Source organism: Clostridium acidisoli DSM 12555 (assembly GCF_900176305.1).
GTDB lineage: Bacteria > Bacillota > Clostridia > Clostridiales > Clostridiaceae > Clostridium_I > Clostridium_I acidisoli.
In genome coordinates this window covers 288,357-346,027 of sequence record NZ_FWXH01000003.1, presented here as the reverse complement: position 1 = coordinate 346,027, position 57,671 = coordinate 288,357, and the positions used below count along the sequence as shown (strand labels likewise).

Genomic DNA, 57,671 nt, shown 5'->3' with positions numbered 1-57,671 from the left:
TGATTCTTTTGAACTTCCTAAAATATCAATAATTACTCTTTTTAGACATCCATTAACTTCAGCTGGATCTTTAACTTTTTCTTCCCTTATTTTTTCTTTTAATTTATCTATTATGTACATTGATGTCTCTACACCAATATCTGCTGTAATTAATATTTCTTCTAATTCCTCGTACATATCCTCATCAATAGAAACTGTACCATTTAATATTTCTGTTATCCTATCTGTAAAATTAGTTTTTGTTTTTGAAAGACCACTTTTTAATTTATCAAAAAAACCACCAAACATCTTTTATCCTCCTATAAATTTAATATATTATATAACCTCACTAGTTAAGTCAACAGAAACAATTTTTGACACACCTTTCTCTTCCATTGTTACACCGTAAAGTACATCTCCTGCTTCCATAGTTCCTTTCCTATGAGTTATTACTATAAACTGTATGTTTTCTGAAAACTTTCTAAGAAATTCTGAGTATCTTGATACATTAGCATCATCCAAGGCAGCCTCAATTTCATCTAATATACAAAATGGAGTTGGCTTCATTTTTAAAATAGCAAATAATAAGGCTATTGCTGAAAGTCCTTTTTCTCCACCAGACATCAAATTAATGTTTTGAAGTTTTTTACCTGGAGGTTCTACATTTATTTCTATATTTGCTGAAAGCACGTCTTCTCCCGAAAGAATTAAGTCTGCACTTCCTCCTTTAAAGAGTTCTCTAAAGGTTTCATTAAAATTTTCTCTTATTTTAGAAAAATTCTCTATGAATACCTTTCTCATAGTTGATAACATATCGTTTATAATATTTATGATTTCTTCTTTTGATTTGACCAAGTCATCTCTTTGACTTGTCATAAATTCATATTTTTCACTTACTTCTTTATATTCTTCCACTGCACCAACATTAACATTCCCAAGAGATGTTATTTGCCGCTTAATATTTTCTATTACATTTCTTACCACAGCTATATCTGTGTTTTCTTTTTTATATTCTAAAGCTTCTGCATAGGTGAGTTTATACTCTTCATTTATTTTATTTACCACAGTTTCATCTTCAATTTCAATTTTAGCTAAACTGACTTCATTTTTATGTTTAACTTCTTCTGTATTCTTTAATGTTAAATTTATTTCTTCAAGTTTGTCACCATATAATTTAACTTCATTTTTAATTTGAATTTTTTCGATTTCCTTACTTTCAAATATTTTATCCATCTCTATAATAAATTCTTTAATTTCTTTAATCTTTATTTCGTTATCTTTTAGTTTAATTTTATAATTTTCAGTGTTAGCATGCTCAACTCTTATTTCTTCTTCTAATTCATTTTTCTTTTCATTTAAATCACCTAGTTCACCATCTATTCTCTTTGTTTCTCTAGTTTTTGATGATAATATTTCCTCATATTTTGCTTTCTCTATTTTTAAAGTAGTTAACTCATCGTTAAGTTTTACTTCTTCATTATTTTTTAATTTTATGGTGTTATCCATTTTCTCTATATCTAATGCCAATTGAGCTTCTTTTGCTTTTAAATCCTCTAGTCTCTTCTCTTCTTTTGTTAAATCCTTAGATGCTTCGCTAAACTTACTATCTAATACTGAAATTTCTTTACTTGATACATTATAATTATTATTAAGTTTTTCATTCTCAGCTTCAATAGCACTTATTCTTCCTTGAATTTTAGTTATTTCAATATTTTCAGAATGTACGGAATCCATAAAGTTTAAATTTTTCTCGTCAATAAGCTTTATAGCTTCTATATCCACCTTATTTTTAGCAGACAACTCTTCAATTTCTTTTTCTAATTCTTCAATTTTATTTTTTAAATCTTCTATTTCTCTTTTTCTTCCGATTATATTTAAGGATTTATTGTATATACTTCCTCCACTTAATGAACCTCCGGCATTTACAACTTCTCCACTTATAGTTACAATTTTAAAGCTGAAGTTTGCTTTTCTGGCAATTTCAAGTGCACTATCCATATCTTTAGCAATTACAGTTCTTCCAAGTATATGTTCAACAGCCGCAGAAAATTTCTTATCATATTCTAAAAGTTCACTAGCTATCCCTAGAAAACCAGGTGTTTCAATTATATTTTTATTTACAGTGAGTTTTCTACTTTTTAGTATATTTAACGGTAAAAATGTAGCTCTTCCTAAGTTGTTTTGTTTTAAATAGTTTATAAGTTTCTTAGCTAAATTTTCATCTTCAGTTACAATATTTGAAATTCCCCCACCAAGTGCTATTTCAATGGCAACCTCTAATCCTTTTTTTACATCTATTATTTCACCAAATACAAAACATTTGCCATTTGCGCCATTTATATTGCCTTTGTCAATGTTAAGCATCAAGTTTTTAACAGACCTATTATATCCCTCATATTGCTTTTCTAAACTTTGAAGCATATTTCTGTTTGCTCCAAATTTATTTAATTCAGCATTAAGCTCTCTAAGCTTTTTTTCATTTAAAGCTACTATTCTATTTAAATTTGACATTTCTTTTTTGTTAGTTCTTATATGTTCCTCATATGTATTAATTTTTTCTCTTAAAGTTTCTGTTTCTTTCTCTAAAGCAATTTTGGTAGTTGCATTTATCTTTATAGAATTCATATAGCTATTGCATGCCTGCTTAATTTGTTCTATGTTCAATTCATGATTTTCAATATCCTTTTTAACAAGGGTTATGAAATTATTAGAATCAGATATTGCCCCCAATGTATCAAACTGATTATTTTTGTAAGAAACCAAATTGTTATCGTATTGTTTTCTTTTATTTTCTAATGAAGATAGCAATTTACCTATATCACTTATCTTTAATTTAATTCCCGATAAATTATTATGTAGTTTTTCGTATTCTACAGTGTTATTTTCTTTTTCCAATAAAAGTTTCCTAAGCTTTTCTTCAAGTTCTTCAAATTGAGTTTTAGCTTTATTAACTACAAGTTTTGAGTTTTCAATTTTTTCTTCCATCAATTTATTTTCAGATAACAGTTTTTGCTCTTCTGATTTGTTTTCATAATATTCTTTTCTTTTAGACTCATAAATATTCTCTAAATCTTCTAAATCCATTTCTAATTTTCTTAATTTCTTGTTAGTAAAACTTTTTTCATCTGAAATATTTTTTATATCTTCATTTAATTTTTCTATTTCTCTTGATATATCTTGCATTTTAAGCTTGTATCTTTCTGCTGAGTTCACAAGTAAGTTTATTTCATTTTCTTTTAATTTAGATGATAATTCAATAAAGTTCTTTGCTTTATCACTTTCATTTTTAAGTGGTCCAATTCTTTCCTCATATGTTCCAATTATATCATTTATTCTAGTTAGATTTTCCTCTGTATTCTGAAGTTTTCTTTCTGCTTCTTCTTTTCTTGTTTTAAATTTAACTATACCAGCAGCTTCCTCTAAAAGTCCTCTTCTTTCTTCTGGTTTTCCACTTAATACAGCCTCAATTTTTCCTTGTCCTATTATAGAATAACCTTCCTTACCAATACCTGTGTCCATAAACATTTCCTGTACATCTTTTAGTCTGCACTTTGTATTATTAATATAATATTCACTTTCACCAGATCTATAAAGCCTTCTACCTATTGTAACATCATTATAGTCAACCGGAATTGATCCATCTGTGTTATCAAGAGTGAGCATTACTTGTGCAAGTCCTACTGGTTTTCTAAATTGGGTTCCAGCAAAAATTACATCTTCCATTTTTCCCCCTCTTAGACTTTTCACACTCTGCTCACCTAAAACCCATCTAACAGCATCAGAAATATTGCTTTTACCACTTCCATTTGGTCCTACAACTGCCGTAACTCCTTTTTTGAAATCCAATTCTGTTTTGTCTGCAAATGATTTAAAGCCCCGAATTTCAATTCCCTTTAAAAACATAAATACACTCTCCCAATTTAAATAGCTAAAAATTCTATAACTGTGCTAAATATAAAAATGAACGCTATAAATATTATGATTGCTCTTAAAATGATTTTTTTATTATTGTTCTTCATATTCCCTCCTACTAAAACACTTTAAATTTATACAATAGAAAACCGTGCAATTACACGGTTTTCTATTGTGTTGTTTCAGTCTTTGTATGCGACTTATTTTTGGGTCTTAAAAGTATATTCTATAAATGTTATAAATTTCCTCTATTGTATTTCTCTTTTAAGTAATTTTGTACTGATATTGTTTTTTCATATTCCTCTAAGTTTATAACTATATAATCTCTAAAAATTTGATCATTTTGTTTTATTATAAACTTTAAGTTTTTATGCGTTTTCAACATCTCATTAAAATAACGTTTTTTATCAGCATATAATTTTGATATGTCTTTGCTGTTTATTTCTATATTTACAGAACCCTTATAATCTTTAATAATATTTTCTTTTATTATATCACTATATATGCTTCCCATAATTAATTCTCTAAAAGCTGGATGAAATGGTCCTGCTACTACCTCTCTACCTATATTAATTTCCTCTGTCGGTTGGAGGCCTACTCTTATGACCTCTATATCGTTTGAAATAAACATACCATACAATTCTTTGCATATTTGAACTGCCTCTTCTAAAGTATACGGTATATACTCATTTCTTAGATACATTTCTTCCATAGGTGTATTTTTTATAACCAGTGATGGGTAAATTCTACATATGTCTGGTTTTATATCTATTACTTTTTTAACAGTATCTATATCTCTTTTGAAATTATCTCCAGGAAGTCCAGGCATAATTTGATGTCCTAGTGTAAAACCATATTCTCTTATTAGTTTAGAGGCATCATAAACAGAAGCTACACTATGACCTCTTCCTGCCATCCTTAAGACATCTTCGTCCAAAGATTGTACTCCTAATTCTATTACATCCACCTTAAATTTCTTCAAGTTATCCAAAATTTCTCTATTTATATAATCTGGTCTAGTTGAAAGTCTTATATTTTTTATTTTACCAGCATTTTTATATTCTTTAGCAACCTGAAGTAATTCCTTTTGTTTTTTCATGTCTATAGCCGTGAAAGTTCCACCAAAAAAAGACACCTCAATTGTTGCATTTTTGTTAGCTATTGTTTCTAAATACTCCTCTACAGTATTTCTCACAAATTCACTATATACTACATTTTGGCTACCGGTTATTGTATTTTGATTACAAAATACGCAATTATGTGGACAACCTTCATGTGGTACAAATATTGGTATAATATAATATTCTTTACTCATAAATGCTACCTATCTTCATTAAAGCACATTGTGCTGCATCCTGTTCTGCTTCCTTTTTGCTGTAGCCACTACCTTCTCCTCGAACTTCTCCATCAAAAATTACAGATATATAAAATTTTCTTCTATGTGGTGGTCCCTCAAATTTAATTAAATCATAGGTTATAGATGTTTCACCGTTTTTTTGAAGAACTTCTTGAAGTTTTGTTTTATAATCTAATATGATTTGGTTTTTCATGGCCATATTTATTATTTTCATAAAATTTTTAAGTATAAATTCCTTTGCAAAAGTTATATCCTTATCTAAATATATTGCAGCTATTATAGCTTCAACACAATCTGCCAATATAGAAACCCTAGTTCTTCCACCAGTCATTTCCTCACCATTACTCATAAATATGTACTTTCCAAGATTCCATTTCTTAGCTACTTTAAATAATGAATTTTCACAAACTATTAGTGATCTCTTTTTTGAAAGCTCACCCTCTGTTTTATTTTCATAATTTAAAAACAGATATTCTGAAATAACAATTTGAAGTACAGAATCTCCTAGAAACTCTAATCTTTCATTATATTTTACATCTTTTTTTTGATTTGCGTAGGAACTATGCGTAAGAGCTGTTGTAAGCAAATGTTTATTTTCAAAATCCACCTCTAAACTATATTCTAGTTCCTTCAAATAATCATCTTTCATTGCCTATCCTGCCTCTCATTAAAAGCTTATTTTTCAATTTGCAATTTGTACAAATTCAAAGATAACCTCTATAATTTTAAATTAGAAATATAAAGTCCCGTATACACGGGACAGTCAGTTATTCTTCTGTATGAGCCTTTATGTATGTTACTACATCTCCTACAGTTGATACTTTTTCAGCATCTTCATCAGGAAATTCTATCTCAAATTCCTCTTCTAAGGCCATTATTAATTCAACTATGTCAAGTGAATCGGCACCTAAATCATCAACGAATGAAGACTCCATTGTTATTTCACTGGCATCTAAGCCTAGTTGATCTGCAATTATGCTTTTTATTTTATCAAACATGTAAATTCACCTCCTAAACTCTATATAGATAATATTACATATAAACTCTATCGTCAATATTAATATTATGTTTTTTTTATTTATGTTAAAACCTAAATATTTAATTTATGCTTTTAACCGCAAGATGCATATTATTCTATATTTTCTGAAACTTTTATTATTTCATTAATTTTTAAAAGTTCAGTAGCTATATTATCTGTTATTCCAGCTTCATAACACTCTATAGTTTGTCTTATAGCATTTTTAAATGCTTTTGCATTAGAACTTCCATGTGCTTTAATTACTATGCCTTTAGTTCCTAAAAAAGCAGACCCGCCAATTTCCGCATAATCAAATTTTTTAACAAACTTTTTTAGAATTGGTTTTAATAATAACCCTGCAAGTTTTCCTCTTGTAGAAGCCATTATCTCATTCTTTAACATTTTAAAAACATTTAAGGCTACTCCTTCGTACATTTTTAATATTGTGTTTCCTACAAAACCATCGCAGACAAGTATATTTACATCTCCATTTGATACTTCTCTAGGTTCTACATTACCTACAAAATTAAAATCTGATTCCTTAAGTAACTTATATGTTTTTTTTGTTAAATCATTACCCTTTTCTTCTTCTTCACCTATATTGACTAAACCTATACTTGGTTTTTTTACTTTCAATATATTTTCAAAGTATATTTTACCCATAAGTGCAAATTGAAGCAAATATTGAGGTTTACAATCCACATTTGCACCTGCATCAACAATCATAAACGATGCGTTTTTCCCTGGCATTATTGGAGCTAAAGCTATTCTATCTATGCCTTTAATTCTGCCGATTATAAAAGTAGCACCTGCCATAAGTGCTCCCGTACTCCCTGCTGAAATTATACCTTGAGCCTTATTATCTTTCACTAAATTTAAAGCCTTAGTTAAACTTGAATCCTTTTTCTTTCTAATAGCAGTAACAGGATGTTCATTAGGACTTATTATTTCAGTAGCGTTTTCTATCTGTATTTTATTTTTGTCATATACATACTTTTCAAGTTCACTTTTTATTAAATCTTCTGGACCTGTGATTATTATATTAACATCAAACTCGTTAACAGCTTTTGTGCAGGCTTCTACCACAGCACTTGGAGCATTATCTCCACCCATTCCATCCACTGCGATAATCATTTTATCACATCCTTCCAATAAACTATTTTACATTAATATTTATAAAGAGTAAACATATACTTAATATTTATAAAAAAAAAGAAAGTCAAAAGACTTTCTTTTTTTTATTTTGCTATTGCAACTACTTCCCTATCTTTGTAATGCCCACAGTTTTTACAAACTCTGTGTGCAAGTTTCATCTCGTGACAGTTTGGACATTCAACCATTCCTGGTAAACTTAATTTAAAAGTTTGAGCTCTTCTAGAATCTCTTCTACCTTTTGAAAATTTTCTTGCTGGATTTCCCACATTAAACACCTCCTTAGTTGTTTGAAAACAAATCCTTCAGCTTATCAAACCTAGGATCGTAATTTGAATTATCACAATCACAGCTGCCATAATTCAAATTTTTCCCACAAGTATAACATAAGCCTTTACAATCATTTTTACACAACCTTTGAATCGGAAGTGATGTAATAATATTGTTTTCAACAATTTCTGCTAGATCAAAATTATCATTATTTATAAAGATGAGTTCATCATCTCTATTGTCAGGATTATTAGTTAGTTTTTCATGAAATTCAATATCTAAATCATAGTTAAATTTCTGAAGACATCTAGAACATGTAAGTTCTATTTTACCAACGATAACACCATCAAGAGATAATACATCCTCAATTTTACCTATGACTAGTTGAACCTTTATTGGATCTATAACATTGATAGTTTCATAACTATCCTTAATGCTTTTTAAATCCAATATAACATTGATTTCTTTTTTTGCTATGCTTTTACGTATTAAATCAGAAATATTAATTATCATATTTTAAGCTCTGAAAATATAATTTCTCATACGAATAACCTTCGTATATTATGTGGTTACCCACATAGCTTGAGCTAAAGCCACTATTCCCTCCTAAATATTTTTGCTTACTAAATAATCCTTGTATGCACAAAATAACAAACTAATTATATAAATCTAAGATGAAATTGTCAAGTTTTAATTTAATGATATTACAATTTCCTTAGTATCACGTGCAATCATAAGTTCCTCATCTGTTGGAATTACTAGTACTTTTGTTCTAGCATTTTCAGCAGTTATATCACTATTAACACCAATAGCACTATTATTTTTTTCTTTATCAATTTTGATTCCTAAGAAATCCATATTTTCACATATACCTTCTCTATTTTCAGATGAGTTTTCACCAATTCCACCTGTAAATACTATTGCATCTACTCCATTCATAGCAGCAACATATGAACCGATATATTGTTTAACTCTATAGTGGAACACGTTAAGCGCAAGTATAGCTCTAGCATCTTTATCTTGAAAAGCTGCCTTCTTAACATCTCTCATATCACTACTTTTACCATATATTCCGAAAATACCTGATTTTTTGTTAAGTAAAGTATCTACTTCTTCAGTGCTCATCTTTAACTCTTTCATCAAAAATGTAACTACAGCTGGATCAATATCTCCACTTCTTGTTCCCATAGCAATACCTGCAAGAGGAGTAAATCCCATACTTGTATCAATAGATTTTCCACCTTCAATTGCTGAAAGACTTGCTCCATTTCCTAGATGACAAGTAATTATTTTAAGCGATTCAATATCTTTATTTAAGAACTCTGCAGCTGCTTTTGAAACATATTTATGAGAAGTTCCATGAAAGCCATATTTTCTAATTCCATTGTTTTTATATAAATCATATGGAAGTGGATACATGTATGCATAATCTGGTAGTGTTTGATGGAAAGCTGTATCGAATACTGCAACCATTGGAGTATTTGGCATTAATTCTTTACAAGCATTAATTCCAATGATATTAGGTGGATTGTGTAATGGTGCAAGTTTAATACAATCTTCAATAGATTTCATTACATTTTCATCTATAAGAACTGAATTTGCATATTTTTCTCCACCATGAACTACTCTGTGACCAACTGCTGATATTTCTGACATAGATTTTATAACTCCATGAGCATCATCTATCAATGCATCTAGAACCAACTTAATTGCTATTTTATGATCCTCCATAGGTTGCTCTACTATGTATTTTTCTCCATTTACCTTTTGAGTTAATATTGAACCATCTATTCCTATTCTCTCAACTAGACCTTTAGCAAGTACTTTCTCGCCTTCCATGTCAATAAGTTGATATTTTAATGATGAGCTTCCACAATTAACAACTAAAACTTTCATAAATTGACCTCCTATTTTTTCATTTATATTCCTTTTTGTGCTTGAACTACAGTCATTGCAACAACATTTACAATATCATCTGGATTACAACCTCTTGATAAATCGTTTATTGGTTTTGCAAATCCTTGACATATTGGTCCTATAGCTTCTGCCTTTGCAAATCTTTGAACCAATTTGTATCCAATATTTCCAGTTTGTAAATCAGGGAAAACAAGTACATTAGCTTTTCCTGCTACACTACTTCCTGGTGCCTTTAGTCTTGCTACTTCTTCTTCAATTGCAGCATCTAACTGAAGTTCTCCATCAATATCTAAATCATTTCTTTCTTTTTTTGCAATTTCTGTTGCCTGTCTGACTTTATCAACTAATTCTCCTTTAGCACTTCCCATTGTGGAAAATGAAAGCATTGCAACCTTAGGATCAAGATCACACAATTTTTTCGCTGTTTCTGCTGTAGTTATAGCTATAGAAGCTAGTTGTTCTGCTGTTGGATTTGGATTAACTGCACAATCTGCAAATAATAAAAGACCGCTTTCTCCATATTTACAATCTGGTACCATCATAACAAAAAATCCTGATACATTGCTTACTCCTGGAGCTGTTTTTATAATTTGAAGTCCTGGTCTTAAAAGATCTCCAGTTGTGTGAATAGCACCTGAAACCATACCATCAGCATATCCCAACTTTACACACATTGTACCAAAATATAAAGGATCTTTTACCATTTTTTCTGCTTTTTCAATAGTCATTCCTTTATTTTTTCTAATTTCATAAAATTCTTTTGCAAAACCTTCTGATAGTGTTGATGTTTCAGGATCTAATATTTCCGCACCTTCAACATTTACAGAAAGATATTTAGCGTTTTCCTCAATTCTCTCTTTATTACCTATAAGCAAAATATCTGCTAAACCATTTTTTAATATCTTATCACAAGCAATTAAATTTCTTCTTTCCTCTCCCTCTGCCAATACTACTTTTTTCTTGTCCTTTTTAGCCATTTCCCAAAAATTTTTCATTAAATCCATTTTAAATTTCTCCCTTCCCAAATGCAATAATATAATTATATATCGATGTTATTATATTTTACACTATAAATATAACTCTTTTTTTTAATCTATTTCAATAAAAAACTAAAAATAAACTCATATTCGATATATTTAAAAATTTCTAACAATTCAATTTTATAATTTTCATTTTTAAATAATTTAAGCATATGTATATAAGATTTCCTCTTATCTATTGTGAATATTCCATTCATTTAGTAAAATTAAAATTATATTATAAACTTTAAGCAGGTGATTACATGAAAATTTCTGCAATAATAGCAGAATACAATCCAATGCACAATGGGCATATTTACCATATAGATGAAACAAAAAAATCTTCAAATTCCGATGGAACTATATGTGTAATGAGTGGCAATTTTGTTCAAAGAGGCGAGCCAAGTATTATTGATAAATGGGAACGCGCTAAAATAGCCCTATTAAATGGTATAGACTTAGTTTTAGAACTACCATCAATTTATGCTGTTTCTTCCGCAGAATTTTTTGCCTTTGGCGCTGTAAGCCTTTTAAATAGCTTAAATATAGTTAATAATTTAAGCTTTGGAAGTGAAAACGGAAATATCCAAGACCTATACACTTTAGCTGAAATATTAACAAAAGAACCTGATGAATATAAAATCAAATTAAAAACTTATATCAATTTAGGGCTTCCATATTATACCGCAAGAAATAATGCCTTGTCCCAATTGTTTCCTAAAAATATTGATAATTTATTAACAAATTCAAACAATATTTTAGGAATCGAATATTGTAAAAGCCTTATAAAGTTACATAGTTCTATAAATCCAATTACTGTTAAAAGAATTGGTGACGATTACAACAATGAGAATATAACTTCTAATTTTCCTAGTGCTACTGCAATAAGAAAAAATCTCATGTTTAATACAGATTTATCTTCGCTTGCAAGCTTTATGCCTAACTCAACCTATGAAGAATTATTAAAATTACATAATGCAAATTACAATTTTGTTTTTAAGGAAAATTTATTTCAATATTTAAAATATAAATGTCTATCTTCTGAAAATCATATTGACAATATACCGGATGCAAGTGAAGGTCTTCATAACAAAATATATGATTGCATAATTTCTTCTAACAACATAAACGAACTTATTCTTAAAGTAAAAAGCAAACGATATTCTTACACTAGAATCAGTAGAATTTTATGTCAATACTTTATTGGTTTTGAAAATTACAATACGGAATTGCTTAGAAAAAAACCATGTCCATATGCACGAATTTTAGGTTTTAATGACAGAGGACGAGAAATGCTTAAGCTTATAAAAAACAGTTCTAATATTCCAATTTATTCAAAACTTCCAAAAAAAGAGTTGTTATATGAATGCTTAAAACTTGACATTCAAGCTACTAATGCGTATAGCATACTAAATAAAAATGTAAGACCAATGTCAGATTATTTAATAAGTCCTATTTACTTATAAATATATGTAATTTTTTTAATATATTTTTATTATATATAGAAAAGAGGTGCCAATAAATAAGGAAAGGAATATGTCAAAACATTAACAGAGTATTATGCAAATTCATAAAATTTTGTAATGTTTTAACAGTGGTATAGACTTGAATATTAATATATTTGTATTCTTTTTTATTACTTTTTCTATGAGTTTACTGTTTTTAACTAATTTGTTTAAAAAAAATAAATTAAATATATTTATTACAATAATGTGTTCTGTTTTAATCATATCATTAATTTTAAACCCTAAAGAATGCATAAACAGTTCTCTATCTGGAGCTAAACTTTTTATGTACAAGGTTTTTCCAACTATGTTTCCATTCGTTGTACTTACAAATATAATTGTAGATTATGGTGGTGTATACATATATGCAAAAATTTTTGGCGGAATTTTATGCGGTATAATGAGGCTTCCAAAAAATTGTAGTATAGTTATTATAATAAGCGCCTTATGCGGCTATCCACTTGGCGGTAAATATTGTGCAGATCTGTATGAAGACAAGCAAATTGACTTTAGTACAGCTGAAAGGCTTCTAAACATTGCAAGCAACTGTAGCCCCTTATTTATAGTCGGCACCATTGGAAGTTCTATGCTAAATTCTCCTACTTATGGCTATTTACTACTTGCTTCAAATTATATTTCTTGTATAATTATGAGTTTTCTGATACAGCCCACAAAAAATCAATTTACTCATAAAAATATATTTCCTGTTAATATGAAAAAAATCAACTTAGGTGAAAGCATAAAAAAAAGTGTAGAAAATTCAATTTCATCTTGCAGCTTAGTTGGTGGTTTTATCATAATGTTTTCGGTAATTTTAAGCAGATTAGATTCGGCCTTTTTTTCCCAATTAATTAAGCAAAATAAGATAATAGGCTCCACAATTATAGGTGTAATAGAAATGACAAATGGATGTAATATAGTCCATTTGTCAACAATAGATATCTTATTAAAATTAATGTTATTCAGCTTTTTTACTTCCTTTGGAGGCTTATGCGTAATGTCACAGGTGTATGCTTTTACATATAAGGATAAATTTAAAATGATTCCATATCTTTTTAGAAAAGCCATTCAAGGTCTAGTTTGTGCTGCAACTACATTCATTTTGTATACTTTTTACAGCCATTTTACTATCTTAACTATAAGTTCAAAATCATATACACCATTAAATATTAATTTTGTATTTATAATATTTTTATTTGTTTGTCCATTTGTAATATACAAAATTATTAAACTTATTGAGTCTTTTTAAGTTCTTTAATGTTTTCTTTTATAACAATACCAACGTCACAAACTTTTTCTTGATATCCTTCAAGAAACTTTTCCATTTCATTTTTTATATTAGCTAGCATAATTTGGCTACTTTCTTTAACCTCTTTATCAAGACCAGAAAGTACATTAGAAGCATATTCCCTTGATGCAATTTTAATTTCTCTTGCGGTTTTTTCAGCTTCTAAGATTATTCTGTCCGCCTGCATTTTTGCTTCTTTTGTTATATTATGCCCCTCTATATCTCTCATTATCTGCTGTTCATTTTTTTGTCTTATCTTTTCAGCTTCTTTAAGTGCATCACTTATTATCTTATCTTTTTCATTCAATATCCATTGTGCCTTCTTAAATTCATCTGGTAATTGATTAATTATCTCATCTATAGTTTTTATAATTTCCTTTTTGCTTACCAATACTTTACCAGTAACAGGTACCTTCGAAGAGGTATCAACTATTTCTTCTAAATATTCTAAAAGCTTCATAACATTCATACTTATCTCTCCTTATTTAAAGGTTTTTGATTTTGACAATACCTCATTAATTATTTCATCTGGAACTAAGCCCTCAATACATCCTCCAAATTCTGCCACTTGTCTAACAGATGATGAACTTAAATAGGAATACTCTGCCCTTGTCATCATAAAAAATGTTTCTACATTAGGATCTAATTTATTGTTCATTAATGCCATTTGAAATTCATATTCAAAATCCGATATAGCCCTTAAGCCTTTTATTATTACTCTTGCTTTTTGTTCTCTCATAAAATTAACTAGAAGCCCTTTGTAACTTTGTACTTTAACATTTTTAAGAGAACCTATTACCTTTTCAATTAATTTAACTCTTTCGTCTATGTCAAATAAACCCTTTTTATTTGGATTTACTAGAACTAAAACAATAACTTCATCAAAAACTTTTGCTGATCTCTTTATTACATCTAAATGACCATTTGTTATAGGATCAAAACTTCCTGGATATATTGCTGTTTTCATTTTAATCCTCCCTATATCTATAAAAACAAATAATCGTTTTTCCGTATTTTCTATGATTAATTAAAGTTATTTTTTCATTTCCTTCATAAATTTCTTCTAGCGAATCAATTTTTGTTACTATTAAACCACCTTTATCCAACAAATTACTATTTGATATGTACTCAATAGCTGGTGGAATCATATTTTTTCTATATGGTGGATCTATAAATATCAAATCAAATATTATTCCTTTTTTATCTAGGTGCTCTAAAGCCTTGTATGAGTCCATATTAAGGCATTCACATTTGTCTGTAAAATTTAAATTTTCTACATTTTTCTTTAAGAGTGGAAATGTTACTGGACTTTTATCTACTAAATAACATTGTTTTGCTCCCCTACTCACAGCTTCAAGTCCCAAACTTCCTGTTCCTGCAAATACATCCAACGCAACTGAATATGGAACACTTTCTTGAATTATGTTAAATATTGCTTCTTTTACTCTATCTAAAGTAGGTCTTGTTGTGTCAAAACCTTCTGGTGACAACAATTTTCTTCCCTTTGCAAGACCTGCAATTATTCTCATATTTTTTCCTCCCTTTGACTTTTGTTTCCTTAATATTGTAGCATAGACTTATACTATATACAAAACTTTTTGGCTTTTACCATATTTAGTTAAAGCAGATATATTTAGATGTACTCTCTAATTTTTTTAACATCTGATTTTTAACTATAATATCTTTTTCATCATTACTTTTTATTAAAGCTTTAGCCTGATTATTTGCCTCTTTAAGAATGCTTGAATCTTCTAATGGATCTGATAAGATAAGTCCACTATCACCATGTTGCCTAAATCCAAACATTTCTCCACTACCTCTAATTTTTAAATCCTCTTCTGCAATATAAAAACCGTCATTGCTCTTTTGCATTACTTCTAACCTATGTTTAACCGTCTTGCTCTTTATTTGTGCTATCAAAAAGCAATACGACTTATGTTCACCCCTTCCAACCCTTCCGCGTAACTGATGAAGTTGTGATAGTCCAAACCTTTCTGCATTCTCAACTACCATTACCGTGGCATTGGGGACATTTACTCCAACCTCAATTACAGTAGTTGAAACAAGTACATCTATGTCTCCGTTTTTAAACTTTAACATTATTGCCTCTTTATCTTTAGCTTTCATTTTTCCATGTATCATTTCCACAGTATTTTTCTCAAAATATTTACTTCTAAGTTCATCCACTAGTTTACTTACTGAATTTAATTGAAGTTTTTCATTTTCCTCTACAAGTGGACACACAACGTATGCCTGCCTTCCACTTTCAATTTCTTTAAGTATGAACTCATAAACCTTATGACTTTCTTTCATATCTGTAAAATGAGTATCTACCTTTTTTCTTGTAGGTGGTAGTTCATCGATTATTGACACATCAAGATCCCCATACAAATATAGTCCTAGTGTTCTTGGAATTGGTGTAGCCGTCATAACAAGAATATCTACATTATTGCCCTTGTTAAAAAGCTTGCTTCTTTGCATAACTCCAAACCTATGTTGTTCATCTGTAACAACCATTCCTAGATTTTTAAACCCAACATTATCTTCTAAAAGTGCATGTGTTCCAATTATTATATCGATATTTCCTTCTGCTAATTCAGTTTTAATGTTATCTTTTTTCTTTTGAGTTAAACTTCCAGTTAAAATTCCTATATTTATACCAAATTCATTTAAAAGTTTTTTAGCTTCTTCAAAATGTTGATTTGCAAGAATTTCTGTTGGAGCTAGCAGCACTGCTTGATATCCATTTTTAACTACATTAAACATTGCTATTAATGCAACGATAGTTTTTCCACATCCTACATCACCTTGAACCAATCTGTTCATTGCTATCGGTTTTTTCTCATCAATTAAAATTTCTCTTATAGTCCTGTTTTGAGCATTTGTTAAATCATACGGCAATTTTTCTTTTAGTTTTGTAAGTTCTGGTGCAATCTTGTACGCAATGCCCTTTTTCCCCATGTTTACATAATCCCTAAGTATAAGAACCTTAAGTGAATATGTAAATAGTTCTTGAAATTTCAAACGTCTTCTTGCTTCATTTAATTCCACAATATCCTTAGGATTATGGATACATCTTATTGCCTTATCAAGAGAACAAAATTTATTTCTTTCTATTACCCACTTAGGCAAATTTTCTTCAATGTTAATTTGACTTAGTACATTATTAATAAGCTTAATTAGATATGTATTTTTAAGAGTTTCTTTAAGTGGATATAGTGGCAATAATTTATTATCACCCATCTTTTCATCATTAACTACTATAGGGGAATCTATGCTAAACTCACCTTTAACTATATTTATTTTACCCATAATAACATATTCCATGTCAGGTTTAAAGTTTTTAAATATATATGGCATATTAAACCACGTACCTCTAAATAAATTATTTCCATCAGTAAATAAAAGCTTCGTTATAACCTTTCCATTTCTACTTCTAAAACTTCCTTCATTCTTAATAAATCTACTCCTTATAATAACCTTTTCACCTTTATCAAATTCTTTTATATTACTGGAACATAAAACTTCATCATAATCTCTTGGAAAATACAGAATTAAATCAATAACTGAAAAAATCCCACATTTTCTTAATAGTTCTCTAGACTTTTCCCCAACACCTTTTATTACACTTACATCACTATATATATCCATAGACTCACTCCAATAATTAATTTTAGCCATATAAATAAAAAAAGCCCTAAGGCTTTTTTTATTCTACTGAAACTATAAAAGAATACAAAGGTTGTTTACCACAATTACTTTGAACATCAAAATCCTCATATTCGCTCTCTAATCTCTTAGTTAAGGAATTAACTTCTTCTTCGTTTAATCCTTCACCATAATAAATGGATATAAGTTCACTTTCATCGTTAACCATTTCTTTTATTAAATCATAACATATTTCATAAGGATTTTCTCCAACTTTAGATATTTTTCCTTCTATTAGCCCTAGTATGTCCCCAGCTTTTATCTGTACTCCATCCATTTCAGTATCTCTTACAGCATAGGTTACTGAACCACTAGAAACCTTATCTATTGATTCTAACATATTTTTAGTATTAGCCTTTTCTTCATCATTTACATTAAATTCTGTCAAACATGTGATTCCTTGAGGTATAGTCTTAGTTGGAATTACAATGACATTTTTTTCAGAAAGTTCTGCCGCTTGATTAGCTGACATTATTATATTTTTATTATTTGGAAGAACATATATGTTGTCTGCTTCTAATTTATTTACAGCACTTAATATGTCTTGTGTACTTGGATTCATGGTCTGGCCACCTTCTATTACACAATCAGAACCTAAATCTTTAAATATTTGAACAAGACCTTCTCCAGCTGCCACAGACACAAATGCATACTTTTTATGTTCTTCAGTTTCTATTTCCTTATTAACTTGCTCTTCTATTGGATATTCATTTTCTAAAATATGTCTATGTTGTTCTCTCATATTATCAATTTTTATTTTAGAAAGTTCTCCTAATTTTAACGCTTTAGAAAGTACAACTCCCGGATCATTTGTGTGTATATGCACTTTTACTATATCATCAACATTTACTACAATCATTGAATCGCCAATCTTAGCTAAATCATTTTTAAAGTTAGATATGTCATCTACTTTTGCTTTTATAAAAAATTCCGTACAATAACCAAATTTTATATCTGCATCATCAGTACCATCATGTACAGTACTAGTTTGCTTATCTTCTACCTTATCAGTTAATTCTATATCCATATCGTTTTTTAAAGCTTCTGTCATTCCCTTAAGTATGATTAAAAGTCCAGTTCCACCTGCATCAACAACTTTTGCTTTTTTTAATACTGGAAGCATTTCTGGTGTTTTATCTAAAACCTCTTCACTATAAGCACAAACTTCTTCCATTAATTTAACAATGTCTTCTTCTGTGCTGCTAGCTGCCTTATCTCCAGCTGCCTTTATTATTGTAAGTATAGTTCCTTCAGTTGGTCTCATTACTGCTTTATATGCTGCTTTACTGCCTTCTACAAGGCAGTTTGAAACTTCACTTGCATCTGCAGTATCTAAGTTTTCAAGCCCCTTAGCTATACCTCTTAATATTTGTGAAAGTATAACTCCTGAATTTCCTCTTGCACTCATAAGTGCACCTTTAGATAATTTTTTTGAAATATCACCAATAGATAAATCTTGCATACCTGAAATTTGGGATACCGCACCTCTAAAAGTCATAGACATATTTGTACCAGTGTCACCATCTGGAACAGGAAAAACATTCAACGAATTTACAAAATTCTTTTTTTCCTCTAATTCATTACAAGCATTAACTACCATATTATAAAATCTACGACCATCTATATTTAAGTGTTCCAATTCTTTACCTCCTGCTTTCTTTAGGTCATGAACAGTCGTTCATTGTTAAACCTAATTAGACTCTAACTCCCTGCACATTAACTGTAATGCTTCTAGCTTTGAGTCCTGTATAATTTTCTACATTATATTTTACCTTTTGTATTATGTTATTTGCTATTACCGAAATTTTTGTTCCATACTCTACTATAATGTATAATTCTATGTTAAGATCATCATCTTTCGAATTTATTTTTACACCTTTACTTAGATTCTCACCTTTTATTAATTCCCAAAAACCTTCACTAGCATTTTTAGATGCCATGCCTACTACACCATAACATTCCATAGTAGAAATGCCTACAATATTTGCAAGAACATCAACCGAATAGTTAATGGACCCATTTTCATTGGATATACCCATTTTCTAACGCCTCCTCATTCTTTTACCTTAAGAACATTTTATATTATATTTATAAATAATTCAAGGAATTTAAGCTAATCATCATATTTAGTCATATCTACATTTTTTACTTGCATACTTGACACATTCTATGATAAAATATTATTTGTGCTAATTGTGAAGTTAATACTTCGTTTTAAGGAGGTGTTTTCAATGTCAAGAAAATGCGATGTATGCGAAAAAGGATTGGTTGCTGGAGTTCAATATAGTCACTCACACCGTCAGTCAAAAAGAACTTGGCTTCCTAATATAAAAAAGGTAAAAGCTATTGTTTCTGGTACACCAAAAACAATACATGTATGTACTAGATGCCTACGTTCAGGCAAAGTGCAAAGAGCTATATAAGATAAAAAATGCAGTTGTATGAACAATTGCATTTTTTATTTTTTTACTTAGATATTTATTTTTTAGTAAAAAATCTAATTATTGAAGATAAAAATCTTGGAAGTTTAAATGCAACAATCTTCATAAAATCCCTCCTAGCGGCCTTTTGAATGTTCAATTAAATGCCATCCCCAAAAAATAAGTCCTGCACCAACTGCCATAATCCATCCCCAAATGGGAACAATAAAAACTAGAACAATACCAATACCAATAGAGGCAACTGTTATTCCCCAAAAAAATTTTGAGCCTTTTTTTATTTTCTTTGTCACTTTATTACCCCCATTATTAATCCAATAACATTATATGCTTAATGTTTTTTTTTAAGCACATAGTTATAAAATTAATAATGATTTTTATTTAATCATTTGATTTAATAAGCAATATTATTCCACTATCAAAGGTTATTTTCACTGGATTTTTTGTACATTCATTTGATACCGTTCTCGGATCTCCAAATGATAAGTCGTAATTATGTAATGGATATTTTGCTCCATTTATTGATAGGTTTCTTACATTTTCTCCAAATGCTTGTAGAGAAAATGTCTGTCCCTCTTTTTCATTAAATTCAAAGCTTTCACTATGTATAGATACCTTGTTATTTTCATCAACTATAACTGCCTCTATTCTAGCCTTTTTACATTTATATAGGAGACCCAAATTAGCTAACGTATGGTCTAATCTAGTTCCGGTAGCCCCAAGTAAAACTAATTCCTTAGGTTTAAGTTTTATGGCCTCTAATACTGCAGCTTCTGTATCTGTGAAGTCTTTTTCCGCCTTAAATCTATTTATTTTACAATTTTTTTCTTCATAATATTTCAGAACCTCGTCACTAATTGAATCAAAATCTCCCAAAATTAAATTTGGCATAATGTTATGTTTATATAGAGCATCAGAACCACTATCTGCACTTATTATGTATGTGTCCTTATCTATATATTTTTTTATTGTAGCTTCCTTAGGTTGTTTACCACCCGAAACAATTAATACTCTCATATTTAAAAGCCTTCTTTTAATAAGCTTATATTTTCTTTTATTTTTCCGTCTCTAAATACTGCTGAACCTGCCACTATAACATTAGCCCCAGCATTAATTACACTTTTAACATTACTTTTATCAATACCGCCATCAACTTCGATCATTATATCCTTATTATGTTTTTTTGAAAGTTCCTTTACTTCCGTTATCTTATCTAAACTATAAGCTATAAAACTTTGTCCCCCAAAGCCAGGATTAACTGACATTACCAATATCATATCAACTTCACTTACCAAATATTCAAGCACACTTACTTTAGTTGATGGATTTATAGCAACCCCAACTTTTTTTCCTAAACTCTTTATATATTTTATTGCTCTGTCTAGATGAACTTCACTTTCATAATGAATAGTTATAATATCTGCTCCAGCATCTGCAAAATCCTTTACATATCTTGAAGGAGTATCAATCATAAGATGTACATCAAAAGTTAATTTTGTTAAATTTCTTATTGCCTTAATCACAGGTATTCCAAAAGATATGTTAGGTACAAAGTTTCCATCCATTACATCAATATGAACCATGTCTACTCCATGTTTTTCAAGAGACTTAATCTCCTCTCCAAGTCTTGCAAAATCAGCGGACAATATAGACGGTGCTAATTTTATCATTTCCATTCCCTCCTGTTTTGTATTTCTTCTAAAGTTTTTACATAAAAATCGTATCTATTTTTGTTTATTTCGTCCTTTAGCACAGCTTCTTTTACTGCGCACCCAGGCTCTTTATTATGCATACAAGTAGAGAACCTACAATCATTTTTATATTCATTAAACTCAGGAAAACAATTTTGTAAATCTTCCTTTTTTATATCAGAAATATCAAGTGATGAAAACCCAGGCGAATCTGCTATATATCCACCTTTAATTTCTATAAGTTCACAATGCCTTGTTGTATGCTTTCCTCTCTTTAGTCTCTCACTTATATCTCCAGTTTCCATTGCGTTTCTACCTAAAATACTATTTAAAATTGTAGATTTTCCTACACCTGAAGGTCCACATAATACTGTTATATTGTTATGCAGTTGTTCTTTAATTTCTTCAATACCTTCACCTTGTTTTGCCCTTGAACATATCACTTTATAACCAATACTATTTACAAAGGCTATTTTTTCTTCAAGTTCTTCTTTTGAAACCAAATCAATTTTATTGAAACAAATTATAACCTTCAATCCCTTAGCTTCACATTGAATTAAAAATTTATTTAAAAGATCTGTGCTAAAATCAGGATTTTTTACAGCAAAAACTATAATAGCTTGTGTTACATTTGCTATTGCTGGTCTTATAAGACTGCAACTCCTAGGTAAAATATCCATAATAAAACCTTTCCCATTTTGGACATCAAACTCTACTTTATCACCTACTAATGGGGAAAGTTCATTATGTCTGAACTTTCCCCTTGCTTTACATTCATATATATCTTCGTCTACTTTTACGTAATAAAATCCTGCAATGCCTTTAACAATTATTCCTTGCATTGGCCCTCCCTTTAGAACATCTATTTTGATACTGTATTATTTGTATTGTTTGTATTGTTTGTATTGTTGCCTGCAGGTGGAACATATTTATAAATTGTAACAGTTACTGTAGTCCCTTTTTGCTGCTTACCAGTTTTATCTTGAGAAGCAACTTTACCATCCTGTGTACTGTCATTAGTAGTTTTTGTTCCACCAACGCTCATAGAAACTTGTGCCTGTGACAATGCACTTTGTGCATCACTTTGTGTCATCCCAACAACACTTGGCACAGTAACCGTATTATCCACATATTGGTAAACCGTAATAGTTACTACTGACCCTTGTTTTATTTTACTTCCTGCTTGTGGGTCCTGAGATTGTACCTTGTTATTAAGAGTGTTATCTTGCGTTTGAACGTAAGATATACTTGGATTAAGACCTGCTGCACTGATTGCTGCAGCTGCCGCATCCTTATCCTTGGTAGAAACATCTGGTACTGTGGACATCTTTATCTTAGGTCCAGTACTTACTATTAAATTAATAACACTATCTTTGTCTGCTGCTGAACCATCTTTTGGATCCTGATCTATTACATATCCATTTTGTACTGAATCGCTACTTTGCTGTGTTACTGTACCAACTTTAAATCCAGCTGCTTGTATTGCTTGTTTTGCACTATCTAAATCCATTCCTTCAAGTGTTGGAACTGTCGGTTGATCTGGTCCTGCACTTATGTTAACCCTTACCTCACTCCCACTAGCCACATTACTGCCAGCGCTTGGAAAACTTTCAATTACAGATCCCTTTGCCTTATCACTGTTTTTAGTTTCTGCAACAGTAAACTTAAGTCCTTTTGATTCAATAAGTTTTTTAGCATCTGCTTGCTGCATGCCAACTATATTTGGTACTGCCACAGTTGTTTTACTTGTAGAACTAGGGCTATTACCAAGAGCTGAGGTATAAGCAATAACTCCTATTGCTCCAACTACAATAATTGCAAGTATTACTGCTATTAGTGTTTTCTTTTGTTTTGACAATGAATTTTTCTTACTTCTTGGTTCTTTTGAAGCCTTATCAGCTTCATCATCCGATTCTAAATCATCTACTTCAGCATTTTTAGGTTTAACAGCATTATTAATATCATTTATTTCATTTTCTCTAAACAAGGTTGTTTCATCTATTGGATCCATTATTCTTGTAAATTCATCCTGCACAGATTTTTTTTCAACGTTCAGATTATTACTAAAATCGTCCAAACCTTCAATAAACTCTTTAGCAGTTTGAAATCTTTTATATGGTTCCTTTGCAATAGCTTTTAATACAATATTGTTTAATGCCATTGGAACCTCTGGATTTAAATTTCTTGGTGGTACTGGTGGTTCCTGAATATGTTTTAAAGCTACAGCTACTGGTGTTTCTCCATCAAAGGGTACTTTACCCGTTAACATTTCATACAAAACTATTCCTAACGAATAAATATCTGTTCTTGCATCTACGTAAATTCCTTTTGCCTGTTCTGGAGAAATATAATGTGCTGATCCCATAACTTTGTCTGTACTCGTTATAGTAACAGAATCTGTGGCTTTTGCTATACCAAAATCAGCAACCTTCAATACCCCTTCTTTTGTAACTAATATATTGTGTGGTTTTATATCTCTATGTATAATATTATTTCTATGGGCACAAGTTAACGCACTAGCAATTTGTCTACATTTACTTACTGCATCCTTATATTCTAATCTGCCATTTTCATTAATAATTTGTTTAAGAGTTTTTCCATCTATAAACTCTTGAATAATATAGTTTACATTACCCTCTGTTCCAATATCATATATGTTTACGATATTATTATCCGAAAAGCTTGCTGCTGCATAGGCTTCTTTTTTAAATTTTTCAACAAATTCAGCATCTGAAGAGAACTCGTCCTTTAGTACTTTTACTGCTACAAATCTATTGAGAATGTGACATTTTGCCTTGTAAACCATGGCACTGCCGCCCTCTCCAATTTTTTCAAGAATTTCGTATCTATTGTTAAGCATAGTTCCTACTTCAATCATCATTACACTTCCCTTCAAAAATGATAACCGATATGTTATCATTGCTGCCTTTCAATTTGCTTAACTCAATAAGCTTCTCGCAGGCTTCTTTATTATTATTTTTAGTTGCAATATCATATATTTCACTTTTCGTTACTGAGTTACTTAAGCCGTCACTACACAATACAACTTTCTTAATATCTTCTAAATTTAATTTAAAAATATCTACCTCTACTGAATTGTTAGTTCCTAAGGCCCTTGTTATTATGTTTTTATTAGGATGATTAATTGCCTCTTCTTCTGTTATAGTGCCTGCATCAACTAATTGCTGAACTAGAGAATGATCCTTTGTAACTTTCTCTATAAAATCCTTTTTAACAACAAAACAACTACTATCTCCAACATTAGCAACAAGCATTTCTTTATTACAAATAAGACACGCTGTTATTGTTGTTCCCATACCTGACATGGCTAGATTCTCTTCAGATTTTTCAAAGATTTTTTCATTTGCAAATTTTATTGCCTCAGTTAAAATCTCTCCAGGATTGTTAAATTCTTTTTCTTTGTTTACATAATCAATTGTAGATTCTACAGCAATCTTACTAGCAATTTCCCCAGCATTATGTCCTCCCATTCCATCTGCCACAATGTATAGTCTTTTTTTATCATCCTCAATTAAACCTACAGAATCTTCGTTAAGTTTTCTAACAAGGCCAATGTCAGATAAAATTCCAACCATGCTAACACCCCTCTTCTAAACTATTTATATAGCTCTTCCTAAGTTGACCACAAGCAGCATTTATATCACTACCCATTTCTTTTCTCACAGTGTTATTTATACCGAAAGAATTCAAAATATTACTAAAATCATCTAATCTTTTATTTGAAGGTTTTTGAAAATTATTTTCGGTTACATTATTAACAGGTATTATATTTACGTGACACAATAAATTTTTCACCAATCTACCTAGCTCATTTGCGTTTTTCTCATTATCATTAACATCTTTAACAAGTGCATATTCAAAAGTAATTCTCTTACCTGTTTTTTCTATATAATAATTACAAGCATCCATAAGTTCCTTAATACTATATTTATTTGCTATTGGCATAATTTCTTTTCTCTCATTATCCGTCGGTGCATGAAGAGAGATTGCAAGTGTTATCTGAAGCTTTAACTCTGCTAATTCATATATTTTAGGTACTATTCCACAAGTTGAAAGTGTGATATGTCTTTGGCCTATATTTAGCCCATATTCGGCATTTGAAATTTCAAGAAACTTTATTACGTTGTCATAATTATCTAGTGGCTCCCCACTACCCATTAAAACAACATTAGAAATTCTTTTTTTAACAATATTTTGTACTTTTATTATTTGTGCTAAAATTTCACCAGATGTTAAATTTCTTAACATTCCTCCAATTGTAGAAGCACAAAATTTACATCCCATTTTGCAACCAACTTGAGTTGATACGCAAATTGAATTTCCATAATCATATTCCATTTCAACACATTCTATAATGCTTCCATCATTGTATTTAAATAAAAACTTTTTTGTATGACTGTCAATAGAATTATATACTTTAATTAATTCTGGTATTCCTACATAAAAAGCTGCGTTAAGTTTTTCCTTGATACCTTTAGGAATATTGTTCATATTGTCAAAAACAAATACTTCCTTGTATATCCAGTCAAATACCTGTTTTGCTCTAAATTCTTTTTCTCCATTTTCACTCATCCAAGATTTAAGTTCTTCTAAACTATAATCTAGTATATTAATCACATTAACACCTACCAAGTTTTCTAAGCTTACATATAAAAAATCCATCCATATACTTATTAGGTAATATTGTAACGGATCCATTTTCATTATACATTATATTATCTTTTTCATCAAAACATAATGTTTCGACTATAAATTCCTTATGCGTACTTAAAAACCACTTTATATTTTCTTCATTTTCTTCTTTATTAAGGGTACAAGTTGAATACATTAAAATACCATTTACTTTAACATATCTGCATGCAGCTTCCATTATTTTTTTCTGAATATTAATTAAACTTCTTAAATCTTTTGAAGTTTTATTCCATTTAATTTCTGGTTTCTTTCTTATTATTCCAAGACCTGAGCATGGTACATCTATTAATACTCTATCTGCTGTTTCCTCGTATTCTTCTTTAAAATTACTACTATCAAGCTCAGTTAGAGTTATATTGCTTAACCCAATCCTTTTAGCACTATTTTCTATAAGTTTTAGTTTGTTTCTATGAATGTCAAAAGCTTTAACTTCGCCTGTATTATTCATTATTTCAGAAATGTGTGTTGTTTTTCCACCTGGTGCGCTACACATATCAAAAACTTTCATATCTTCTTCAAGTTCCATGGAAGATGCTACAAGCATTGCACTTTCATCCTGCACAGTTATGTAACCTTCATTAAACAACTTATTGTCCTCAATGTTTTTACCTTTTATTATAGTAACAGCCTCACTAGCAATATATCCTTTTTCAGCCATAAATTCGGCTTCTTTAAGTTTTTTTAGAACCTGTTCTGTATTCGTCCTAATTACATTAGTCCTAAAAGATATTGATGGAACTTCATTACTTCCCCTCATAATATCAATTGCTCTTTCTTTTCCATATTGCTTTATGAAAAGTTTTGACATCCATGGCTCAAAAGAATATTCAAAACAAAGTTTTTCCATTTCATTGTCTTTAACAAAATTAACATCCTTATTTCTCAAATAATTTCTTAGAACACCATTTACAAATTTTGAAGCACCAACCCCGTTTGATTTTTTTATTATATCTACAGCTTCATTTACTGCTGCAAATTCAGGTATCTTATCTAAATATTTTATTTGATATATAGAAATTCTAATCATATTAAGTACTGAAAGGTCTAATTTTTTAAAATCTTTTTTTATAAAATATGCCAATATCTTATCAATAGTATATTTATACTTTAAAGTTCCATAAACTATTTCTGTTACAAGTCCTCTGTCTTTTTCATTTAAATTAGATTCGCTTATGCACCTATTTAATAATATATTTGAATATGCCTCTTTACCACCAGTAACCCCATCTAATACCGTTAAAGCTATTTCTCTACTTTTTTTCATTAACTTACCTCAATTTCGATTTTATTCTCTTCTACTTATACCAATTAATCTTATCAGCTGGGAAATTGCCATTAATGCCGCTGCTACATACGTCATTGCTGCTGCATCTAAAACTTCTTTAGCTCCTTTAAGTTCCTCAGCATATAATATATTTCTATTTTCTAAAATTCTTATAGCTCTTTTTGATGCATCAAATTCTACTGGCAAAGTTATGAGCTGAAAAATCACAACAGCAACAAATAAAATTATCCCAAATCTAATAATATAAGGACTGCCTAAAAACATACCCAGTATTAATATTATCCATGAAGCATTAGAACTAAAATTTACAGCAGGAACAATAAAGTTCCTAATTTCTAGAGGAGAATAGTGTTCTTTATGTTGAATTGCATGACCTGACTCATGTGCTGCAACACCTATGGCTGCAACTGAATTACTATGAAAAACATCTGGCGATAACCTCATTACCTTGTTTCTTGGATCATAATGATCAGTTAGCTTTCCAGGAATCACTTCTATTGGAACATAATTCAAACCATTTGCATCTAGAATTATTCTTGCAACATCAGCACCTGTATAACCCTTTGTATTTCTAATTCTAGAATATTTATCAAAGGTACTGCTTATCTTACTCTGTGCCCAAAATGATATAATTATAGCTGGAATTAACAAAACAAAGGATCTATCAAAAAACATTCTAACACCATCCTTTTATTATTTTAATCTAATCCAAGTATTGTTTCTAACTCTATACTGTTTCCTCTTAGATAATCTTCAACTTTCATAGCTTTTTTACCTGGAAATTGAATCTCTTTTATTAGAAGATTACCATGACCACACGCAACTAGTATTCCCTCTTTATCCACTTTTAACACTGTTCCTGGAGTTCTTTTTGCTTCTACACTAATAGCTTTTGCTTTGTGTATTTTCATTGTATCATTTTTATAGGTTGTATATGCTAAAGGATGTGGATTTAAGCCTTTTATTAAATTTTCTATTTCTTTACTGCTTTTGTTCCAAACTATTTTTCCAGTTTCCTTGTTTAACATTGGCGCATAATTTGACAAATCACCATTTTGTTTTTCAGGAACTATTTGTCCCTTAGAATATTTATTTATAGTTTCTACAAGAAGTTTTGCTCCGCTATTCATAAGTATGTCATGAAGATCTCCTGCCGTCATATCCTCTGTTATTTTAAATTCTTGTTTTAAAAGCATATCTCCTGTATCAATTCCAACATCCATAATCATAGTTGTGTTTCCTGATACAATTTCACCATTTATTATAGCCCAGTTTATTGGTGCAGAACCTCTTAATTTGGGTAAAAGTGAAGCATGAAGATTTACACATGCATATTTGGGAATGTCTAATATTTCTTTTGATAAAATTTGTCCATATGCAACAACTATTATAAAATCAGGTTCTAATTCCTTAAGTTTTTCTATCATTCTAGTTTCATTTTTTATTTTATTTGGTTGATAAACTGGTATATTATTTTCTATTGCAACTTCTTTCACCGCAGAAAATGCTAATTTTTTTCCCCTGCCCTTTGGTCTGTCAGGCTGAGTGAAAACAGCCTGAACATTATAATTCTCTATCATACTTTTTAAAGCTGGTACTGAAAAATCTGGAGTACCCATAAATACTATATTCAAATTCTTATTCAGCTCCCTTTTTTGACTTATCTATAAATAAAACTCCGTCAAGATGATCTATTTCATGGCACATAGCTCGTGCAAGTAGCTCTTCACCCTCAATTATTATTTCCTCGCCTTTTTCATTTAATGCCTTTGCCTTAACGTAATTTGGTCTTTCAACCTCCTCTTCCCTACCTGGAATGCTTAGGCAACCTTCCTCATCTAATTGTGAGCCACTTGTTTCAAGTATTTCAGGATTTATTAAAACTATTGGACCTTCACCCACATCTATTACTACTAACCTCTTTAATATACCAACCTGTGGTGCAGCAAGTCCAACTCCGTGAGCTTCATACATAGTTTCTTTCATATCTTCTATTAAAGTTAAAATTCTTTGATTTATAACCTCTATCTTCTTACTTTTTTTCCTTAGTATATCGTCACCTAAAGTTCTTATATTTCTTAATGCCATTTCAAAATTACCTCCTATTAATTGTAAATCTATAACAAACTAGTTGGATTTACATCCATACTTACTCTTATATTATTATAATCAGTTTTTATGCTATCATAAACTACTTTTTTTATATTACATGAAAATTTATAATCAAAATTTCCTTTTATTATAATTTGCCATCTATACATTTCCTTTATTTTTGAAATTGAACAAGGGCAAGGACCCAATATTTTAATATTACTATATTTTTGTAATATATTTTTTAATATTACGCCAATATTTTGTATATTTTTTATTAATAAATTTTCGTATTTACTACTTAAATTTATTAATAATATCTTTTTAAATGGCGGATAGTCCATTAAGTCTCTCATCTGTACTTCTTCTTTATAAAAACCTAAATAATCATTTTTAGCGGCTGCTATTATAGCACTACTAGTTGGGCTATACGTTTGAACAATTACTTTACCTTCCTTGCTTCCCCTGCCAGCCCTACCAGAAACTTGATTTATTAGTTGAAAAGTTCTTTCGTTAGCTCGATAGTCTGGAAGATTTAGGGATAAATCAGCTGCTATAACTCCAACTAAAGTTACATTTTTAAAGTCTAATCCTTTCGCAACCATTTGTGTTCCTATCAAGATGTCTGCTTCTCCATTCTTAAAGATGTTGTAAATATGTTCATAAGAATTTTTTGCTCTAGTAGTATCATAATCCATTCTTAGAGTTTTTGCATTTGGAAATTGTTTCCACACTTCTGCTTCTATCTTTTCAGTTCCTACTCCAAAGTATTTTACATAATGACTTTTACATTGCGGGCAAGAGGATGGCAAATTTCTTATTTCTCCACAATAATGGCAAATAAGTTTTTTGCTTTCACTATGGTAAGTTAACGCTATATCACAATGTTCACATCTAAAAACATAGCCACATTTGCGGCAGGATACAAAAGTTGAATGACCTCTTCTGTTTATAAACAGTATTATCTGTTCTTTTCTCTCTAAAGCAATACTTATATTTTCTTTTAATTCTCTACTAAACATAGATTTATTATTATTGATAAGTTCTTCTCTCATGTCTACAATATTTACAGTAGGAAGTTTTGCTCCGTCTGCCCTATTGTTTATTTCTATAAGTTCAATATCACCATTTTTACATCTATAATAAGTTTCTATAGAAGGTGTTGCCGATCCCAACACCAATTTGCAGTTTTCAATTTCACTTTTTATTATAGCCACATCTATTGCATTATATTTTGGGGTTACATCAGACTTATAACTAAGTTCATGTTCTTCATCTATAATAATAATCCCTAAATTTTTAAATGGCAAAAACAATGCCGATCTTGCACCTACTGCAACCTTAACCTTGCCAGACTTTACTCTTAGCCACTCATCATACCTTTCACCATCTGAAAGCCTACTATGGAAAACCGCTATTTCTTTACCAAATCTGCCTTTAAACCTCTCAAGCATCTGGGGTGTAAGTGCTATTTCTGGCACAAGTACAATGGCTTCTTCACCTTTATTTATAATCTTACTAACTAAATTCATGTATATTTCTGTTTTTCCACTACCAGTAACACCATGAATAAGAAATTTGTGTGTTTTTTCTTCCATTATTCTATTTACCGCTTCAGTTTGATAAGCATTAAGCTTTTTTTCTCCATAGCTCTCATAAATTCTCTCATTGTATCTATCTACTACTTTTACATTGTAATCCAAAAATTCATGTTTTACTAAAGTGTTTATAGAAGAAACAGAAATATTAAATTTTTTACTTATCTCATTTTTTGTATATTTACAATCATTGTCCTGTACAATGTTAAATATATCTTTATAAGGTTCTTTATCATATTTATCTGTCAATTTATTTTTTATTGAAAGAACCTTGTTCATTTTATGTTTCATACCTCTTGTTATACCTGTGGGCATTATTAATTTAATACAGTCAAGGTAAGTACACATATATTTCTCACGCATTATATTTATAAGTTTAATATCCTGCTCTCTTATTATTGTAAAATCATCGCATATTTGTGAAATTTTTTTAAGCCTACTTATGTTCTCACACCTATCAAATAACTCAACTATAAATCCATCTATTATCCTATTCCCCATACCAAATGGAACTTTAACCCTTAATCCTACTTTTATACAAGCTCTCATAGATTCTGGAATTTCATAAGTAAATGCCTTATCTACCTTTGAAGATTCATTATTAATAATAACTCCTGCATACTTAAACACTAAATCACCCTTTTACATAGCAAAATGCCTTATAGAAACAAAAAAGCGCATTTAGCGCTTTTTGCATAGTAAATTAAATAATTCTCTAGCTACCAATTTTTTCGGCATCTTATCCAATGTATATGAATCACCATACTTACTTAAAATGGTAACTAAATTATCATCACTTGAAAATCCTGTATCCTTTTGCGTAATATCGTTAGCAACTATATAATCTAAATTTTTTTTCTTTATTTTCTTTGTAGCATTTTCAATTAAATCATTACTTTCAGCAGCAAATCCAACTAAAATTTGATTTGTTTTTTTCTCACCAAGAGTTTTAAGAATATCTCTGCTTCTTTCAAATTCAATTGTCAAATCATCTTCTGATTTCTTAATCTTTTTTTCAGAATAAACTTTAGGTTTATAATCTGCAACAGCCGCAGCTTTTATTACAATATTACTATCATCAAAATGTTCTAAAACAGAATTATACATTTCTTCAGTAGTATTTACATTAACAATGTTAAGACCAAATGGCGCTTTTAACTCACAAGGTCCAGATATAAGTGTTACTTCTGCTCCCCTGTCTCTTGCCTCTTCTGCAATAGCATAGCCCATTTTACCTGAAGAGTTGTTACCTATGAACCTTACTGGATCCACTGGTGCAACTGTTGGTCCTGCTGTTACAAGAACTTTTTTACCTTTCAGATCTTTTATATCATAAAGCATGCTAGTTACATATTCAGCTATATATGAAGTATCTGGTAGCTTTCCTTCGCCATTGTCTCCACATGCAAGTCTTCCACTGTCAGGATTAATAAATGTATATCCAAATCCTTTAAGCTTCTCTATGTTAGCTTGCACAATTGGATTTTTGTACATGTTTGTATTCATTGCCGGTGAAAAAACCACTGGAGCCTTTGTCGCCATTATAGTTGTAGAAAGCATATCATCAGCTATACCATTAGCCACTTTACCAATTACATTTGCAGTAGCTGGAACAATAAGCATCAAATCTGCTTTTTTAGCTAATGAAATATGCTGAATTTCCCATGCCTTTGGTTCATCAAACATGTCTTTAATAACCATATTTTGACTTAAGCTTTGAAAACTAAGTGGCGTTACAAATTCGCATGCAGATTCAGTCATTATTACATGTACGTCAAAATTTTTTTTCTTAAGACGACTAACTACATCTAATGCCTTATAAGCAGCAATACCGCCACAAACACCTAAAACAACTGTTTTTGATGACATTTTATTTTATTCCTTCCTCTGTATCTTCAAATTCAAACTTAAATTGATCTTGATCAAGTTCGTTAATTGCTATTGTAAGTGGTTTTGTTACGTCACTATCTATAAGTGGTCTTGAACCTGAAATTATTTGTCTAGCTCTCTTAGCTGTAATAACAACTACTGAATATCTGTCTCCTGCTTTTTTAACTAAGTCTACTACTGATGGATTAATCATAGAATTGTTCATGAAGTAAACCCTCCTTCGAATCTAATATTTTGTCTTTCATTCTATCTACTCTACATCTTTCTGCAGATATTATGCTTTCAATTTTACTCACTGCTTCTTCAACTGTATCATTTATAACCGCATAGTTATATTTTGATACGTAATTAACTTCTTGGTAAGCAGATTTGAATCTTGTTACTAAAGACTCAGCTGTTTCGCTTCCTCTTCCTATTATTCTATTCCTCAATTCTTCCATAGATGGCGGTAAAATAAAAATAAATACTCCCTCTGGATAGTTTTCTTTTACTTTCAAAGCACCTTGAATATCTATCTCTAATATTACATCTTCCCCATTTTCTATCTTTTCTATAGCAGCAGATTTTGGAGTTCCATAAAAATTGCCATAAACTTCTGCATATTCTAAAAAATCATCATTTTTTATCTTGTTCTTAAATTGTTCTCTAGTTATGTAATGGTAGCTTTTGCCCGATATTTCTCCTGCTCTTGGCTGTCTTGTAGTAGCTGAAACTGATAGCCAAAACTTTTGTCTATTTAATAATGCTTTGCAGATTGTACCTTTTCCAGCTCCTGATGGGCCTGATAAAACTATTAAGAGACCTTTATTCTTCATTATTCTTCAACCTCATCTATATTATCTTCTTCCTTAGAAGATAATCTATTTGCCACAGTTTCTGGTTGAACAGCGGAAAGTATAACATGATCACTGTCTGTTATTATAACAGCTCTAGTTCTTCTTCCATATGTTGCATCTATGAGCATACCTCTATCACGTGCCTCTTGTATTATTCTTTTAATAGGTGCAGATTCTGGACTAACAATAGCAACTAATCTATTAGCTGAAACTATGTTTCCAAATCCTATATTTATTAACCTTATGCCCATCTTTTTCCTCCTAAAATTACTCTATATTTTGGATTTGTTCTCTAATCTTTTCAATGTCATTTTTTATATCTAAGACTAGATGAACTATGTTTACATCACTTGCTTTAGATGCAATTGTGTTTGCTTCCCTATTCATTTCCTGAACAATGAAGTCTAGTTTTCTTCCTACTGGTTTTGAAATTTCTATACTTTCGCTTAACTGTGAAATATGGCTTCTTAGTCTTACAATTTCTTCATCAATACAAGCCTTATCGCTAAATATTGCAACTTCCATAGCAATTCTATTTTCATCAATTAAATTTTTGTCTGAAATAAGCTCATTTATCCTATTATTTAGTTTAACTTTATAATTGTCAACTAAATTTCTTGATTTATCATCTATAGAATCAACTAAAACCTTAATATCAGTACATTTTTTTTCAATATCACCTTTAAGTGATTCTCCTTCTCTCCTCCTCATTAATATAAGAGTATCCAGAGCTTCTTTCAATGGTTTCTTTAGCACTTCCCAAATGTCCTCAACATCTTCATCTTTCTCTTCTACAGTTATCACATCTGGAAACTTTGAAATCAAAGAAAGTGAAATATCATCTTTAATATTATATAGTTCTCTTATTTCATTTAGACATTTAACATAACTATCACACAAATTTTTATTAAAAAGTGCTTTAGAATTTTCTGTTTCTAAAACTGTCTGAGTTATATAGATATCTACCTTTCCTCTGCTTATACTACCTTGAACAGCTTTTCTTATTCTATCTTCAAGTGCTAATAAGCTCCTTGGCATTTTAATATTTAAATCTAGATATCTATGATTTACACTTTTAATTTCAACTGTAAAGTTTCTTGATTTAGATTCACAAAATGCTCTACCATATCCTGTCATACTACTCATCATAGTAAATCATCCTTCCATATATGATGCCAACAAATTTATACTTTTTATTATACATATATTATAGATATAAATTCAAGTATAATGTTTTGCCATTACTGATTATAACACATTTTTTTAAAATTTATAGGACTTTTCTTTATTAATATACAAATATCATAATTTAAACCGTAATACAAAGAAATTGCTAAGCAAGGACTAAAGAATTTTATCATAGCTAAAGCTATATAAAAAGATTAAATAATAACAGTCTTTAAAGGAATGGAGTCTGTTTTGTTTTAATTTCGCACATAATATTACAATTAATGCTATAATTAGCATGCAGCTAGGTAATGATTTATACACACCTGTAAATTGTTGATAATAAAAGCAATAGTGAATTATGAAAGTTTGGATTTAATCAGCATATTGGATTTGAAGTGAAATATATAATGATGAGAGGAAATGTACTTTTGGAAATTACAATTTTAATTGTCCAATATTTAGTTATTAGAAAATATTCCAAAGGACAATTCTTAGACTCAATAGAACTTAGTTATGATGAACACAGTGTAAAATATGTATATAAAGGAGTATGTGTAGGATTAACAGGTACTATATTAATATACCTAACAACAGTTTTAATGCATATTAGTTTTTATGAAGGTACTGGCTTCAAATTTTATGAATCAAAAATAGTCTTATCATTTATAATTAGCATGTTTATTAGAGCCTTTTTTGCAGGGGTTTGTGAGGAAGTCTTTTTTAGAGGAATTTTACTTAATTATTTGACTAAATATAAAGGAAAAACATTTGGAATTTTAATAAGTTCCTTAATTTTTACAATGTTTCATTGTAGTAGGTATACGGGCATTTATTAGTTGTCTTCTGTTCTACTTTGCGGTATTGCCTTAGGATATCTTTATATAAAAACAAAATCGTTATATATATCAATATGATTACATCTTTCAACAGACTTTTTTATGAATCTTGTAAGTCTAAAAGGCCAACCCAGCCTTTTAATCTTAGGTATTAATTCAAGATTTAGTGTAGATTATTTAACTCGAACTCTTTTTATATTACTTGGAGTTTCATATGTAATTTTACTTTTTATTTTATTTCTTATAGGCAAGCTTAGTTATAAAAAGATAATACTCAATAAAACAAAATGACCTATTTTAAAATTTAATATCTATTTAACACGATTTCAAAACATATTTCTAATATTCAAAGATTTTTCGCAGCATAGCGAAGAAAAATCATCCACACCCTTTTGCTGCAAGGCAATCTTTCACCTTTTTACTCACGTAGCAGGGTAAAATTCTTTAACCCGTACTTGGCAATATATAACTATTATGAATCAAAAATATTACATATAATGAAAAACAAAAGATTTATCAGTTTTCTGTATCATACTCTGATAAATCTTTCATTATTTAAAAAAACATTAATTTTTAAAGTATAATACAGATTAATCCTCCATTACCTTCATTAATAATTTTTTCGAGGGTCTTCTGTATCTTAACCTGTACATCCTCTGGCATTTTGAATAATTTTTTTTGCAAGCCTTCTTTCACAACTAAATCAAAGGATTTTCCAAACATATTACTTTCCCAAATCTTAGATGGATCACTTTCAAATTCCTCTAGAAGAGATTTTACTAGTTCTTCGCTTTCTCTTTCATTTCCCATAATAGGAGATATTTCAGTTTCTATGTCAGCTCTTATAAAGTGAAATGACGGAGCGCTAGCTTTTAATTTTAATTCGTACCTGGATCCATTTTTAACTATCTTAGGTTCCTCAAGTTTCATCTCCGTAAGTTGAGGTGCTACAAGTCCATACCCAGTTTCCTTAACTTCTCTTAATGCTTGAGCTACTCTATCATATTCTACTTTTGCTCCATGATATTCTCTCATTGTATTTAGAAGTTGACTTTCACCTAAAATATCTGTATCGCAATATTCACTTATAACTTTATAAAACATTCCACTATCGGGATTTAAAGTTATCCTTGCCGTTCCATCGCCCATATTCATTTCCTCTATTTTTAGTGAGTCAAGAAAATCTAAATTTGAAAATTCATCTAGTGACTTTTTGATATCCCTAGCTTTATTTACACTATTACACATACTTTTTATTATTTCCCAGTAACTGTTTTTAAGCCAATGCTTAGATTCTAATTTCTCAATCCACTCAGGAATATCTATGTTTATTTCTTTAATAGGGAATTCTTTTAATACTCTACTAAATATATCTGCTATATTCTCTTCTTGCATATTAAGTACATCTAATGGCTGTACTGGAACATCATATTTGGTCTCCATTTCCTTTGCTAAATTTAAAGTTTCTTCACTTTTTGCCTTAGCGGAATTTAATAAAATTATAAATGGCTTATTGATGGCCTTTAACTCGTTTATTACTCTTTCTTCTACCTCAACATATTCCTCCCTAGGTATATCTGTTATACTGCCATCAGTAGTGACTAATAGCCCTATTGTTGAGTGTTCATTTATAACTTTTTTTGTTCCTATCTCTGCTGCCTCTTCAAATGGTATCTCATGATCATACCAAGGTGTACTAACCATCTTATCCCTTTCTCCCTCTTTGTACCCTAGTGCTCCTTTAACAATATATCCAACACAATCCACCATTCTAACCTTAAATTTTATTCCTTCATCAAGTTTAATCTCAACAGCCTCATTTGGAACAAATTTTGGTTCAGTTGTATGAATTGATTTTCCAGAACCACTTTGAGGTAGTTCATCCTTTGCTCTTTCTTTCTTATAGGAATTTTCTATGTTGGGAATAACCATAAGGTCCATAAATCTTTTTATAAAAGTAGATTTTCCCGTTCTAACAGGTCCTACAACCCCAACGTAGATATCACCTTGGGTTCTTTCTGCAATGTCTTTGTATATATCAAAATTGTCCAAAACGTATCCTCCTATATATTATTTAACGGTATATATATATTAGATACATATGTATTTTATTACTTGATATGCTTAATAAATTCTTATTACATCCTACAAAGAAATTGCGAAGTAATAGTGAAGGATTTTAACGCTTGCTTCGCACGTTAAAAGGTGATGGGTTTTATCCTTGCTTTGCGCGGATAAAATATGAAGTGTTTATGGATAACAATTTCTAAATTTCAGATGTAGAAAAAAACTCCACCTGAAACCAAGAACTCTGTTTATATATCTTAGAACTTAAAGATAACTCTGCTATATATTTTAACCGTAGGTTTTGCTCTTTTGCGTAGCCTTTAGTATTCATATGATAACTAATATAGTAGTAGATACTTATGCATTAAACACCACGGAAAACCCATAACCTTTGACCAGCAAAGCTCCTGTCAAACCCTTCATCTCGCTTTAGCGACCCTTCGCCAGTACCTCGAAATATATCAACTTAGCTTAAATACAAAATAGCATTTTCAAAATGACTAATCATTTCGAAAATGCTATTTTTAATGAATCTCATTTTTCCTATCTCTACTCATAAGCGAATGAGCTGCATCTTTTATATCTTTATTTTTAAATAAAATTTGATATAATTCATCTACTATAGGCATACATACATTTAATTTCTCTTTTAATTTATAAAATGCGTCACAAGCTGATATTCCCTCAACTACCATACCTATATTCTCACAAGCTTCTTTTATTGGTACACCTTTACCAATCTGAATTCCTGCTCTTCTATTTCTACTATGTAAACTTGTACATGTAACTATTAAATCTCCCATACCCGTAAGTCCGTAAAAGGTTTCCTTTTTCCCGCCAAGTAAGGTTCCTATCTTAACTATTTCACTCATTCCTCTTGTCATAAGTGCAGCTCTAGTGTTATCTCCATATCCAAGTCCATCACAAATTCCACATGTAAGTGCAATTATATTTTTTACTGCACCACCTATCTCAGTTCCAATAATATCATCATTTGTATAAACTCTAAAATACTTTGTCATAAAGAGATCTTGCACTTTATAAGCATACTTCATATCTGCAGAACTAACTACAACTGCTGTTGGTATATTTCTTGAAACCTCTTCTGCATGACTTGGTCCTGTTAATACTACTACTGGATTTAAAGGTGCCTCATCTTTTATAACCTGTGACAACCTAAGATTTGTTCCTTCTTCTATACCTTTTGCAATAGAAATCAAAATTTGTTTTTCATTTAGCTCTTTACTAATTAATTTGCAAACACTTCTTATTGCATAAGATGGAACTGCAAGAACAATATATTCACTATCCCTTATAGCCTCTTTTATATCACTTGTTATAAGAACATCTTTTGGAATCTCTACTTCGGGTAAATATCTGTTATTAACTCTAGTAGCTTTTACTTCTTCTACTTCTTTATCATTTCTACCCCAAATAGTAACTTTGCATTGGTTTTTAGCTAGCAATATTCCAAGGGAAGTGCCAAAACTCCCCATTCCTAGGAAAGTTACTCCTTCCATATTACTCCTTCCTTTCTCTAAATATAAGTTTGATTCCAGTTCCAGAAAAATCAAAACTTTCCCTTAACTTATTTTCTAGATATCGTTCATATGAAAAATGAAGTGAATCTGGATTATTTACAAAAAATATAAATGTTGGTGCCTTTATTGCAACTTGAGTTACATAAAATATTTTTAATCTCTTTAATGCTACAACTGGAGGTTCTTTCATAAGCACAGCTTTACCTATAACATCATTTAAAACTCCTGTAGCTATTCTTCTTGAGTAATTTGTGTAACATTGTTTAGCTAAATCTAAAACTTTTCCAACTCTTTGACCAGTAAGCGCTGAAATAAACATATATGGTGCATATGCCATAAACGAAAGCTTATATTGTAAAATCTTCTTTGTATTTATCATTGTTTTATCATCTTTTTCAACAAGATCCCATTTGTTTACAATAACCATTATTGCTTTGTTCAATTCATGTGCATATCCAATTATTTTTTCATCTTGGTCACTTAATTCTTCTGTAGCATCTACCATTAATATACATACATCCGCTCTTTCAATGGCTGCAAGCGTTCTTATAACGCTATATCTCTCTATTTCTTCTTTAACTTTACTTTTTCGTCTAAGTCCAGCTGTATCTATCAATGTGAATTTTCCAATATCTGTTTCTAAGTGACTATCTATAGCATCCCTAGTTGTTCCTGGTACGTCGCTTACTATAACTCTCTCTTCACCTAATAACTTATTTATAAGAGATGATTTACCAACATTTGGTCTTCCCACAAATGCAATATTAATGGTTTCATCGTCTTCTTCCTCCATATTTAATGTATCAAAGTGTTCTACAACTCTATCAAGCATATCACCTAAACCAAGACCTTGCGCTGAGGATATTGTTATTGGTTCTCCTATACCTAAATTATAGAATTCATATGCATTAGGTTCATCCTTCATTTTATCTATCTTGTTTACAACTAGAACTATTGGTTTTTTTGATTTTCTAAGCATAAGTGCAACTTCATTGTCTGCATCTGTAAGTCCTTGCTTTCCATCAACAATAAATATTATAACATCTGCCATTTCTATAGCTATTTGTGCCTGTCTTCTCATTTGTGCAACTATTAAATCTGAATTTTCAGGCTCTATACCACCAGTATCAATTATTGTAAAAACTTTACTAACCCACTCTGCTTCTGCGTATATTCTATCTCTAGTAACACCAGGTGTATCTTGAACGATAGAAATTCTCTTTCCCGCTAATTTATTAAATAAAGTAGATTTACCAACATTTGGTCTTCCTACTATTGCCACTATCGGTTTTGCCATTTAATTATCCTCCTCAGAATATTCATTTATAATTTGCACTAAATCTTCACCTGTATAGTCACAAATTAAAACTTTCCTATTTAATTCATTTTCTATATCTTTTACTGTTAAATCATCTAAAAAGATATTTGTACCCACTTTTAACATGTTATTTGGTAAAATAATGTATTCACCTATATTTTTGTCTTTTAGCTGACCTATAATATCTGTAGCCGTCAAAAGTCCCGCAACTGTTATAGTTTCTCCAAAATATTTGTTAGAAATTCTAATGGTTTCTATTTTTAATTTGTTGCTTTCTTTAGCAATTGCATCCGTTGCAACTTTTATTTCATTATAAGCAGATACACCTGTTACAATTGTGAAACAACCTTTTTTTCTCATATTTAAGTTTTTAATGGTTTCTTTTATATTTTCCCTAAAAACTCTTATCATACCGATTCCATCTTCTAACTGTTCAAAGTCTTTATAAAACTCTTTTTCTGGAACATCTTTTTTTGCTAAAACATAAAATTCATCAGAAAGTCTAATAAACGGTTCGTCTATCTCCTTCATAAATTTTTTTTGCATAGACTCCATTAATAGTATTTGCTTTTCAGAAGAACTTTGATCATATATTTTCATATTAAACAAACCATCTCTAAACTTTGTCACTCCTACTGGTACTCCAGCAACATTTTTGATGTGTGGATAGAACTTATATAAATCTTTCACCGTATTTTCTAATTCTATACCATCATTAACCCCAGGACACATAACAATCTGACAATTCATAGTTATTCCGCCATCTGAAAGCCTTTGAAGTCTTTCAAGAATGTTACCCGCAAATCTATTGTTTAGCATCTTCACTCTAAGTTCAGGATTTGTTGTATGAACAGAAATGTTTATGGGACTAATTTTATATTTAATAATCCTATCTATATCTTCTTCCTTTAAATTTGTGAGGGTCACAAAATTACCCTGCAAAAATGAAAGTCTTGAATCATCATCTTTAAAATATAAGGACTTTCTCATTCCTTTTGGTAATTGATCAATAAAACAGAAGATGCAATTGTTTCTACAGCTTTTAGCTTCATCCATAATTTGATCTTTAAATTCAATACCAAAGTTTTCATTAAAATCCTTTTCAACTTCAAGTTCCCAAATTTCATTTAAATTTGTCTTTTCAAGCTCCATTACTACAAAATCATCTGACATTAAAAATCTATAGTCAAGTATATCTTTTACCTCAGTGCCATTTATGCTTATTAACCTATCACCTATTTCAACACCAAGTTCCTCTGCTATACTCCCCTTATCTACTTTTGAAATTTCATTTTTCATACTTACTCTCCTAAATAAGCCACGTAACTCTTTTTTTTCTACCATTATGTAATATTACATTAATAAAAAAGTTTAGTCAAGAATTCAAAAAAATAAAATCTCCTTTTATCTAAGAAAAAGGAGATTCTATTACTATTCATTTAAATCTATTTGCTCACCAGTTACTAGATATATGGTAGATTCACAAATGTTAGTAGTATGGTCAGCTATTCTTTCCAAATATTTGCATATAAATAAGTATTGAGCTGCATGGTTTATTGCTTTAGGATCCTCCATCATCATAAGTAGAAGTTCACTAAATACCTGTTTATATATGGCATCAATATCGTCATCTTTTTTACATATTTCGTAAGCTCTATCAACGTCTCCAGAAACATATGCATCAAGTGATTCTCTCATCATTTCTCTAACAATACCAGCCATTCTAGGTATGTCTAAAAGTGGTTTTATAGGTTTCTCATTTTTTAATCTCTTTACTACCTTAGCAATATCTACTGCATGATCTGCCATTCTCTCTAAATCCGTAACTATTTTAGTGGTAGTAAATATATTTCTTAAATCCATGGCAAGAGGTTGCTGCATAGCTATAAGTCTTATTGCCTTTCCCTCTATCTCTTTTTGCATATCATCAATTATATCATCGTTTTCAACGACTTTTTTTGCTAATACCTCATCCTGATTAACTAGTGCTTCAATGGACTGAAAAAGTTGTTTTTCAGCCATACTTCCCATACGAATTAAATCAACATGAAGTTCTTCTAAATGTGAATCGAAAACTTTTCTTGGCATAGTCATCTCACCTCACTAATAAATTTATATTATCCAAATCTTCCGGTTATATAATCTTCTGTTCTTTTATCAAGTGGTTTATAGAATATATTTTCTGTTTTTCCGCTCTCTACAACCTCACCATTTAAAAAGAAGGCAGTGTAATCCGAAATTCTTCCGGCCTGCTGCATATTGTGAGTTACAATAATTACAGTATATTTTTTCTTTAGTTCATCCATTAATTCTTCAACCTTTAGTGTTGAAATAGGGTCAAGTGCTGAAGTTGGTTCATCCATAAGAATTACCTCTGGTTCCACGGCTAAAGTTCTTGCTATACATAATCTTTGCTGTTGTCCACCAGATAAACCTAATGCACTTTTTTTAAGTCTATCTTTTACTTCTTCCCAAAGTGCTCCACCCTTTAAGCTCTTTTCAACTATCTCATCTAGTTGTGCTCTGTTTTTTATTCCATGTATTCTTGGTCCATATGCAATATTATCATAGATTGACATAGGAAATGGATTTGCTTTTTGGAAAACCATTCCTATTCTTTTCCTAAGATCAATTACGTCATAATCTTTATATATGTTTTTTTCCTCAAAAAATACTTCACCATCAATTTTTACAGTATCTATTAAATCATTCATTCTATTAATTGTTCTCAAAAATGTAGATTTACCACATCCTGAAGGTCCAATTAAAGAAGTTACCGAATTTTTTTCTATATCTAAACTAATATCCTTTAGCGCTTTAACACTTCCATAATATAAATTTAAATTATTAGTCCTGACTATACCCACGAGTATGTTCCCCCTTACTTTCCACTATATGCTTTATATATTTTGTTTCCTATTATTCTTGCTAAAAAATTAAATAGTAATACCATTATTACAAGTACTGCTGAAGATCCATTTGCTATTTTTGATGCATCTGGTACCATTGATTCTGAGTTTAGCTTCCAGATGTGTACTGCAAGGGTTTCTGCAGGCCTAAATAGACTAAACGGTGATATTTTATTAGTTAAACTTATGTTATTATAGTTTAAATTAGGTGAGCTCATTCCAGAGGTATACAAAAGTGCTGCTGCTTCTCCAAACACTCTACCTGCTGCTAAAATTACACCAGTTAGAATTTGTGGCATTGCTGATGGTAATATTACCTTTTTTATTGTTTGCCACTCCGTTGCTCCAAGCCCAAGACTTGCTTCTCTTACTTTTGAGGCTACTGCTGTTATGGCATTTTCACTTACTCTTGTCATAGAAGGTAAGTTTATTACTGTAATAGCAAGTGCTCCAGCTAGTAAAGTGTATTGCCAATGTGTCATGGTAACAAAAACCAAAAGTCCAAATAAACCAACCACAATGGAAGGAAGTGATGATATTGTTTCAATACACAATCTAATAAATCCAAGTACTTTGCCTTGTTTTGCATATTGAGACAAATAAATTCCAGCACCTATACCTATAGGTACTGTTATTACAAGAGAAATTATAAGCATGTAAAACGAATTAAATAGTTGTGGCCCAATTCCTCCACCAGCCTCATTTACTAAAGAATCACCAATTAAAAAGTGAAGGTTTAATGAACTTCTGCCATTATATATAATATACCCTATAAAGCCAACTAATAGAAATATTATCAAAAATGATATGGCATACAATACAGCTGTAGCTATTTTATCCCATGTTTTTGCTTTCATTATCTTTCACCTCGTCTTCCTATTAGCCTGATAATAATAATAAACACAAATGATATTAGCAAAAGCAAAAATGCTAATGACCATAATGCATCGTTCCATGGAGTTCCATCAGATGTGTTTGCCATACTCATTGTTAAAATACTTGTAAGTGTTATTGTTGGATTAAGAAGTCCGTCTGTAAACTTAAGACTATTACCTATTACCATTTGTACTGCAAGTGCTTCACCAATGGCTCTTGCAAGTCCCAAAACTACACCTGTTAATATTCCATTTTTACAAGATGGAACTATAACTTTATATATTGTCTGCCACCTTGTTGCACCAAGACCATAAGATGCTTCTATATAATCAGCTGGGATTGTTTTTATTGCATCCGATGCAAGACTCGCAATTGTTGGAAGAATCATTATACTTAATACTATCATTCCTGCAAGTAGGCTAAAACCCATTCCCCCAAAAACTTTTTTAATGAAAGGTACTAATAATATTACGCCAACCCATCCATAAACAACTGAGGGGATACCTACAAATAATTCTAGTGCTGGTTGTAAAAATCTTTTTCCTAACTTAGGAGATATTAAATTCATAAAAATTGCTAGCGCAATGCTTATAGGTGCACTAATTACTACTGCCCCTAATGCTACTACTATAGAACCAACAATAAAAATTGAAGTCCCAAGTTCTGGTTTTGCAGCGTCTGGTTTCCACTTTGAACTAAACAAAAAATCCATAACTGAATAGTGGTCATTTGTGAATGTTCTAATTCCTTTTGAAGCCACAAAAAAAATTATTGATAATGTCAAAAGCACTATTAATAATCCGCAAAATATAGCATATCCTTTTCCTATGTATTCTGTTTTTAATTTTCTCCAAAATTTTTTCTTATCCATATAATCAACCTCAAAATCTTTATTATAACATTAGACTAGCCACTAAAAGGCTAGTCTTCTAGTCAATACTATTTAAAACTACTTATTGGAATATATCCTTGTTTTATAACTTGACTCTTAAATTCTGAGCTCATTATATAATCAATCAATGCTTTTGATACTCCTGTTGCAGCTCCCTTTGTATACATATGTTCATATGACCAGAATGGATATTTGCTGCTTTCTGGTTCTTTACTTGAAATTATATTAGCTGTAGTAGCTTCTATACTATCAATTGAAACAGCGCTTATAGATTTTTTAACATCATCACTCATGTATGATAATGCCAAATAACTTATACTACCAGGAGTTTGTTTCATAGATGTTACAACAGCACCTGTTGAATCTTGAGTCATTCCTAAATCATCTTTTTCTGCTTTTCCACCCATTACAGTTTTAGTGAATGTAACTCTAGTACCAGAACCACTAGGTCTATGGATTATCTTAATTGGTAAATCTTTACCACCAACATCTTTCCAATTTGTAACTTTTCCAGTGAAAATATCTTGAATTTGAGCTTTTGTAAGATTAGTAACTCCAGTATCATTAGTAGTTGCCACAACAAATCCAATAGCACATACTTCATGATCTTTTAATTCTGCTGCCTTATCTCCTGGTAATTTTTCACTAGCAAAAATATCTGAGTCTCCAATTTGCACAGCGCCTTGGCTTACCTGTGTAAGTCCTGTACCACTACCGCCACCTTGTACAGATACTGTTGCATTTGGATTTTTTGCTGAAAAACTTTTTTGTGCTGCATCAACTAATGGTTGTAATGCTGTAGAACCTGAAGCCGTAATTGAACCTGAAACATCAGTTTTTGAACTTGTTGAATTAGTATTGTTTCCAGTACTATTATTGGAAGCAGTTGAACTTCCACATCCTGCAAACAAACCTGCCATAACAGCTATTGATGCTGCTAAAACAGCAAATTTTACTTTTTTACTTTTCATAAAGTTTACCCTCCATTCAAAATACAAAGTCGATATATCTCATTTATCAACAATTCTATTTTAACTTGTCAAAGTTAATCGAATATTATACGTTTGTTAAGTTATCTTAACAAACGTATTTTTACACCTTAAATTTATGAATACTATTAACAAGCTTATCGCTATTATTATGCATTTTTTCTAGCATACTATACACATCTTTTATATCTTCATATTTTTCTGATAAAATTTCATTAACTGTTGCTATAGAACCATTAAATTCTTCATATGCATCTTTAATTTTTATTAGTCTTTCTGATATTACTGAGTTTTCATCATCTAACATTTCTATGCTGCTATATGCATCATTCATATAATCTACAATTTTTTGAGAAGAATTTAACATTTTGTCATAATTATTTATGGCGTCATTTACAAGATCAAACTGCTGATTAGTATAGCTGTTCACATCTTTTATCTTATTTTGGGTATTATTCATATCCAAATTTAAATCTTTTAATATTTCATAAATTTTGTTCATTTGTTCTGAGACACTTGAAGACAATTTTTTAATCTCATCTGCTACTACGCTAAATCCTTTTCCCATTTCTCCACTTCTTCCAGCTTCAATAGCTGCATTTAAAGCAAGAATGTGGGTCCGTTTTGATATTTGTGTTACAGTATTACCCACCTCTTCTATGTTAGAAAGATTCTTTTTTAAAATATCAAAATATCCATTTGCTTCGCTCATTTTTTTATCTGTTTCTAAGTTAATGTTTTTAAGTTCATTTATTGTATTTAAGCCTTCAGTATTTATGTCTTTAATAAAAATCGCTTCTTTTAAAACTTTTTCTGATTCATATTTTATATTTTCAGTTTTTACCTTCACTGTTTCAAAAGAATTAAAGCTACTCTCCACAGCATTAAAAATTTTTACTGTATCTCCAGCGATATCCTCACTATTTTCATTTACAGACTTCATACCTAGTACAATACTGCTGTAAGATTCCTTTATTCCATCATTAATATTAACAAAATCACTACTACATTCATTTATTTCTTCTATAAGTTTCTTTAAGTTAAAAACCATATTATTAAAATTAACACTAAGATTCCCTATTTCATCAGTATTTTTTGCATTATTGATTACAGTTAGATTTCCTTTAGATATCTCCTTTGTATTTATAATTAATGTATTCATAGGCTTAAATATAGCTTTAATAATTTTGCTTAATATAATAGTAAGCAAAATTATTAATATTATTGCTATTAAAATAATAAATAAGCCAATCATTTTAGGTGCACTTTCTATCTCATTTACTTTTACCGTCAATACTAAAACAACTTTTAACTGAGGTACGCTTGTACAATATGCATATTGTTCTTCACCATCTTTATTGTATTTAATTGTTTGTGATTTAGAGGAACTCCAGAATTTATTATCCTTTGAAAGTTTACTTATTTCCTTTATATTAATTTTTTTATTTATGTTCATTTTATTAGGACTATATATTGTATTATCCATGTTATCTACTATAAATATGTATCCACTATTTAAGAACTTAAATTTATCAAAAGTTTCAGAAAAATAATCCGTGTATACATTTTTTCCAACAGTTCCAATTATATTTCCATTTCCATCTTTGATTGGCTCTACAAAAGTAACTACGGGTTTAATGGACACAACCGAAGTATATACATTGCTCATAACAGAGCTACCTTGTAATGCACTTTTCATATAATCATGTGTGCTAAGATCAAATCTTTGAAAATTATCATTGCTACAAGCAATAATAAATCCATTTTTATCTGTTACAAAAATATTTTCATCATATTTATTTAAACTAGCATACTGTTTTAATTTATATTTAATATTATCAAGATTTCCTGAATTTTTATTTAAAAAATCATCCTCCGAAGTAGTATTTTTTTCTTCAAGTACATTCTTTATATCACCATCTACCGATATTTCCTTTACATCATTTTTTTCAGCTTGTATCAAAGTGTTAAAATTATTATAAATTTGTGTTGAAACAGTCTGCATATTGTTTTCACTCATACTAAACATTTTATTATAGGTGATTGCATATATAAAGGTCCCTATAAAACCAATTCCCATTATAACGAGTAAAATAACAATAGATATTATTTTAAGTGAAATGGAGTCTTTAAATTTTAACTGCAAATATTTTTTATTTTTTTTCATATGTCCATACTCCTCTACTATAAAATTAACATAATTTTATACCACTTAAGTTAATATCATTGGCATATCATGTTATTTTTATGTTAAATAAAAAAAGATGGAACTTAATCCATCTTTTCTAAAGGAATCTTTATAATAAATTTGCTTCCCTTTCCAATTTCACTTTCTACGTTAATTGTTCCGCTAAAATTCATAACTATATGTTTTACAATAGCAAGTCCAAGACCAGTTCCACCTTTTGCCCTAGATCTAGCTTTATCTACTCTATAAAACCTTTCAAACAATCTAGCTATATGTTCTTTTGATATTCCCATTCCCGTATCTTTTATCCAAATAACACATAGATTTTTTTCTGTTTTTGCACCAAAAGACACTTTGTCGTTAACTTCTGAATATTTTATTGCGTTATCAACTAAATTTAAAACCATCTGCTTAAACATGTCTTTTTCGCCTATTAATTTAGTATGTGAATTTTCTACAATTTCTAACTTAATGCTTTTGCTGTCAGCAGTATTTTTCATTAGATTAAATATATTATTTAAAACCTCATCCACATAAAAATTTTCTTTTTTCATGGTTTTATGAACTTCTATATCTGACAAAGTTAATATGTCATTTATAAGTCTTGTGAGCCTTTCAACCTCTTCGTCTATTATATCCAAAAATTGAATTCTCTTTTCCTCATCCTTAACATATTTTAAAGTTTCAGCAAAACCTTTTATAGATGTTAATGGTGTTTTTAATTCGTGTGATACATTAGCAACAAATTGTGATCTCATGTTCTCTAGTTTTTTTATGTCAGTTATATCCTGAACCACAGCCACAGTTCCTATATGCTTTTTATCACTTATTATGTCTGCTGTTTTTATTCTTAAAATTCTTTCTTTAGGCCACAAAATTTTTAATTCTTTGTATTCATTGCTTTTAGACTTAAATACCTCTTCAAATTCAAAATCCCTTATGCTCTCAATAAAATTTTTACCTATTATGTCCTTTTCGATTCCAAATAAAACTTCTGCATATGGATTAATCATTATTACTTTGTTATTCCTGTCTACTGCTATAACTCCACTCTCCATGCTTTTAAGTATAGCTTCCATTTTCATCTGTTTCTCTAATGCATCTTGCATTGTAAGCTGAAGCTGCTCTGCCATCTTATTAAAGGTTTTACTAAGGTGCCCAAGTTCATCATCGGATTCAATAAGTACCCTTCTTTTTAATTCTCCCTTTGCAACTAATGATGTAGTGAATTCCAAATTTTTTATTGGAAGTATTATTGAATTTGACATTCTAAGTCCAAAATAAATAGAAAGCACCATGGCTATGATTACCATAAATATGTAATATTCAATATATTTAATAGCAATTACTCCAGACAAAGATAAAACCTCAGAACTAATTACAGTATATGAATTTTTTTTATTAGTAGCATAATATATAACATTTTTATTGTCTGTATTATTAAATCTTATTGTATAAGACTCTCCATAAGTTTTAGCCTTATCAATTTCATACATTTTTGAAACATCCAGTTTACTTCTATCTTGGATATTACTAAAAATTATCTGATTTTGATTGTTTAGAACAATAAGTTCTATATCCGAGTTTATGTATACATTATTTAACAACTTACCAAAATCATTAACTTCTTTTGATGATATAATTTTTTCAACATAACCATTATTAATTTTTAAATCAGACTTTACATTCTCTTCATATTGATAATTAACTATAGAAACAAAAAGCACAGTTACTAATATCAATGTAAAAAAAATTGTTCCTACTATGTTTATTAACAATCTTTTTTTCATGCTATTCACCGTCGTAATTGAATCTATAGCCTATTCCTCGGATAGTTTCTATATATTGTGGATTTTTATCATCATTTTCAATCTTTTGTCTTAGATGTCTTATATGAACGTCAACTGTCCTTGTTTCTCCTACATATTCATAGCCCCATACTTTATCCAGTAGAAAATCTCTAGTCATAACTCTTCCTTTGTTTCTAACAAGTATCTGAAGCAATTCAAATTCCTTTAGAGTCAAATCAACTTTCTTGTTGTCTTTAACTATCTCATGTTTTTGAAAATCTATATATATGTTGTCAAAATTATATATCTTATCCATATATTGAGTTTTAGTTCTTCTAAGCACGGCTTTTACCCTAGCCACAAGTTCCCTTACAGAAAATGGTTTTGTTATGTAATCATCTGCTCCTAGTTCAAGTCCAAGTATCTTATCTAGTTCTTCTCCCTTTGCAGTAATCATAATTACTGGCATTGTTGAAATTGATTGATCTCTTCTTATTTCCCTACAAACATCATAACCATCAATGCCGGGTAACATAAGATCCAGCAATACTAATTGTGGTACTTCATTTTTTGCTAGCTTTAATGCATCATTTCCATTATTTGCACAAATAACTTTAAATCCGTTATTTTCCAAGTTGAATTTAATAAGTTCTAATATATGTTCCTCATCATCAACTATTAGAATTTTTTCTCCTGACATAAACATACCCTCCTGTATTCCTGTAAAGCCAAAATAATTATAATAACAAAACCTTATACTTTAAAGAAAATAAAAGAAAACATCCTTCCACTATCTTCTTTATGCTTTCTATAAGAAAACAAGTCATATTCATTATTACAAAATGTACATACATTAACATCTTTAATATTGTTCTCAATTAACCCTAAACTTAAAAGTTGTTTTACAATACACTTTTTAAGATCTAATTTTCCGTTTTCATATATATGTATATTCTTATAAATATCAACTTCATAGAATTTTTTCACCGTTTCTTCACCAAAATCGTAACAGCAACTTCTATTGTGTGGACCTATACATACTTTAATATCATCTAAATCTACATCATATTCATTAATTAATTTTTTAACTGTTTTCAATACAATTTGTGATAATGTACCCTTCCATCCACTATGTACCGCTGCAATAACATTTCTTTTTTTACTATAAATAAGAATTGGCACACAATCCGCAGTAAAAACACCAACAGCAACATTAGGCTTGTCTGTTATAATAGCATCTCCATCATGCATTAATCCATCATAAACTAATATATTATCACTATGTGTCTGCTTTAGGTATCCTACTTTGTTTACATTGAACCAGTCTTTTATATTCTCTAAATTATTTAATCCATTTTCAGTATTCATATTGAAATCAAGACCATTTTTTGCTGTTGAAAAATTCATGTTTATATTTTCATCTAAAATTTCAATATACTCAAAATTGTTAATTACACTTTTCATTTTACACCTCAGAATTAAAATTTACCTTATATCAATATATATTTAACGTATCTTTACATTGATTTAACATATATGCGCGTTATTTTTTATTTAATAACCCACTTATTTCTTCCATAAAAGTATTTATATCTTTAAATTGTCTGTATACAGATGCAAATCTCACATATGAAACTTCATCTACCTCTTTTAGTCGTTCCATAATCATTTCTCCTATAACTTCAGATCGTACTTCTGTCAGCATTTCATTACTAAGGCTTTTCTCTATTTCAAAAGCTAAATCTTCTATTTGTTTTCTGGATACTTGCCTTTTTTGGCATGCTTTTATAAGTCCATTTATTATCTTAGATTTATCAAAATATTCTCTACTAGAATCTTTTTTTATTACTAGAATAGGAATATCCTCTATTTTTTCATAGGTTGTATATCTTTTATTACAGTTTAAACATTCTCTCCTTCTTCTAATAGCCATACTATCTTCAGTAGCCCTTGAATCTATTACTTTACTGTCTTCAAATCCACAAAATGGGCATTTCAAAACTTTCACGTCCTTTATATATAATATTTTAAATATATTATACACTTAAAATCCTTTTATCATCAATCCTCATTATTAGATATGTCTTTATAATCCACTAAAATAACGTCTAAACCAATCTTGCTTATTTGTTCCCAAGGAATCTCTATATCATTTTTTTTAGAAAACCATCCAATTTTTTGATTAGGTAATAAAATCGAAATCACCTTATAATTGTTACAGTCAACAACTAAGTCTTTAATAAACCCCATCTTTGAGCCCGTTGAAATATCAATAACTTCCATACTTTTGATATTGTTTAAAGAATGCAAAACCTCTTCCATACTCTCACTTCCTATCTAATTAAATACAATATATTATATGAAAATAGATATCTCAAAATGATTAAAACAAATTTGAGATATCTTATATTTTAAGTGTTATAAATTCTTTTAAACATATTTTCTCATGTGCTTCAAAGCTGTTTTTTCTAGTCTTGAAACTTGAGCCTGAGAAATTCCTATCTCATCAGCTACTTCCATTTGTGTTCTGCCATCAAAAAATCTCATATTTAATATCATCTTTTCTCTACTGCTTAGCTTTTTCATGGCTTCTTTTATAGATATGTCCTCAAGCCAGCTTTCGTCACCATTTTTGTTATCACTTATTTGATCCATTACATAGATGGCATCACCACCATCATGATAAATTGGCTCAAATAAAGATATTGGGTCCTGTATAGAGTCTAATGCAAAAATCACTTCTTCCCTAGGTAACTTAAGTTCTGTTGCAATCTGAGAAACTGTAGGTTCTTTGTTATCTTCACCTATAAGTTTATCTCTTGCTTGAAGCGCTCTGTATGCTATGTCTCTAAGTGATCTACTTACTCTAATAGAATTATTATCTCGTAAATACCTCCTTATTTCTCCTATTATCATTGGAACAGCATAAGTTGAGAATTTTACATTTTGTGACAAATCAAAATTGTCTATTGATTTAATAAGCCCAATGCATCCAACTTGAAACAAGTCATCTGCATTTTCACCTCTATTATTAAATCTTTGTATAACACTTAAAACTAATCTAAGATTACCTTTTATAAATTTCTCCCTTGCAGTATCATTTCCATTTCTCATGGATATCAAAAGTTCTTTCATCTCTTTTTCTTTTAGTACAGGGAGTTTTGATGTGTTGACTCCACATATCTCTACTTTATTGATCATCAATCTTATCAGCCCCTTAAGAAATAATAGCATTTAAATTATTCCCTCAGAAATCTGATTTTATACTAGAGACATCCCTTATAACATTTTACTAATTTCTTTTTTTAATCTTTTTACAATTCTTTTCTCCAATCTTGAAATATAGGATTGCGATATTCCAAGCATGTCCGCAACTTCTTTTTGAGTTTTCTCACTGCACCCATTGAGGCCATACCTAAGCTCAACTATTTCTTTTTCCCTTATTGAAAGCTTTTTCATAGCTAAACTTAATAATTGCTTATCAACTTCATCTTCAATCAGATTATATACGGAATCATTTTCTGTCCCCAATATATCTGATAATAATAGTTCATTCCCATCCCAATCAATATTTAGCGGCTCATAAAATGAAATTTCTGCCCTAACCTTGTTATTTCTCCTAAGGTACATTAATATTTCATTTTCAATACATCTTGATGCATAGGTTGCAAGCTTTATTTTTTTTTCAGGATCAAAGGTATTAACAGCCTTTATAAGACCTATTGTTCCAACTGAAATTAAATCTTCAACTCCAACACCTGTATTTTCAAACTTCCTTGCTATGTATATAACTAATCTTAAATTTCTTTCTATTAAAGTAGACCTTACACTTTCATCTCCAGTAGTAAGTTTATTTACAAGTTTTTCTTCCTCCTCTTTAGTTAAAGGAGGTGGAAGCGCATCACTGCCACCTATATACCTTATATTTTTAACAAAAAATTTAAACTTTACTAATAACCTATTAAAAATCACATTAACCCACATATTAATCCCCCATCTATATAATTCCTCTTGATAGCAATGCATTGTATTCATTTAACTCACTTAATCTATGGTCAGAAAATGCTATTATCATATCTCTACTTGTATAAGTGTCTCCATTGTAAATGTTAACTGTAGTAGGTTTAAATCCAACTAATAGCCCTTTTGAACCATCTATAACCTTATAAGGTATATAAAATTTATTTCCCCCTCCTATTTTTACGTCCTCTAAAATTTCTTTATCTACAAGCATTACTGGTAAATTTGTAGCCGGTTCCCTTAATTCATTTCCTGTATCTAAAAAAGCCTTTACTTTTTTCGCGTTATTGTCAGTAATTATTTCTACATCATAAATAAGTTTTGTTATTTCCTTGCGATCTTTTACATATATTATTAGTCTATGTACTACCATGTATGAAATAAAAAAAGCTATAAGAATATATTTATAAGAAAAGTTTATAAACCCTCCATCAAAAGTTAGACTTTTGCTATTATAGAATTCAATAAAGATACATAAACCTGCTAGCATCATTGAATATATAATAAATATTGCTGTAGCTTTTAAATTTAGGTTTAAATCTTTTTTTCTAAAACATATTATTGTCATTAAACAAGCAACAATAAGCTTAAATATTAATGAGCTAAATATTTTTGGTACAGGATATATTAATGTTAAAACGTATAAACTACCCAAAAACGCAGCCAAAAACATATATCTTAGTTTTATATATATTCTTAATGTTTGTGCCGTTATATAGAGCAAAAAAAAATTAACAATTAAATTTTCAAGTAAAAGTATATCCAAATACACTACCACAATAATATCCCTCCCCATGTAGAATATTATATAACTTATAATTTCAATATTTTGTCATTTTATAATTCACATACTAATTTTTTATTTTCGTAAATTTGTCATGATTTATTAAATAATCTTATTTTTTTTAGCATTAAAATAAAGAGGATGTTTTTAAATGATTAAAATCATTTAAAAACATCCTCTTTATGTATAAAGCCATTAAACTACAACTATTTTTTACTTTGTCTTCTCAAGAAAGCAGGTACATCTAAATCACCATTATCTATCCTAGACGAATAATCTACAGTGCTAGCAACTTCAGCTTCTGGTTTCTTAACCTCATTTTCAGTTCTATTATTTCTAATTGTTGATTCAATTTTATCATTTTCAAATCCAGTAGCTATAACTGTTATTCTTAATTCATCTTTTAAATTTTCATCAATTACTGCACCAAAAATAATATTTGCATCTGGATCTGCGGCTTCTTGAACTATTTGAGCTGCTTCATTAATTTCTAATAGTCCTAAATCTTCTCCGCCTGTTACATTTAAAAGTACACCAGTAGCACCAACAATAGAGGTTTCAAGTAATGGACTAGATATGGCTTCTTTAGCTGCATCTGCCGCTCTATTATCGCCTTTTCCTGTCCCAACTCCCATGTGTGCAAGTCCCTTGTCTAGCATTACAGTTCTAACATCTGCAAAATCTAAATTAACTAATCCTGGTATAGTTATTAAGTCAGAAATACCTTGAACACCTTGCCTTAAAACATCATCTGCATATTTAAAAGATTCTACTAAAGTTGTTTTTTTGTCAACTATAGCTAATAACCTTTCATTAGGAATTGTTACTAATGTGTCTACTCTTTCTTTTAAAGTTTTTATACCAGTTTCAGCATGAATCATTCTTTTTCTTCCTTCGAAAGGAAACGGTTTTGTAACAACTCCCACTGTCAAAATGCCCATAGATTTTGCAATTTCGGCAACTATAGGCGCTGCACCAGTTCCAGTACCGCCACCCATTCCAGCTGTGATAAATACCATATCAGCTCCTTTAATTGCTTCTGATATTTCTTCTTTACTTTCTTCTGCAGCTTTTTGTCCTATTTCAGGATTAGCTCCAGCTCCTAGTCCCTTCGTTAGTTTATCACCAATCTGTATTTTTTGTGAAGCTTGTGAAAGTGCTAATGCTTGTTTATCAGTATTTATAGCAATAAACTCAACATTTTTTAATCCTTCTATAATCATCCTATTGACAGCATTGTTGCCTCCGCCACCACAACCAATTACTTTTATTTGTGCAAATTGTTGAATATCAACATCAAAGTCCAGCACACTACTACCTCCTCTTTAGAAAAAATCTGCAAGAAAATTTTTCACTTTAGTCAAAACGCCTGTGTTTTCATAACGCTTTTTACTCTTTTGTTCCCAAATGCCATTATTTTCTTCCTCATAAAAATCGTTAGATATTTCACTCTGCTTAAATATATCAGATGCATCCTTTACTATCCCAACAGCTACTGCATATATTGGATTAGCTGCACCTACAAAAATAGGAGATCCTATCTTAACAGTTTTTTTGAGTAAATTCTCTGCAAATGGCATCAACCCATTGATTAAAGATAATCCGCCTCCTACAAAGACAAAATTTCTTATTTGCTCATAAAAACCACTTTTTTCAATTTCTTTTTTAATAATAATTATTAATTCTTCAACTCTAGCTTCTACTATTTCATTAAAAAAATCATAGTCTATTGAAGAATTTTCTGTGCTAATTGAAGACTTACTAAAACTTTTGTTTTCTTGTTCAATTTTAGACTTTATTAAGTTAGCACATTTAATTTTTAGCTTTTCAGCTTCTTGAAAGGGAAGCTTAAGTCCTAAGGAAATATCATTAGTTATGTTATTTCCTCCTAGTGGTATTATTGACGTGAAACAAATATTATTGTTTTTGATTATTGTTATATCCATTGTTTCAGCACCAACATTAACTAATGCAGTTCCCATTTCTCTTTCTTCTTCAGTTAATACGACTTTAGATGTAGCTTTAGGTTGTAAGCATATTCCTTTCACATCAACTCCAGCCTTATTGACACTTTTAACTAGGTTAGTTACAACTGTAGTTTTTGCAATTAAAACATCTGCTTCTACTTCTAATCTTAAACCACTCATTCCAACTGGGTCTTTTATATTATCATAACCATCAACTATAAATTGTTTTGGCTCAATACCTATAATCTCTTTATCGGATGAAATTGATATAAGTTTAGTGGCTTCTAAAACTCTTTCAACATCATTTTTCCTTATTTCTCTGTCGTCAGCTGATATAGCTACCATTCCAGTATTATGTACAAGCTCACTTATTCCACCTGGAAGTGATATATAGGCCTCATTTATTTCAATATCAACCATTCTCTCCAGTTTTTCTATACATTCCCTTATAGATTCCGAAGAGCCATCTATATCTACTACCACAGCTTTTTTGAGTCCTCGACAATTTACAGATGTTATTCCTAAAATTGAAAGCTCACCATTCTTGTCTATTCTTCCTGCAGCCGCACAAACTTTCGAAGAACCAACATCTATTCCTACTAAATAATCATTCATACAGTTTTCCCCCCTATAAGAGAACACAAATTAATATATTCA

57 protein-coding genes (1 of these 57 only partly in view) are annotated in these 57,671 nt (G+C 29.9%); 4 read left to right on the top strand and 53 right to left on the bottom strand.

Going from position 1 to position 57,671, the window contains the following annotated elements; translation table 11 throughout:
- The 10 genes from ftsY to pta form a co-directional block, all read right to left on the bottom strand.
- On the bottom strand, positions 1-288 hold the start of the coding sequence (gene ftsY, locus B8978_RS06750) for a signal recognition particle-docking protein FtsY (protein WP_084114879.1). Its footprint begins 624 nt before the window's first position; 288 of the gene's 912 nt are visible here — the first part of the coding sequence; its start codon is at positions 286-288; the stop codon falls past the left edge of the window.
- A 27-nt stretch (positions 289-315) separates the two neighbouring features.
- Complete coding sequence (gene smc / locus B8978_RS06745; RefSeq protein WP_084114878.1) at positions 316-3,882, bottom strand: chromosome segregation protein SMC; 3,567 nt, start codon at positions 3,880-3,882, stop codon at positions 316-318.
- A gap of 244 nt (positions 3,883-4,126) precedes the next feature.
- Entirely contained in the window at positions 4,127-5,206 is a 1,080-nt protein-coding gene (locus B8978_RS06740; RefSeq protein WP_084114877.1) for an elongator complex protein 3, read from the bottom strand.
- The gene (rnc, locus tag B8978_RS06735) at positions 5,199-5,897 is read right to left on the bottom strand and encodes a ribonuclease III (RefSeq protein WP_084114876.1); all 699 of its coding nucleotides are present in this window, start codon (positions 5,895-5,897) and stop codon (positions 5,199-5,201) included. The genes B8978_RS06740 and rnc overlap by 8 nt, the downstream gene beginning before the upstream one ends.
- Before the next feature lie 118 nt (positions 5,898-6,015).
- Complete coding sequence (gene acpP / locus B8978_RS06730) at positions 6,016-6,246, bottom strand: acyl carrier protein (protein WP_084114875.1); 231 nt, start codon at positions 6,244-6,246, stop codon at positions 6,016-6,018.
- Between the two features lie 131 nt (positions 6,247-6,377).
- Positions 6,378-7,400, bottom strand: a complete 1,023-nt coding sequence (gene plsX / locus B8978_RS06725) for a phosphate acyltransferase PlsX (RefSeq protein WP_084114874.1) — start codon at positions 7,398-7,400, stop codon at positions 6,378-6,380.
- Between the two features lie 104 nt (positions 7,401-7,504).
- The gene (gene rpmF, locus B8978_RS06720; protein ID WP_084114873.1) at positions 7,505-7,687 is read right to left on the bottom strand and encodes a 50S ribosomal protein L32; all 183 of its coding nucleotides are present in this window, start codon (positions 7,685-7,687) and stop codon (positions 7,505-7,507) included.
- 13 nt (positions 7,688-7,700) lie between these two features.
- On the bottom strand, positions 7,701-8,201 hold the full coding sequence (locus B8978_RS06715) for a YceD family protein (protein WP_176212629.1): 501 nt from the start codon (positions 8,199-8,201) through the stop codon (positions 7,701-7,703).
- A gap of 177 nt (positions 8,202-8,378) precedes the next feature.
- Positions 8,379-9,584 (bottom strand): acetate kinase, encoded by a 1,206-nt coding sequence (locus B8978_RS06710; protein ID WP_084114872.1) that lies wholly within the window; start codon positions 9,582-9,584, stop codon positions 8,379-8,381.
- A gap of 23 nt (positions 9,585-9,607) precedes the next feature.
- On the bottom strand, positions 9,608-10,609 hold the full coding sequence (gene pta / locus B8978_RS06705) for a phosphate acetyltransferase (RefSeq protein WP_084114871.1): 1,002 nt from the start codon (positions 10,607-10,609) through the stop codon (positions 9,608-9,610).
- A gap of 278 nt (positions 10,610-10,887) precedes the next feature.
- On the opposite strand from pta, the gene B8978_RS06700 reads away from it, so the two are divergent.
- Positions 10,888-12,090, top strand: coding sequence for a nucleotidyltransferase (locus tag B8978_RS06700; RefSeq protein WP_084114870.1), 1,203 nt, complete (start codon positions 10,888-10,890; stop codon positions 12,088-12,090).
- Positions 12,091-12,271: 181 nt separating this feature from the next.
- On the top strand, positions 12,272-13,378 hold the full coding sequence (gene ylbJ, locus B8978_RS06695) for a sporulation integral membrane protein YlbJ (protein WP_084115103.1): 1,107 nt from the start codon (positions 12,272-12,274) through the stop codon (positions 13,376-13,378).
- On the opposite strand, the gene B8978_RS06690 is transcribed toward ylbJ, so the two are convergent.
- The 6 genes from B8978_RS06690 to B8978_RS06665 all read right to left on the bottom strand — a co-directional run bounded on the left by B8978_RS06690 (position 13,362) and on the right by B8978_RS06665 (position 19,164).
- Positions 13,362-13,886, bottom strand: coding sequence for an ATPase (locus tag B8978_RS06690; protein ID WP_084114869.1), 525 nt, complete (start codon positions 13,884-13,886; stop codon positions 13,362-13,364). The two genes, ylbJ and B8978_RS06690, sit on opposite strands and share 17 nt — an antisense overlap.
- 12 nt (positions 13,887-13,898) lie before the next feature.
- Complete coding sequence (gene coaD, locus B8978_RS06685; RefSeq protein WP_084114868.1) at positions 13,899-14,384, bottom strand: pantetheine-phosphate adenylyltransferase; 486 nt, start codon at positions 14,382-14,384, stop codon at positions 13,899-13,901.
- Between the two features lies 1 nt (position 14,385).
- Complete coding sequence (gene rsmD / locus B8978_RS06680; protein ID WP_084114867.1) at positions 14,386-14,946, bottom strand: 16S rRNA (guanine(966)-N(2))-methyltransferase RsmD; 561 nt, start codon at positions 14,944-14,946, stop codon at positions 14,386-14,388.
- 85 nt (positions 14,947-15,031) lie between these two features.
- Entirely contained in the window at positions 15,032-17,068 is a 2,037-nt protein-coding gene (recG, locus tag B8978_RS06675) for an ATP-dependent DNA helicase RecG (protein WP_084114866.1), read from the bottom strand.
- Positions 17,069-17,126: 58 nt separating this feature from the next.
- Positions 17,127-18,764, bottom strand: coding sequence for a DAK2 domain-containing protein (locus tag B8978_RS06670; RefSeq protein WP_084114865.1), 1,638 nt, complete (start codon positions 18,762-18,764; stop codon positions 17,127-17,129).
- A gap of 55 nt (positions 18,765-18,819) precedes the next feature.
- Positions 18,820-19,164, bottom strand: coding sequence for an Asp23/Gls24 family envelope stress response protein (locus tag B8978_RS06665; RefSeq protein ID WP_084114864.1), 345 nt, complete (start codon positions 19,162-19,164; stop codon positions 18,820-18,822).
- A 192-nt stretch (positions 19,165-19,356) separates the two neighbouring features.
- Between B8978_RS06665 and rpmB the strand changes: the two genes are divergently transcribed.
- Complete coding sequence (gene rpmB, locus B8978_RS06660) at positions 19,357-19,548, top strand: 50S ribosomal protein L28 (RefSeq protein ID WP_084114863.1); 192 nt, start codon at positions 19,357-19,359, stop codon at positions 19,546-19,548.
- Between the two features lie 134 nt (positions 19,549-19,682).
- Here the strand turns inward: rpmB and B8978_RS19770 are convergent, their stop codons facing one another.
- The 17 genes from B8978_RS19770 to B8978_RS06580 all read right to left on the bottom strand — a co-directional run bounded on the left by B8978_RS19770 (position 19,683) and on the right by B8978_RS06580 (position 34,816).
- On the bottom strand, positions 19,683-19,856 hold the full coding sequence (locus B8978_RS19770; RefSeq protein ID WP_176212628.1) for a hypothetical protein: 174 nt from the start codon (positions 19,854-19,856) through the stop codon (positions 19,683-19,685).
- A gap of 88 nt (positions 19,857-19,944) precedes the next feature.
- Positions 19,945-20,580 (bottom strand): thiamine diphosphokinase, encoded by a 636-nt coding sequence (locus B8978_RS06655; RefSeq protein WP_084114862.1) that lies wholly within the window; start codon positions 20,578-20,580, stop codon positions 19,945-19,947.
- A 2-nt stretch (positions 20,581-20,582) separates the two neighbouring features.
- On the bottom strand, positions 20,583-21,233 hold the full coding sequence (gene rpe / locus B8978_RS06650; protein ID WP_084114861.1) for a ribulose-phosphate 3-epimerase: 651 nt from the start codon (positions 21,231-21,233) through the stop codon (positions 20,583-20,585).
- Positions 21,230-22,096: a ribosome small subunit-dependent GTPase A gene (gene rsgA / locus B8978_RS06645; RefSeq protein ID WP_084114860.1), complete on the bottom strand. Its 867-nt coding sequence runs from the start codon at positions 22,094-22,096 to the stop codon at positions 21,230-21,232. The genes rpe and rsgA overlap by 4 nt, the downstream gene beginning before the upstream one ends.
- 20 nt (positions 22,097-22,116) lie before the next feature.
- Positions 22,117-24,135, bottom strand: a complete 2,019-nt coding sequence (gene pknB / locus B8978_RS06640) for a Stk1 family PASTA domain-containing Ser/Thr kinase (RefSeq protein WP_242950498.1) — start codon at positions 24,133-24,135, stop codon at positions 22,117-22,119.
- Complete coding sequence (locus B8978_RS06635) at positions 24,125-24,850, bottom strand: Stp1/IreP family PP2C-type Ser/Thr phosphatase (RefSeq protein WP_084114858.1); 726 nt, start codon at positions 24,848-24,850, stop codon at positions 24,125-24,127. The genes pknB and B8978_RS06635 overlap by 11 nt, the downstream gene beginning before the upstream one ends.
- A 1-nt stretch (position 24,851) precedes the next feature.
- Positions 24,852-25,892: a dual-specificity RNA methyltransferase RlmN gene (gene rlmN / locus B8978_RS06630; RefSeq protein WP_084115102.1), complete on the bottom strand. Its 1,041-nt coding sequence runs from the start codon at positions 25,890-25,892 to the stop codon at positions 24,852-24,854.
- A 1-nt stretch (position 25,893) separates the two neighbouring features.
- Positions 25,894-27,231 (bottom strand): 16S rRNA (cytosine(967)-C(5))-methyltransferase RsmB, encoded by a 1,338-nt coding sequence (gene rsmB, locus B8978_RS06625; RefSeq protein WP_084114857.1) that lies wholly within the window; start codon positions 27,229-27,231, stop codon positions 25,894-25,896.
- A gap of 21 nt (positions 27,232-27,252) precedes the next feature.
- On the bottom strand, positions 27,253-27,927 hold the full coding sequence (locus B8978_RS06620; protein WP_084114856.1) for a zinc metallopeptidase: 675 nt from the start codon (positions 27,925-27,927) through the stop codon (positions 27,253-27,255).
- 23 nt (positions 27,928-27,950) lie between these two features.
- Positions 27,951-28,886: a methionyl-tRNA formyltransferase gene (gene fmt / locus B8978_RS06615; protein WP_139795991.1), complete on the bottom strand. Its 936-nt coding sequence runs from the start codon at positions 28,884-28,886 to the stop codon at positions 27,951-27,953.
- A 4-nt stretch (positions 28,887-28,890) separates the two neighbouring features.
- Positions 28,891-29,340 (bottom strand): peptide deformylase, encoded by a 450-nt coding sequence (gene def / locus B8978_RS06610; protein ID WP_084114855.1) that lies wholly within the window; start codon positions 29,338-29,340, stop codon positions 28,891-28,893.
- Between the two features lie 29 nt (positions 29,341-29,369).
- Complete coding sequence (priA, locus tag B8978_RS06605; RefSeq protein WP_084114854.1) at positions 29,370-31,571, bottom strand: primosomal protein N'; 2,202 nt, start codon at positions 31,569-31,571, stop codon at positions 29,370-29,372.
- Positions 31,572-31,622: 51 nt separating this feature from the next.
- Entirely contained in the window at positions 31,623-32,810 is a 1,188-nt protein-coding gene (coaBC, locus tag B8978_RS06600; RefSeq protein ID WP_084114853.1) for a bifunctional phosphopantothenoylcysteine decarboxylase/phosphopantothenate--cysteine ligase CoaBC, read from the bottom strand.
- 1 nt (position 32,811) lies between these two features.
- On the bottom strand, positions 32,812-33,036 hold the full coding sequence (gene rpoZ, locus B8978_RS06595) for a DNA-directed RNA polymerase subunit omega (RefSeq protein WP_084114852.1): 225 nt from the start codon (positions 33,034-33,036) through the stop codon (positions 32,812-32,814).
- Positions 33,017-33,646, bottom strand: coding sequence for a guanylate kinase (gmk, locus tag B8978_RS06590; RefSeq protein WP_084114851.1), 630 nt, complete (start codon positions 33,644-33,646; stop codon positions 33,017-33,019). Before gmk ends, rpoZ begins: the two co-directional genes overlap by 20 nt.
- Positions 33,646-33,918, bottom strand: a complete 273-nt coding sequence (gene remA, locus B8978_RS06585; RefSeq protein ID WP_084114850.1) for an extracellular matrix/biofilm regulator RemA — start codon at positions 33,916-33,918, stop codon at positions 33,646-33,648. The genes gmk and remA overlap by 1 nt, the downstream gene beginning before the upstream one ends.
- 16 nt (positions 33,919-33,934) lie before the next feature.
- Positions 33,935-34,816: a YicC/YloC family endoribonuclease gene (locus B8978_RS06580; protein WP_084114849.1), complete on the bottom strand. Its 882-nt coding sequence runs from the start codon at positions 34,814-34,816 to the stop codon at positions 33,935-33,937.
- 416 nt (positions 34,817-35,232) lie between these two features.
- Between B8978_RS06580 and B8978_RS06575 the strand changes: the two genes are divergently transcribed.
- A complete protein-coding gene (locus B8978_RS06575) occupies positions 35,233-35,673 on the top strand; it encodes a CPBP family intramembrane glutamic endopeptidase (protein ID WP_207651874.1) in 441 nt (146 codons plus the stop codon).
- Between the two features lie 573 nt (positions 35,674-36,246).
- Here B8978_RS06575 and spoIVA read toward each other — a convergent pair.
- The 20 genes from spoIVA to ftsA form a co-directional block, all read right to left on the bottom strand.
- A complete protein-coding gene (spoIVA, locus tag B8978_RS06570) occupies positions 36,247-37,725 on the bottom strand; it encodes a stage IV sporulation protein A (RefSeq protein ID WP_084114847.1) in 1,479 nt (492 codons plus the stop codon).
- A gap of 539 nt (positions 37,726-38,264) precedes the next feature.
- A complete protein-coding gene (locus B8978_RS06565; protein ID WP_084114846.1) occupies positions 38,265-39,260 on the bottom strand; it encodes an NAD(P)H-dependent glycerol-3-phosphate dehydrogenase in 996 nt (331 codons plus the stop codon).
- 1 nt (position 39,261) lies between these two features.
- Positions 39,262-40,578 (bottom strand): ribosome biogenesis GTPase Der, encoded by a 1,317-nt coding sequence (gene der, locus B8978_RS06560; RefSeq protein WP_084114845.1) that lies wholly within the window; start codon positions 40,576-40,578, stop codon positions 39,262-39,264.
- A complete protein-coding gene (locus B8978_RS06555) occupies positions 40,579-41,898 on the bottom strand; it encodes a DUF512 domain-containing protein (protein ID WP_084114844.1) in 1,320 nt (439 codons plus the stop codon).
- A gap of 132 nt (positions 41,899-42,030) precedes the next feature.
- Positions 42,031-42,687: a phosphate signaling complex protein PhoU gene (gene phoU, locus B8978_RS06550; RefSeq protein WP_084114843.1), complete on the bottom strand. Its 657-nt coding sequence runs from the start codon at positions 42,685-42,687 to the stop codon at positions 42,031-42,033.
- A gap of 29 nt (positions 42,688-42,716) precedes the next feature.
- Positions 42,717-43,466, bottom strand: coding sequence for a phosphate ABC transporter ATP-binding protein PstB (gene pstB / locus B8978_RS06545; protein ID WP_084114842.1), 750 nt, complete (start codon positions 43,464-43,466; stop codon positions 42,717-42,719).
- Positions 43,467-43,480: 14 nt separating this feature from the next.
- Positions 43,481-44,365 carry a phosphate ABC transporter permease PstA gene (pstA, locus tag B8978_RS06540; RefSeq protein ID WP_084114841.1) on the bottom strand — a complete coding sequence of 295 codons (885 nt, stop codon included), beginning with the start codon at positions 44,363-44,365 and terminating at the stop codon, positions 43,481-43,483.
- Entirely contained in the window at positions 44,365-45,255 is an 891-nt protein-coding gene (pstC, locus tag B8978_RS06535) for a phosphate ABC transporter permease subunit PstC (protein WP_084114840.1), read from the bottom strand. The genes pstA and pstC overlap by 1 nt, the downstream gene beginning before the upstream one ends.
- A gap of 68 nt (positions 45,256-45,323) precedes the next feature.
- Entirely contained in the window at positions 45,324-46,247 is a 924-nt protein-coding gene (locus tag B8978_RS06530) for a phosphate ABC transporter substrate-binding protein (RefSeq protein ID WP_084114839.1), read from the bottom strand.
- Between the two features lie 121 nt (positions 46,248-46,368).
- Positions 46,369-48,432 carry a methyl-accepting chemotaxis protein gene (locus tag B8978_RS06525; RefSeq protein ID WP_084114838.1) on the bottom strand — a complete coding sequence of 688 codons (2,064 nt, stop codon included), beginning with the start codon at positions 48,430-48,432 and terminating at the stop codon, positions 46,369-46,371.
- A 104-nt stretch (positions 48,433-48,536) separates the two neighbouring features.
- Positions 48,537-50,243 carry a HAMP domain-containing sensor histidine kinase gene (locus tag B8978_RS06520; RefSeq protein WP_084114837.1) on the bottom strand — a complete coding sequence of 569 codons (1,707 nt, stop codon included), beginning with the start codon at positions 50,241-50,243 and terminating at the stop codon, positions 48,537-48,539.
- A 1-nt stretch (position 50,244) separates the two neighbouring features.
- A complete protein-coding gene (locus B8978_RS06515; RefSeq protein ID WP_084114836.1) occupies positions 50,245-50,943 on the bottom strand; it encodes a response regulator in 699 nt (232 codons plus the stop codon).
- Between the two features lie 53 nt (positions 50,944-50,996).
- Positions 50,997-51,707 (bottom strand): peptidoglycan editing factor PgeF, encoded by a 711-nt coding sequence (gene pgeF, locus B8978_RS06510; protein ID WP_084114835.1) that lies wholly within the window; start codon positions 51,705-51,707, stop codon positions 50,997-50,999.
- Between the two features lie 79 nt (positions 51,708-51,786).
- Entirely contained in the window at positions 51,787-52,242 is a 456-nt protein-coding gene (gene nrdR / locus B8978_RS06505; protein ID WP_084115100.1) for a transcriptional regulator NrdR, read from the bottom strand.
- Positions 52,243-52,304: 62 nt separating this feature from the next.
- A complete protein-coding gene (locus tag B8978_RS06500) occupies positions 52,305-52,565 on the bottom strand; it encodes a YlmC/YmxH family sporulation protein (RefSeq protein ID WP_084114834.1) in 261 nt (86 codons plus the stop codon).
- Between the two features lie 108 nt (positions 52,566-52,673).
- On the bottom strand, positions 52,674-53,447 hold the full coding sequence (gene sigG, locus B8978_RS06495) for an RNA polymerase sporulation sigma factor SigG (RefSeq protein WP_084114833.1): 774 nt from the start codon (positions 53,445-53,447) through the stop codon (positions 52,674-52,676).
- 75 nt (positions 53,448-53,522) lie between these two features.
- Complete coding sequence (sigE, locus tag B8978_RS06490) at positions 53,523-54,227, bottom strand: RNA polymerase sporulation sigma factor SigE (RefSeq protein WP_084114832.1); 705 nt, start codon at positions 54,225-54,227, stop codon at positions 53,523-53,525.
- Positions 54,228-54,240: 13 nt separating this feature from the next.
- Positions 54,241-55,041, bottom strand: a complete 801-nt coding sequence (spoIIGA, locus tag B8978_RS06485) for a sigma-E processing peptidase SpoIIGA (RefSeq protein ID WP_084114831.1) — start codon at positions 55,039-55,041, stop codon at positions 54,241-54,243.
- 212 nt (positions 55,042-55,253) lie between these two features.
- Positions 55,254-56,357, bottom strand: a complete 1,104-nt coding sequence (gene ftsZ, locus B8978_RS06480) for a cell division protein FtsZ (protein ID WP_084114830.1) — start codon at positions 56,355-56,357, stop codon at positions 55,254-55,256.
- Positions 56,358-56,372: 15 nt separating this feature from the next.
- Positions 56,373-57,629 (bottom strand): cell division protein FtsA, encoded by a 1,257-nt coding sequence (gene ftsA, locus B8978_RS06475; RefSeq protein ID WP_084114829.1) that lies wholly within the window; start codon positions 57,627-57,629, stop codon positions 56,373-56,375.
- Between the last annotated feature and the right edge of the window lie 42 nt (positions 57,630-57,671).

Coding starts and splice junctions, on each gene's coding strand:
- smc (WP_084114878.1), bottom strand. CDS start 3,882: ATGTTTTTAAAGGGAATTGAAATTCGGGGCTTTAAATCATTTGCAGAC.
- B8978_RS06740 (WP_084114877.1), bottom strand. CDS start 5,206: ATGAGTAAAGAATATTATATTATACCAATATTTGTACCACATGAAGGT.
- rnc (WP_084114876.1), bottom strand. CDS start 5,897: ATGAAAGATGATTATTTGAAGGAACTAGAATATAGTTTAGAGGTGGAT.
- acpP (WP_084114875.1), bottom strand. CDS start 6,246: ATGTTTGATAAAATAAAAAGCATAATTGCAGATCAACTAGGCTTAGAT.
- plsX (WP_084114874.1), bottom strand. CDS start 7,400: ATGATTATCGCAGTGGATGGAATGGGTGGAGATAATGCTCCAAGTGCT.
- B8978_RS06715 (WP_176212629.1), bottom strand. CDS start 8,201: ATGATAATTAATATTTCTGATTTAATACGTAAAAGCATAGCAAAAAAA.
- B8978_RS06710 (WP_084114872.1), bottom strand. CDS start 9,584: ATGAAAGTTTTAGTTGTTAATTGTGGAAGCTCATCATTAAAATATCAA.
- pta (WP_084114871.1), bottom strand. CDS start 10,609: ATGGATTTAATGAAAAATTTTTGGGAAATGGCTAAAAAGGACAAGAAA.
- B8978_RS06700 (WP_084114870.1), top strand. CDS start 10,888: ATGAAAATTTCTGCAATAATAGCAGAATACAATCCAATGCACAATGGG.
- ylbJ (WP_084115103.1), top strand. CDS start 12,272: ATGAGTTTACTGTTTTTAACTAATTTGTTTAAAAAAAATAAATTAAAT.
- B8978_RS06690 (WP_084114869.1), bottom strand. CDS start 13,886: ATGAATGTTATGAAGCTTTTAGAATATTTAGAAGAAATAGTTGATACC.
- coaD (WP_084114868.1), bottom strand. CDS start 14,384: ATGAAAACAGCAATATATCCAGGAAGTTTTGATCCTATAACAAATGGT.
- rsmD (WP_084114867.1), bottom strand. CDS start 14,946: ATGAGAATAATTGCAGGTCTTGCAAAGGGAAGAAAATTGTTGTCACCA.
- recG (WP_084114866.1), bottom strand. CDS start 17,068: ATGGATATATATAGTGATGTAAGTGTAATAAAAGGTGTTGGGGAAAAG.
- B8978_RS06665 (WP_084114864.1), bottom strand. CDS start 19,164: ATGGGTATATCCAATGAAAATGGGTCCATTAACTATTCGGTTGATGTT.
- rpmB (WP_084114863.1), top strand. CDS start 19,357: ATGTCAAGAAAATGCGATGTATGCGAAAAAGGATTGGTTGCTGGAGTT.
- B8978_RS06655 (WP_084114862.1), bottom strand. CDS start 20,580: ATGAGAGTATTAATTGTTTCGGGTGGTAAACAACCTAAGGAAGCTACA.
- rpe (WP_084114861.1), bottom strand. CDS start 21,233: ATGATAAAATTAGCACCGTCTATATTGTCCGCTGATTTTGCAAGACTT.
- rsgA (WP_084114860.1), bottom strand. CDS start 22,096: ATGCAAGGAATAATTGTTAAAGGCATTGCAGGATTTTATTACGTAAAA.
- pknB (WP_242950498.1), bottom strand. CDS start 24,135: ATGATGATTGAAGTAGGAACTATGCTTAACAATAGATACGAAATTCTT.
- B8978_RS06635 (WP_084114858.1), bottom strand. CDS start 24,850: ATGGTTGGAATTTTATCTGACATTGGCCTTGTTAGAAAACTTAACGAA.
- rsmB (WP_084114857.1), bottom strand. CDS start 27,231: ATGAAAAAAAGTAGAGAAATAGCTTTAACGGTATTAGATGGGGTTACT.
- B8978_RS06620 (WP_084114856.1), bottom strand. CDS start 27,927: ATGTTTTTTGATAGATCCTTTGTTTTGTTAATTCCAGCTATAATTATA.
- def (WP_084114855.1), bottom strand. CDS start 29,340: ATGGCATTAAGAAATATAAGAACTTTAGGTGACGATATACTAAGGAAA.
- coaBC (WP_084114853.1), bottom strand. CDS start 32,810: ATGTCATCAAAAACAGTTGTTTTAGGTGTTTGTGGCGGTATTGCTGCT.
- rpoZ (WP_084114852.1), bottom strand. CDS start 33,036: ATGAACAATTCTATGATTAATCCATCAGTAGTAGACTTAGTTAAAAAA.
- gmk (WP_084114851.1), bottom strand. CDS start 33,646: ATGAAGAATAAAGGTCTCTTAATAGTTTTATCAGGCCCATCAGGAGCT.
- remA (WP_084114850.1), bottom strand. CDS start 33,918: ATGGGCATAAGGTTAATAAATATAGGATTTGGAAACATAGTTTCAGCT.
- B8978_RS06580 (WP_084114849.1), bottom strand. CDS start 34,816: ATGATGAGTAGTATGACAGGATATGGTAGAGCATTTTGTGAATCTAAA.
- B8978_RS06565 (WP_084114846.1), bottom strand. CDS start 39,260: ATGGAAGGAGTAACTTTCCTAGGAATGGGGAGTTTTGGCACTTCCCTT.
- der (WP_084114845.1), bottom strand. CDS start 40,578: ATGGCAAAACCGATAGTGGCAATAGTAGGAAGACCAAATGTTGGTAAA.
- B8978_RS06555 (WP_084114844.1), bottom strand. CDS start 41,898: ATGAAAAATGAAATTTCAAAAGTAGATAAGGGGAGTATAGCAGAGGAA.
- phoU (WP_084114843.1), bottom strand. CDS start 42,687: ATGCCAAGAAAAGTTTTCGATTCACATTTAGAAGAACTTCATGTTGAT.
- pstA (WP_084114841.1), bottom strand. CDS start 44,365: ATGAAAGCAAAAACATGGGATAAAATAGCTACAGCTGTATTGTATGCC.
- pstC (WP_084114840.1), bottom strand. CDS start 45,255: ATGGATAAGAAAAAATTTTGGAGAAAATTAAAAACAGAATACATAGGA.
- B8978_RS06530 (WP_084114839.1), bottom strand. CDS start 46,247: ATGAAAAGTAAAAAAGTAAAATTTGCTGTTTTAGCAGCATCAATAGCT.
- B8978_RS06525 (WP_084114838.1), bottom strand. CDS start 48,432: ATGAAAAAAAATAAAAAATATTTGCAGTTAAAATTTAAAGACTCCATT.
- B8978_RS06520 (WP_084114837.1), bottom strand. CDS start 50,243: ATGAAAAAAAGATTGTTAATAAACATAGTAGGAACAATTTTTTTTACA.
- B8978_RS06515 (WP_084114836.1), bottom strand. CDS start 50,943: ATGTCAGGAGAAAAAATTCTAATAGTTGATGATGAGGAACATATATTA.
- pgeF (WP_084114835.1), bottom strand. CDS start 51,707: ATGAAAAGTGTAATTAACAATTTTGAGTATATTGAAATTTTAGATGAA.
- B8978_RS06500 (WP_084114834.1), bottom strand. CDS start 52,565: ATGGAAGAGGTTTTGCATTCTTTAAACAATATCAAAAGTATGGAAGTT.
- sigE (WP_084114832.1), bottom strand. CDS start 54,227: ATGTGGGTTAATGTGATTTTTAATAGGTTATTAGTAAAGTTTAAATTT.
- ftsA (WP_084114829.1), bottom strand. CDS start 57,629: ATGAATGATTATTTAGTAGGAATAGATGTTGGTTCTTCGAAAGTTTGT.